This window comes from Bacteroidota bacterium (assembly GCA_018816945.1).
Lineage (GTDB): Bacteria > Bacteroidota > Bacteroidia > Bacteroidales.
This window is the reverse complement of sequence record JAHIVC010000070.1, coordinates 1-57,671: the sequence shown is the minus strand read 5'-3', so window position 1 is coordinate 57,671 and position 57,671 is coordinate 1. Positions and strand designations below refer to the sequence as shown.

Here is a 57,671-nt window from a genome sequence, read left to right as displayed (position 1 = left end):
GTAACCTTTTGGTGACCATCCTACAGGAGGGAATTTCATCCACATACCACCTAAGATTACCATGGCAGCAAAAGCGAATCCGTAAATTGTAAATACGTTGGATAAGCCCATGCTATCCATTAAATGGCCCCACGACCCTGCAAGTTTTATCCACAAAAGGGCACCAAAACCAAAGCCAGCTACTGCTAATCCAGTGATCATCCCTTTTTTATCAGGAAACCATCGCATACCTACTGCAATTGGAACTACATAAGCAATGCCAATCCCTGCACCTCCTAATAGTCCAATAAATATTAGAATTGGCCAAAAGTTTGTTCCTCCAAATAGTCCACCTAAAGCATATCCCAGCCCAAGAAGAGTACCTCCTATAATCGCAAGTTTTTGAGGACCAATACTTGGTAGTTTTTTTCCTGACAAGACCATAAAAATAGCAAAGGAGGCTAATCCGATAGAAAAAATCCATTGGGTGTCTGCTTTCGACCATCCTGCTTCAACAAGTGGTTTTGTAAATTCTGACCAGGCATAAATTGCTCCTAATGCAAGTTGAATGAGCACTGCGCCCAGAATGACGAAATTCCGGTTCATTACTTTTTTTTCCATTTTATTTAGATTTTTTTAGGTTAATAATTTAATAAAAAAGAAGACAGTATACAAGAGTTAGTATTCAGAATACTATTCAGTTTTAATTTTCCTTATTTAGGAATCTAGCATTCGTGCAATTTCATCAATATTAGATAATGAGACATCGGATTTCATGTATTGGAGGTCTTCGGCGAGGATTAAATAATATCGAACCTCTTCCAAGGAAGATTGAGCAATATTGTAAAACCTTGCTTTATCATTTAACCCTTTTCGTTTAAATCCTTCAGCAATATTTGCAGGAATTGAAATTGATGCTCTTCTGATTTGAGAAGTAATTCCAAAGGCTTCTTCTTTTGGGAAGAGTTTTGATGTTTTATAAATATTTAGAACCATTTTATGTGCCTTTTTCCAAACTTCTAAATCCTGAAATGTTTTAGCTGTGTTCATTCTGACTTCTGAGTTCTGTCTTCTTGATAAAAAAACAAGGCACTTCGAAAAGATTCCGAAATGCCTTTGTTTATTTTAAAAGAAATTCATCATCGTTTTACGTCAACTTTTGCACCATTGATGATGTCTTCTACAACACCTGGGTCAAGCAGGGTAGAGGTATCTCCAAGGTTTGAAGCATCTCCTTCTCCAATTTTACGTAAAATCCTGCGCATGATTTTTCCTGACCTGGTTTTTGGTAATCCTGTAACCAATTGAATTACATCAGGTTTTGCTATAGGTCCAATAAATTTGGTAACAGTTGCCCTGATTTCAGCTTCAATAGTTAACAATTCGGCATCTGTTAATTCTTCACAGGTTACATAAGCGTAAATACCTGAACCTTTAATGGCATGTGGATATCCAACAACTGCTGATTCGTTAACCTTTGGATGTTGGTTGATTGCATCTTCAACTTCGGCAGTACCAATTCGGTGTCCGGATACGTTGATAACATCGTCAACACGACCCATAATTCTGTAGTAACCTTCTTCGTCGCGTTTTGCTCCGTCACCTGTGAAATATAAACCTTTATAGGTTGAGAAATAAGTTTGACGGCATCTGTCATGATCGCCATAAGTAGAACGGATCATTCCTGGCCAAGGGAATTTAATACAAAGGTTACCTTCAACACTATTTCCTTTCAGTTCATTTCCTTCCTGGTCAACCAAAATCGGCTGAACTCCCGGTAATGGAAGTGTTGCAAAGGATGGTTTTGTTGGTGTGATTCCTGAAAGCGGAGTAATCATAATTCCTCCGGTTTCGGTTTGCCACCATGTGTCAACAATTGGACATTTTCCACCACCTACAATATCGTGATACCATCGCCAAGCTTCTTCGTTAATTGGTTCTCCAACAGTTCCAAGTGTTTTTAGGGAACTCAGGTCGTGTTTTGTAACCCACTCGTTTCCTTGAGCAACCAAAGATCGGATAGCAGTAGGTGCAGTATAGAATTGTGTTACTTTATATTTTTCAACAACTTCCCAGAAACGTCCTGCATCCGGCCATGTTGGAACACCTTCGAACATGATAGATGTTGCACCTGTCAATAATGGTCCATAAACAATGTAGGAGTGACCGGTTACCCAGCCAATATCGGCAGTACACCACCAAATATCGCCATCGCTATATTGGAATACATTTTTAAAGGTATATTCGGCCCATGCCATATATCCGGCAATGCTATGTTGCACGCCTTTTGGTTTTCCTGTTGATCCGGAAGTATAAAGGATGAAAAGGGTATCTTCAGAATCCATAACTTCGGCTTTGCAATCTATTGAAATACCTGCAATTGCGTCATCCCACCAAATATCACGACCAGCTTTCATGTTAACTTCGTCGCCGGTACGTTTGAAAACGATAACCCTTTCAACAGTTGGACAGTTTTCTAGAGCTTCATCAACGATTGATTTTAAAGGAATGCTTTTTGCGCCACGATATGCACCATCAGAGGTAACAACAATATTAGAGGTACCATCAATAATACGATCAGCTAAAGCGTTTGCAGAAAATCCTGCGAAGACGATGGAATGAATAGCTCCAATTCTTGCACAAGCCAGCATTGCGATGGCAAGTTCAGGAATCATGGGCAAGTACAAAGTGATGCGATCACCTTTTTTGGCACCTTGTGCTTTTAATGCATTAGCAAATTGGCTGACTTTATCAAAAAGTTCTTTGTATGTTAAAACAACTTTATCTTCTTTAGGATCGTTTGGTTCCCAAATAATGGCAGCCTGATCTTTTCTTGTAAATAGATTTCTTTCGAAAATGTTTTCGGTAATATTTAATTTCCCATTAATGAACCATTTAACATTAGGTCCAATAAAATCCCACTCGAGAACCTTGTCCCATTTTTTGTGCCAATAGTAATCTTCTGCAATTTTTGCCCAGAATCCTTCTGGGTCCGCTACACTTTCCTTGTATGCCTGTAAATATTCACTTAAGGATGTAATTTTGTTTGTCATAATGCAAGTTTGTTTAATTAAGTAATGATTATATATGTAATATATTGGGTTTCATTAATATGCAATTGTTAAAATATTAACAATACGTATAAAAAAAATTATCTTTTTTCCTTTCTCTTTTTTTAAAAATCCAAATATAGTATAATTTTTTTTAAATTTTAGCTATATTCACTCTAAATAGAACCCATTGCTAAGCCTATTAATTTCTCCTTTGAGCCAACATATTTCTATAATAGGTAAAAGATAGTAAATCAGAATAATACAAGTGCGTTTTTAGCCCAGCCGAAATTATTTAGAGTCATTATATTTTGTGATACCGTCTGAAATATAACAATACAATGTGCATTTTGTTGTACTAATAATATGTAATTTTGCACCTCTCAATTTGGAATGCAATATTTGAGTGAAAATTGATTTTCTTTACTCATTATAAGTTCGATTGTTAGATGTTAAACAGAATATTTTTTAAACTTTTAAGAATGAAAATTTTAGTATTGAATTGTGGGAGCTCATCTATTAAATATCAATTATTTAATATTGAGAATGAAGAATTGTTGGTAAAAGGGATCATTGAAAAAATTGGATTGGAAAATTCAATTGTAAAATATGAAAAAAGTGATGGTTATAAGATTAAGCTCGAGCTTAACATTCCTAATCACCAAACTGGGATCGAAAAGGTATTAGAACTGTTGACCAGTAAAGAAAATGGAAGTTTAAAGGATATAAATGAAATTACAGCTGTCGGGCATCGTGTTGTTCATGGTGGCGAAAAATTTAATTCAAGCGTTTTAATCACGGATGAGGTAATTCAGAAGATGGAAGAATGTATTGATTTAGCTCCTCTGCATAATCCGCCTAATTTAACCGGTATTTATGCGATGAAGGCTTTACTGCCCTCTGTACCTCAAGTGGGTGTTTTTGATACCGCTTTTCATCAAACAATGCCGGCCAAAGCATATACTTATCCGATTCCTTACGAATTATACACTAAATATGGTATCCGACGTTATGGCTTCCACGGGACAAGTCATCGTTATGTGTCGAAAAGGGCCTGTGAGTTTTTAGGTAGAGATTATGAGAAACAGAAGATTATAACCTGTCATTTGGGGAATGGGGCTTCAATAGCCGCTGTTATGAATGGTAAATCGATCGATACTTCGATGGGTTTAACCCCAATTGAAGGATTAATGATGGGAACCCGTGTTGGTGATCTTGATCTGGGTGCTCTTTTTTACATCATGGATAAAGAAAAATTGGGTATTGCTGAAGCAAGCGATTTGGTAAATAAAAAAAGTGGAGTACTTGGTGTTTCCGGCGTTTCATCAGATATGAGAGAAGTTGAAGAAGCCCATGCCAAAGGAAATAAAAGAGCAGAACTTGCACTTGATATGTATCATTATCGGGTCAAAAAATATATAGGAGCTTATGCTGCTGCAATGGGTGGCGTCGATATCATTGTATTTACAGGAGGTATTGGTGAGAATGGAACCGAAACCAGAGCAGAAATATGTAAAGACTTTGAATTTCTTGGTTTGGAGTTTGACACCGTATTAAATCATGGAAAAAGAGGAGTGGAAATGGAAATTTCTGCGTTAAACTCAAAAGTTAAAGCTTTAGTGATTCCAACGAATGAAGAGTTGGTGATTGCCAGAGATACTTATATTATCGTAGCTGCCAGATTATAAAATGAAATTTTATAAAAAAACAAGGGGCGCAATTTTTTTTTAAATTGCGCCTCTTGTTTTAATCAACGATCTATGCTAATTAACCTCAGTTCGATCTAAGCATTTCTCGTGAAATTGATTCAGATGTCTGAATTGAGCTAAATGAGACGTTAGACTTTAGATTCTACTGTCTACTAACTACTGCCTACTTTCTACTGTTTTGTTTAAAGTCTAACGTCTTATATCTTAATTTATTAAAACGCTTAAGGCAAAGGAAGTCTGTATTATACTGATTTCTTTTATCGAGCTCACGTCAATTACATAGCGTTCATCAACTCTTCTGTAATTTCCATGGTATGGTAAACACTTTTAACATCGTCATCTTCTTCAAAAATGTCAATTACCTTCATGATTTTAAGAGCATCTTCCAATTCTAAGGTAATGGTTTTTTTGGGGATTCTTTGAAGTTCGGCATTTTCTGGTTCAATATTTAAAGCTTCGAGTTTTTTCATCATGGCACCAAAATCTTCCAAAGAAGTAGTGACGGTAAAAAAGTCATCTTCCAATACAATATCTTCTGCTCCTGCATCAATCATCTCCATTTCAAAATCATCCTGGTTCAAATCACCTCTGGGGATCACGAAAATTCCTTTTCTGTCAAAAATAAAACTCAATGATCCATTGGTTCCGAGGTTCCCGCTAAATTTATTGAAGATGGCACGAATATTACTTACGGTACGCTGCTGATTATCGGTGGTACATTCAATGATTACGGCAATACCGTGTGCTAAATATCCTTCAAAGGTCTGATCAAAAAAGTTAGCAGCATTTTTATCCGAACCTTTATTGATAGCCCTTTGCATGGTATCTTTTGGCATGCTTGCTCCTTTGGCATTGGAGATGGCCAGTCTTAATCTTGGATTACCGTCAGGATCTTCACCCCCTTCTTTTACCGCAACCGTAATTTCTTTGATAATTTTCGAAAAAACTTTCGAACGTTTTGCGTCAATAGCACCTTTTTTACGTTTGATTGTTGACCATTTACTATGACCTGACATATTTCAATATTTAGGTTATTTGTAGAATTTAAGTAATCGCGAAATTACGAAAAATCTTTATTTCAAATACCATGATTTTATTCGTGAAACTAAATTTTTATAAGTGTTAGCGAAATAAAAATTCTAAGCTGAACGAATCCCGATAGCGAAGCGTATCGGGATAAATGAGACCAATACTCCGCCACCTGCCGGTCGCAGGCGGGCTTGTGGCGAATAAATTAAATACCAACCCAATTGATACCCCGCAGCTCTGCGGTGGGGAGCTTCATTATTGAATATCGGAAACTGAATGGGTAGAAATAAAAAAGCTTCCCCGTAAAGAGAAGCTTTCCAATGATCATTGTTAAACTTTACCACTTCAGCAGAGAAATACCAATTGAAACCGGGTAAAGTTCAGGACCCTGTCCTTCTTTAAATAAGGTAGTGAGCGAATAAGTTGCATAAAGATTTACCCAACCCCAACCTATAGTAAACATTGCATCAACTTTAAATGGATTTAAATGGAATGCACCAAATTCTTTAATACGTGATCGGTTAGGAGAAGTTCTTTCATCGTAAACCTCGCCACTTACCGGATCAATCAAAGAATACTCTTTGTTTTTTTCTTCAAATTTTATTTTGGTGTGCGATCCTATTCTTAAACCAAAAACCATCCCGGCAGAAATATGAAAACTATTTCTATTGCTATAGCCATTGGTTTGATATTCCAAAATAATTGGGAGATTTAAATAGGTGACGGCTAATTTACTCTTGCTCACATAAACACCTTCATTGTAAAATCCTGCAATTTGCGGTTCTTCAGCAATAAGACTTACATTTTTTTCAAATTGATAACTTCGAATTTCAAATCCTAATCCGGTGGCCATTCCAAGATGATTGTTTCTTGTGAGTGGAACATTTTGTTCAAAAATATTAATGTCGAATCGAATTGATTTTGCAAGATTAAGTTCTAAATAGTCATATTCTGGTGGGAAATTTAAATCATGATCCGGAGTAAGATATCCATTGATTCCCATTAAAAGACCGGCCCAATTACTGTTGAATCGGTCACGGTAAGCTCTGCGATAACGGGCATTTCCATATTCATCTACAATAAACGAATGACGTCCCAACCTCACATAGGTTGAATCGCGAGAGTCGCTAAAACGCATGTCCAGATTACCTAAGTTAATTTTTGTGTTATTACGATTATCAACATCCAGGGAGTATTCTTTATAAACTCGGTCCGTATTTTGGCGGCTTACGTTATTTGGTATATTTTCGTACTCAACTTTACTGCTTGCATTCGAAGTGATGTCGAGCTTATTAGCAGTATTAACGAATGCTTTCGAACTCCCATTCGTTTCGATGCTTGTGTTCTCATTCAGCATTTTACTGGTAATTAAAATTGAGGCACCTTGCAATAAAGCCTCGTGGTTAACAGCTTTCCCATTTAAAATAATTTCGGATGCACCGTGTAATTCAGTAGTTAAGTCTTCAACTTCGATATCCATTGAAATCATTGATGTTCCATAAGTTATCAATACCAATTTATATTGCTCAATGATTCCTTTTGATTTCAGGTTTGCATTGCCGTTTAGTGTAATTTCCTGAATTTTAGGAGTAGTGATATAGGCATTTAATATATTCACTTTTTGTGTCGAATTTGTGCTCAATGTCAATATGCCATTTACGACATTGGCTTGAACTGCATTTTGGAACTCACGGCTTGTTTCAATAACCACTTTTATTTCTTCTCCTTGTTCAAGAAAAACATTAATGTTATTTTCTACCTCAATTTTGTTGAAGGATTCAGTTATTCTGTTTTCTTTCACCGTTTCTACATTTCTTATTTGCTGTGCAGAAGCAGGGGATATCAAACCAGCTATCATTAATATGCTGAAGGTGACTTTTAAAATATTTTGCGTTTTCATCGTATTGTAGATTAATTATCAAACTTTTTCAGTATGACGGAACCATGCCCGGATTTGTTACAGGTAACAAATTAATGATTTTGATTATCGGTAGTTGTAATGTTAGCATTCGCATTTACAAGGATGTATTTGTTTTTTTCACCTTCTTTATTGAGTTTTCGTTCAATATTTACGTTCGATCCGGTCATTTCATTGAAACTCTCGATTCCAATACTGGCAATTGTCCACAAATTTATTTTTGATTTTTTAGTTTCATCTCCAACATCTTCTGATCGCGAATTTTTTCGATGCAGTTTTCCAAAAGTGTTGGCCCATAGTGATTTTTTGACCTTTTTTGCTGAGGATGGGTTGGTTTCGCCAAATGATGCCAATAAGAGTTCTTCTTTAATCATCAATTCTTTTACCAAATAATCATATTCGTATTTAAAGGATAACTTTTCGGCTGGCTTTATGGGATTGCCCAATGAAGCAAAATAAGTTGCTATAGGAATACCCGATACAGGAATTTTTAATAGAATTTCTGTCGGGATTACTTCTTCAAAATGAGTAACAGCTATTTGGTATTCTCTTTTAGTTATTGAAGGATACTGATAATCTTGTTGAATTGATTGAATTCCATTGCTTTTCATTAAGGAAGGAACTTCAGCCCTTTCAAAAGACGGTGTTTTCACTTGAGTAGGCCTTAATATATTGAAAATACCGATCAATAAAATAATACTTGCTGCAATTCCGATGGGTTTATACCACGTTTTTATAGATAAGAATGGATATTTTTTTAAGCCGGACTTATTTGCAAAAACGATCGATTGATCAGGGCTTACACGTGCATAACCATAAATCTTAAACTCCGTTTCAAGTGATGGATTTAGGTGGATGAAAGATGCTACTTCTGCCATTTCAGCTGATGTTAAATCGCCCTCATTGCCTGCAATAAAGTAATCGTCGTAATTTTCAGAATTAATTTGATTTGTTGAATGAATAATTGGTTTCTTCAATGATGCTTTGTCAGCATAATTATACTGATCTCCAACATTAATGTTGATCATCTCAAAGCTTTCAAATTCTTCGTTCAGATCCGGATTTTTAAGTAAAAATTCCTTAAGCTCTTTTAATAATGAAGCATCTAATCGTCCGTCGAAATGGTCGATAAAATATTGTTCGTAATTGTTTCGGTCGATCTTCATCTTAATTCTAAATTACAACATCCAAACTTACCAGGTAATTCTTTAAGAATAAGCGTGCGCGATAAATATATACCTTAACCTGAGCTTCACTTAATTCGGTTATTTCACCTATTTCTTTATAGGAGTAACCTTCATAATCCCTTAAAAGAATAACAGATTTCTGAATTTCAGGAAGCTTTTCCACGGCTTCATTGATGACTTCCTTATGATCAGAAAAAGCATTCATTTCAGAATGATTATTAACAATTGCATCCTCCATTGATACAGTACGTTTATCTTTACGAATTGTATCGATAAAACAATGATAAGCGATGGTAAATAAGTAGGATTTCGCTTTTTCAAATTTTACTTCCGAAACTCTGTCCCATAAGCGTACAAACGATTCCTGCACAATATCCTTTGCTTTATCGCTATCCTTAATATTTTTAAGAATAAAACGATAAACACCATCCGAATGTTTGTCCACACAAGTATTGTACTCAGATACCGTCATCCAATTGGTTTTGTATTTCTCAATGATATGACGAAGATGCTATCCCATTTGTTACAGTCGATAGCAATAATTTGAGTGTGAAGTTAAAAAAAAGTTGTTAATGTGTTTACGTGTTTGGGTGTTTATGTGAAAAATATAAAAATTAAACCTTTGAGCATTTAAACTTCTGAACTTCTGAACATATTAACACCATGAATGTTTCAGTCTAGCTTCAGCACTGCCAGGAACGCTTGCTGTGGGACTTCAACATTTCCAACCTGACGCATCCGTTTTTTTCCTTTTTTCTGTTTTTCTAAAAGTTTACGCTTACGGGTAATATCACCTCCATAACATTTGGCGGTTACATCTTTTCGAACAGCTTTAATGGTTTCACGCGAAATGATTTTTACGCCAATCGCTGCCTGAATGGCAATGTCAAATTGCTGACGTGGAATTAATTCTTTCAGTTTGCTGCACATCCGTTTTCCAAAATCATAAGCATTATCGCGATGAATTAAGGTAGACAAAGCATCAACCGACTCCCCATTTAAAAGGATATCTAGTTTGACCAAATTGGCAGGTTTATAGCTCGATTGGTAATAATCAAAAGAAGCATATCCTTTCGAAATACTTTTTAGTTTGTCGTAAAAATCAAATACGATTTCACCCAATGGCATCTCAAAAGTAACTTCAACACGATCGCTGGTCAAATAAACCTGGTTTTTTAAGGTCCCGCGCTTATCAATACACAGGTTCATTACAGCTCCAACATAGGTAGATTTGGAAATGATCGAAGCCGTTATATAAGGCTCTTCAATATGGTCGATGTATTTTTGATCGGGAAGTCCCGATGGATTGTGAACCTCAATAATCTCTTTTTTATTTGTCACAACTTTATACGAAACGTTAGGAACTGTAGTGATCACATTCATGTCGAATTCACGATCCAGTCTTTCCTGAATAATCTCCATGTGCAATAAACCCAAAAATCCGCACCTGAATCCAAATCCCAGGGCTACTGAAGACTCGGGCTCATAGGTTAGAGAGGCATCGTTCAACTGAAGCTTTTCCATGGCAGCTCTCAATTCCTCATATTCGTCGGCATCAACAGGATAGATGCCTGCGAAAACCATAGGCTTAACGTCTTCAAATCCTTCAATTGCTTTCGCACAAGGGCGTTCTACATGAGTAATTGTATCCCCAACTTTTACTTCTTTGGAAGCTTTTATTCCTGAAATAATATATCCAACATCTCCGGCGTAGAGCACTTTATATGGTTGGCGTTCCATAACCAATGCACCAATTTCATCAGCGTGGTATTCCTTGCCCGTATTAACAAATTTTACGAAATCACCTTTTTTTAAGGTGCCATTCATAATTTTGAAATAAGCAATAATCCCACGGAAGTTATTAAAAACAGAATCGAAGATAAGTGCTTCTAATGGTGCGTCCGGATCTCCTTTTGGAGGAGGCACGTCGGTGATGATTCGTTCTAAAACTTTGTCAATTCCAAAACCTGTTTTACCACTCGCTTCGATAATACTTTCGCGCGAACAGCCAATCAGGTCCACAATTTGATCTTTTACATCTTCAGGCATGGCGTTGTCTAAATCCATTTTATTCAGGACCGGAATGATTTCCAAATCGTGTTCTAAAGCCAAGTATAAATTTGAGATGGTTTGTGCTTGTATTCCTTGTGTTGCATCAACTATAAGCAAAGCTCCTTCACATGCTGCTATTGAGCGTGATACTTCATATGAAAAATCAACGTGTCCGGGAGTGTCGATCAGGTTGAGGTTATAAACTCCATCCTCTGTTTTATAAGCCATTTTTATGGCATGACTTTTAATGGTTATTCCCCTTTCGCGTTCCAGATCCATGTCGTCCAATACCTGAGCTTGTTGGTCACGGTCGGAAATTGTTCCGGTAAATTGAAGTAAGCGATCAGCAATCGTACTTTTGCCATGATCGATATGAGCTATGATACAGAAGTTTCTGGTGTTTTTCATTAAATGCAAAAATAAGACTAAAATTAATATTCTCAATCAGATTTATTGTAACTTTAATCCACATTCTGAAAATAGTTCACCCATCTAAATTATTATCAATTAATGTTTCAGGGTGTTTTTTTTGTTTGGAAGAAACTTAAAAGAGGATTTATATGACTAAAATACGGGTTGGGTTAATGGGATTCGGGGAAATCCCAAGGCATATCTATCGATTATGTCTTAACCGAAATGATATTGAAATTGTCGCGATCGCTGATATTGGTCGTGCCGAAATACTGCATTATTTATTGGTAGCTGAAACCAAAGGCGGGATTGATGTGAAGTTGGATGGAAATTTCCTTGTTTCAAAAAACGGAAGGGCCAGAATTGTAATGGGAGGAGAGCCGGGGGATATTCCATGGGATATTTTTAATGTTGATGTAGTCGTTGACGGGACTGGCAAGTATAAATCACGCGAATTTATGGAAAAGCATCATCAGGCCGGGGCCAAACGTGTAATCTTATCAAATTTGCCAACAAATGAAATTGATCGCGTTGTTGTGATTGGGGTAAATGAAAACACCATTCAAAATACCGATAAATTAATTTCGGCAGGTTCTGCAACCACCAATGCTGCAGCAATTCTTCTTAAAATCTTCAACGATGAATTTGGGGTTGATTATGCCATGCTCACAACAGTTCATTCGTACACTTCTGATCAGCCCTTACGTGATAAAGCAGGTACAGATTTTAGGCGAAGCCGGTCAGCTGCTGAAAATATAATTCCTAATGAAACACCTTCGCCCGAATGGATTCAGAAAATCATGCCCGAATTTAAGGGTAGGATAGAGGGCTCGGCTTTAAATGTGCCTGTACCTAGTGGTTCATTATTAGATTTGACTGCTATTTTTAAATCGAAAGATATCACCATTGAGATGATCAATATTGCTGTTCAAAAATATGCGGATCAACATCCTGAAATTGTGGAGATGATGCATGATCCCATCGTTAGTACCGATGTTATCGGTAATGCACATTCTGTCGTATTTGATCGGGATGCAAGCATTAAATCTTCAGGTAGGATGATAAAAACGCTTACCTGGTATCATGCAGCTAAGGCAATGTCGGCGAGGATTATTGATTTAATCATAGCTTACGATAAATTAAATTCAGAAGGAGGTGCATTATGAGAGTTGCGATAAACGGTTTTGGCAGAATCGGAAGATCTGTTTTCAGGATAATTAATAGTCGTGATGATATTGATGTTGTTGCTATTAATGATTTGTACGATAATGAGGTGCTGGCCTATTTATTGAAATATGATACGGTGATGATGGGTTTCGGACAGGATATCAGGTTAGAAGATGACTATTTGATCACACCGAATGAAAAGGTAAGGATGCTGAGTATTAAAGACCCAAATCAATTACCATGGGCCGAGTTAAAAATAGATGTTGTGATCGAAGCTACCGGAATTTTTAGGACCCGTGAAAAATTGATGCCTCACATAAATGCAGGAGCCAAAAGAGTAATTCTTACAGTGCCTGCCAAAGATGAAATTGATTATACGATTGTAATTGGGGTAAACGATGGAGGGCTAAAACCTGAGCATCGCATCATTTCAAATGCCAGTTGCACAACAAACTGTTTGGCACCAATGGCAAAAGTCATGCACGAAGCATTTGGCATTGTTGAAGGGATCATGACCACAACGCACGCTTATACAAATGATCAACGATTGGCTGATGTTCCTCATGCCGACTGGCGTCGTGGTAGGGCTGCTGCAGAAAATATTATTCCAACTACAACCGGTGCTGCAAAAGCTGTTGGCAAAGTGATTCCTGAACTTAAGGGAAGATTGGATGGGATGGCATGTCGTGTTCCGGTCCCTGATGGTTCTATCGTTGACTTTGTGTTCGAAGTTGAAAGAGATGTAACCGTGGAAGAAGTGAATGCGGCCGTGCTTGCTGCCTCAAAAACAAAAGAGATGAAAAATGTTTTGTTTTATGGTGAAGAAAAATATGTATCATCCGATATTGTTGGTAATTTGTATTCCAGCATTTATGACCCGGAATATACCCGGGTTTTGGGTAAGCGAATCGTCAAGACACTTATGTGGTATGACAATGAGTGGGGTTACTCAAACAGAGTGGTTGATCTCATAGGTTTACTTATGAACTTTAAATAAATATACTAAATATAAATACTTCAATGCATGTTGTCATTTAAATTGAAGTATTGGCCTTACTTGAAATATTTATTGCCGGAATTTATAGGCTGGCAATATTATTCTTTATGATTCATTTCTGAATCATCTCAATTTGTTTATTTTTGTTTTAACATAATTATAAATTTAAGTTTATGTATATACCCGATGAGGAATCGGAAAATAAGGAGATCGTTAGGAGATATAGAAATCTCTTAAGGGTATGGTACACACGTAAAACCCCTGCAGATAAAAAGCTGGTTCGTAAGGCTTTTAACTTGGCAGTCAAGGCACATGTGAATGATCGACGAAAAACCGGAGAACCCTATGTTTACCATCCACTCGATGTGGCACGTATTGCTGCTGAGGAAATTGGTTTAGGCACTACTTCAATTGTTTGTGCACTTATACATGATGTTGTAGAGGATACAAAATATACTTTAAAGGATATTCAAAAACTCTTTGGAAGCAACGTAGCTCATATAGTTGATGGCTTAACGAAAATTGATGAACTTTTTGATGACCAAACCTCATCGATACAAGCTGAAAATTTTAGAAAAATGCTGCTTACATTATCAGAAGATGTAAGGGTTATATTAATTAAGCTTGCCGATCGATTGCACAATATGCGTACCCTTGATGCAATGTCCAAGGAAAAGCAAGTAAAGATTGCTTCAGAAACACATTATATATATGCACCGCTTGCCCACCGATTGGGATTGTACATGATTAAAGGGGAACTTGAAGATCTTGCTTTAAAATACCTTGAACCTAATATTTATAATTCAATTTCACAGAAACTGATTGATAGTAAGTTTGAGCGAAATAAATTTGTCAGAAAATTGGTGGGGCCATTAAAAAAAGCCTTAAATGAACAGGAGATAGAATATCAAATTTTTGCCAGTGAAAAATCAGTTAATTCCATTTGGGAAAAAATGCGCGAAAGAGAAATTCCTTTCGAAGAAGTTCATGATGCGTTTGCTGTTAAAATAATTATAGATTCACCAAAAAAACAAGAAAAAATAGACTGTTGGAAGGTATATTCGATCATAACCGATTATTATCGGCCGAAGATGGATCATCTTCGCGACCGGATTTCGATCCCCAAAGCAAATGGTTATGAAGCATTGCACACAACCATTATGAGCCATACAGGGCGTTGGGTGGAGGTTCAAATTCAAACTACCCGAATGTATGATATCGGGATGAAAGGATACGCCGCTCACCTTAAATACAAATCAACGGAAGCAACAAATAGCGGATTAGAAAATTGGCTGAAAAGAATAAGTGAGCTGCTTCAGAGCAGTGAGGAAAATGCCCTGGATTTTTTAAGTGATTTTAAGATGAATCTTTTTTCCGATGAGGTTTCTGTATTTACCCCCAAAGGGGAATTGAAAAATTTACCTTTTGGATCAACAGTCCTTGATTTTGCATACAGTATTCACTCTCAGGTAGGTAATACAAGTATTGGAGCCAAAGTTAATCGAAAATTGGTGCCATTGAATTATCGGGTTAAAAATGGTGATCAGATTGAGATGATTACCTCAGATAAACAAAAACCAAGAGTTTCATGGTTACGATTGGTAGTTACAGCCCGTGCTAAAGCACGAATTAAGCAAGCGATCAAAGAGGACAGAAAATCATTTAAGGAAAAAGGAACGGAAATTTTAAAAGGTTTTTTTGAACAACTTAATATTGAATTTACACCTAATAATATTGGAATATTGCAGAGCAAAACTTCATATTCAGGGGTCATTGATCTGTACTATTTTGTTGCGAAAGGAAAAATAGAACTTAAAGATGTTAAAAATGCCTTTCATGATAATGAAAAGGGAAATTGGATGAGATACATCAGCATCCCATTCCTTCGTTCAAAAAATGTAGAACCCGAAACTTTGTCTAAAAAAATCAGGGAAAGTATTCGTACTGAGCCTGAAGCCATGATTATTGGGGGTGCGGTCAATGATCTGAATTATACCATACTTCCTTGTTGTAACCCAATTCCCGGAGACGATGTAATTGGATTGATTTCGAAGGATGACATGATTCGGATCCATCGGATAAATTGTCCAACCGCAATTCAGGAAATGTCAAAATTCGGGAACAGAATTGTAAAAGCGAAATGGAATAAGAAAGAATCAATATCATTTTTGGCCGGACTCAAAATAAAAAGCATTGATAGTATAGGGTTGATAAATCATATCACAGGCGTAATTTCAAATGAATACCATTTGAATATTCGTTCATTTACGCTTGAAACATCTGAAGGGATTACAGAAGCTATGATCACGCTCTACGTAAATGACTTAAAAAATCTTCAGGATTTGATTGATGAACTGAAAAAAATCAAGGAAATTAAGATGATTAGCCGGATAAATCGATTTTCTAAAACAAAATAGCATTCCTTAAACATCAGATAATAAGCTGATTGAGAAAAACAATTAATTATTCTTATTTATACCAAATAGATATAAATAAATTTTCCGTATTTTTATGCCTTGATTAAATGTTGCGTTTATGAAAGAAAATGATAAGGATACTTTTGAAACTGTAAAACAGATATTTACCGAATATTTGGAGAAAAGAGGTCATCGAAAAACTCCCGAAAGATATACTATTCTCAAAGAGATTTATGCCACTGATGGACATTTTGATATAGAAACCCTGTATATTCGAATGAAAAATAATAAATATAGGGTTAGCAGAGCCACTTTGTACAATACCATAGAACTGCTTTTGGATTGCAGTCTGGTTACCAAGCATCAATTTGGTAATAATTGTGCACAATTTGAGCGTTCGTTCAAATTCAAGCAACATGATCATTTTATTAGTATTGATACCGGAAAAGTCCTTGAGTTTTGTGATCCCAGATTGCAGGAAATTCAGTTATCCGTTGAAAAATTATTGAATGTTAAAATATCCCATCATTCCCTGACATTTTATGGAACTTGCATTGATGACAAGAAGAATTAATCTTTAGATTGCATTGTCCGGAACGGTTCCATTGTTTATAAAAAGTCATAAAAAATATTTTATAATGGGCTTAATGTTTGTAAAATTGCATACATAAAGTCCTTTGTTTTTAAGCGTGGCTTTTAGTGAAAAGATAGAATGAACTTCTTAAGCTGTTTTACTGGTTAATCTGATTTTCCAGAGGGTCAGGATGATTTTAAAGTTCAAAACAAAAAATAAAAAAATATTTAAATGAAAGTTGATGTATTGCTTGGGCTCCAGTGGGGAGATGAAGGTAAAGGTAAAATTGTTGATGTTTTAACTCCAAAATATGATATCGTTGCCAGATTTCAGGGAGGTCCAAATGCAGGTCACACCATCGAATTTGATGGAAATAAATTTGTTCTTCATACCATTCCTTCCGGAATTTTCAATCAGAAAACCATCAATATAATTGGTAATGGTGTAATTATTGACCCTTGCATCTTTGTAAGAGAGCTTAATAATTTGGCCAAACATCAAATAGAAACAAGGAATCATTTATATATTTCGAAAAAAGCACACTTAATCCTGCCAACCCATCGCCTGCTTGATGCAACCTATGAACAATCAAAAGGTGATTTAAAAATAGGATCAACATTAAAAGGAATTGGACCTACTTATACTGATAAAGTTGCTCGTAATGGACTTCGAATAGGAGATATTATCGCTCATGATTTTAAATCAAAATATCTGAAGTTGAAGAAAAAGCATTTGGAGATTTTGGAGTTCTACAAATTTGACTATTCAAACTATAAGCTGGACGGAATCTTATTTGATGAATACGAAGCACAATGGTTTGCAGCTTTGGATGTTATCAAAGAATTTAAGCTTATCGACAGCGAATATTTTATTAATAATGCCTTAAAAGAAGGTAAATCTGTTTTAGCCGAGGGTGCCCAGGGTTCATTACTCGACATTGATTTTGGGTCCTATCCGTTTGTTACTTCTTCAAATACGATTACTGCAGGAGTTTGTTCCGGATTAGGGATTTCGCCAAAAAGTGTCGGTAAAGTATACGGGATTTTTAAAGCCTACTGTACCCGGGTCGGCAGTGGATCTTTTCCAACCGAATTGGATAATGAGATTGGGCAAAAATTAAGGGAAATTGGAAATGAATACGGTTCAACTACCGGCAGACCAAGACGATGTGGCTGGCTTGATATTCCGGCATTAAAATACGCGATCATGCTTGATGGTGTAGATGAGTTGTTGATGATGAAAGCTGATGTACTTAGCCCATTCGATAAAATAAAAGTATGTACTTCGTATACCATTGAAGGAAAAAACACACAGGAAATCCCTTTCAATACTGAAAACACTGATTTAAAAGCTAATTATGAAGAGGTCGATGGATGGAATGCAGATCTGACAAAATTGTCAAAAATTGAGGATGCTCCAATAAAACTCATCGACTACGTGAAATTCATTGAAAAGCTTGTAGAGGTACCCGTAAGTGTAGTTTCTGTAGGGCCTGATAGAACCCAAACTCTTTTCAGAAAGTAAGATATAGCGCATAAAAACAAATTCCATTAAGATATTAGACGTTAGATGTTAGATGTCAGAAAAAGTCCTCCTTTGACTAGATTCTTATATCTTGAATTTTCCTCATTCCGTGACATTACACTTCGATCGTTTCCAAATAGGACTTCTCAGATATATAAATTTGAGAAGTCAAAAAAAAATTTCGAGAAGTCAAATTTGAACGTTTGAGAAGTCAAATAATTTCTATACACAAGTAACATTTCTATTTTACTCAAAAGGTTTTTCCAATTTACTCAAAAAGTTTTCTCACTTTACTCAAAAGGATTTCTCACTTTACTCAAACAGTTAATCATTTGAACTTCTGAACCTCTGAGCCTTTGAACTCTTCGACATTCGGTTGACATTCAATAGTAATACATTGTAATACATTGCAATACATTGTGAACAAAGTCAGAAGCACACAAACAGTTAATCATTTGAACTTCTGAACCTCTGACCCTCTGAGCCTTTGAACCTCTGAACTCTTCGACATTCAATAGTAATACATTGTGATCAACTTTTCTATTCTCGTTTATAACTTATAACTCATAATTTATAATTATTAAAAAAATCTAACGATTTTTTTAATATATTTATTCCCGAAATTCTTTCCTGCCGGATAATGATTGTTGATCAAAGAATTTGAGCTCCCTCACAAGTATTGAAATTAAATCGATTTTGACGAATCGATAAAATATATAAGTTAACAAAACCTGCACAATACACGCTAATATGGGTGGATATATGCAATAAAGTTGAACATATATACAAGTTGTGCGGCATGCTAAAAGAAAACAATGGAAAAAAACAATAAATTAAAACCAATTAGTATTTGGAAAAGCATAATACTATTTGGGATTCCCGGATTATTAATCTATGTAGGATTAGTATATGGGGCTCCATATTTTCAAAAAATTGGACTTAAAATTGTTTTTCTTTTCCCATTCTTTCTTTGGATCCCAATAATTCCATTACTCCCAATTTCAATTCTATTATTCAAAAAGGAAAAAAAGGATAACCCCAAACTAAAAATATCTGAAAGATTCAGATTGAAAACAATTACCAAAAATGACTGGTTATGGACAATTAGTGGTATCATATTTGTGTTTGTCTTCGAAATTCTAATGGAACCTGTTGCGAAATGGATGGCTTCAAAAGCTTTTTTTTCAGCTCCAGACCATTTTCCGTTACTATTACACCCATTAAAAGAAATTAAATTCCCTTTATCCGAATTTCTGGGAGTAAACTTGCGTGGCAATTGGATATTTTTAATTGCTACAATTATGCTACATTCAACAGCAATGATAGCCGAAGAATTTATGTGGCGTGGATATATTCTTCCAAGACAAGAAGTAAAGTATGGCAATTATGCTTGGTTGGTAAATGGTTTACTTTGGGCATATTTAGTTCATTTAGTTATGCCTTGGAATTTTATAGCTTTTCTACCAAGCATGCTAATTACTCCATTTATTGCTCAGAAAACTAAAAACACATGGGTTGCTTTAATGATACATGGAATACCAAATACAATTCTATGGATTTTAATTTTATCAGGAATAACAGGAGTTGGTTGAAATTTGTTAATATACTGATACAACACCCATATTTTGAGACATTAAGAAAATACTTTACATATAACCTAGAAAAAATATGAATGAAAATAATCGAATAGAAAACAAAGCATCACATACCGCTTTAATGGCTGTTATTCATAGATTTCTTGCAACTTACGATAACAGGATTAAAGATAAAGGACCCGATAATTTAGCATTTGTTTTCTTACCACCCAAAGCAAGGTTTTTTTTAAGGTTTGCATTTTTCAGAACAGTAATCACTAAAAAACTGCAAAAAAAAGTTCCTGGTTCATATGAATATATTACTGCGAGAACTAATTTTTTTGACGAAATATTTATTAGTGCAGCAAAATCAAGTATTGACCAGATAGTCTTTTTGGGGGCTGGATTTGATACAAGAGCAATTAGGTTTCAGCACTTAACTTCTGGCTCGATAATTTTTGAACTTGATACATCAACAACTCAAAATGTAAAAATAAATTATCTAAAAAAAAGTAAAATCCACCTTCCTGAAAATATTGTTTATGTACCCATTAATTTCAACAAAGATAATTTAAAGCAAACACTATTATCACACGGCTATTTGCCCCAAAAAAGGAGTCTGTTTATATGGGAAGGTGTAACCATGTACATTACTAATGAATCAGTAAAAAAAACACTTTCTTTTATCAAAGACAACTCCGGATATAGTAGCATGATTGCTTTTGATTACTTCTATGATTCCGTTATTAAAGGAACTTCTGACTCCTTTGGTGCTAAGGAACTTAGTGAGTCAGCTAGAAAAATAGGTGAAGAATTCAAATTTGGGATTGAAGAAGGGCTGGTTGATGAATTTCTTAAAGAAAATGGTTTCATCCTTATAAATCATTACACACCACAAGAATTTGAAAAGAAATTTTTAAGAAGAGCTGGTAGAAATACTTTAGGCAATATGTATGGTTTTGCGGGACATGTTTATGCCAAATTGAAAGGTTAAATTGTGTGTATCTTAAAAATTAATAATTATATCGTGTTACTAAAGTTATAATTAAGATGAAAATAAAACTTTTTTTTATACTGTTAGGATTATCGTATGGGTTATTTACATACTACTTATTTGGGGGATGGTGGAATTCATCAGTTGGTACGTTATTAATTCTACTCTTTAGCTACTTAATTTGGAATAAAGACTTCCTAAAACAGATTGGTCTAAAATTAGATTTAAAAACAATAGTAAAAGCCCTAATTTTAGCAGGATTGGTTTTAATTTGCTCTTTGCTATTAATGAAATACATCGCCAATAAACATAATATACAAATTTCGTTTTCAAATTGGGGCAATTATTATCACGATATTTTTTATATTATTAATGAAGAGATTGTTATAGGATCTATTTCATTATTCGCCTTGGTTAACAATTATAAGATTAAGCCAATAATAGCTTCAATTGGATTGGCCGTTGTTTTTGCACTAATACATTTTATATTTTACAAGTGGTTTTTTGATGATAAAGGATTAATTGGGATTACTACATTAATTTCACTTTTCCTAATTGGATTTGTTAGAAATAACTTAATTCTTCAAACCAGGCACATTGCATATTCCTGGGCACTTCATTTTGGTTGGATGGCAATTATGTTTGGCAGCATGCATATTGATATGCAAACTAATTTGCGAGTACAAGAACATGAAAGATTTAATTTATATTTGGGTTCGATTGAGATAGTAATAATTTCGATTATTCTTACAGGATTAAGTGTATTATTACAAGCAAAAAGATACTGGTCAAATATGAAAATTTAATTAATGATTAACCGTTTTGGAGTTATACCTAAAAGTTAAAACTAATATTAACATAAAACCGAACTGATATGAATATTAATTACTTACTTTTTTCAGTAGTTTTTATCTTTTTCTCTTTTATTGTATTTAGAGTAAAGATTAAAAGGGATTACAAAAATATCCAAAGATTTTCAATGTTTTCTACTATTCTTGCAATTCTTGTATTTGCTGTACACGCGAATTCAGTTTATTTAATTTTGCCAACTAAATGGCCCTACCTTCCACAGATGCCAGAAAATACAGTTACTGTAAATATATTTAGAGTTATGCTTGGCGTTGGGATAATTATTCTTTTACTTTCATGGCTAAAACTCGGCGCCAAAGTAACCATTGGTATAGATAAAAGCAAACTGCAAACCAAGGGCATGTACAAATATTCCAGAAACCCACAATTGGTTGGCTATGGATTTATTTTGGCTTCTTTTACAATAATATATTTTTCATACACGATGCTTTTTTGGTTTTTAAATTATTTAATAACCGCATATTTTATGGTTAAATCTGAAGAAGAGTTTCTATACCAAAAATATAAAGAAGAATATAAAGATTATTGTAGACAAGTGCCAAGGATTATTAAATTGTAATTTTTTGTTATCATATAAAGTAAAATGCACGACCGCACAACACACAATATAAAACAGTTGGGGTTCAGTGGTTTGCGATGCTTTGGTTCTCGCGCCAGCATTTTCCTCGATGGATACAGACGCGCTTCGAAAACCCAACCGTTTCATATTGCCATCCGTTAGCACCAATTTTAAAAAATGGATAATCTAGACAGATTAAAATCAAGACTTGAATATTTTCTCAACATGACCGAAGTGTTATCAGATGGGACTGTTGTTGAAAGAAGATTTCTCGTTGCATCTGTCAATAATCTAAGAATTGAAATACGACCTAATGAGCATCCACCACCGCACTTTCATGTTAAATCAGATGAAATAAATGCCTCTTTTGGAATAATCGACTGTAAATTTTTGAAAGGTGAAATTAATTCTAAAGACAGAAGGAGAATTGAGCGTTTTCACAAGGAATCAATTGATTTATTAATTGAAACATGGAATAAACTTAGACCAACTAATTGCCCTGTAGGTATAATAAAAATTGACACATAAGAAAATGACAAAGAACCAAAACATACTAATTACCATTATTCTGGTCTTCACAATAAGTTCAGTGGCAATTGGACAATCAGTAGCAACCGATCACTATAAGACTAAAACTTTTGACTGTATAATTTTTCCAGCAACTTCTAATGAATTAATTGGGGGCGAAAGATTCACCCCAACTAGAATAGAAATTCAAAAAGCTGAAAAATTGCTTAATGAAGGTTTGAAAAATATAAATGCTTCTTTATTAAACCAAAATGGCTCAGATCAAAGTCCTATAATTCACGAGAAACTAAAAAAATATAAACGACAATATTTCGGGTATATTGACAAAAACAAAAGCAAACTATTATTTATAAATTGTTTTTGGCCAAATAAAAGACATTTAGATAATTGGGACAAACAGATGATCTTTGTTTTGGATGGAGGTAGTTACTATTGGTCAATAAAGGTCAATCTTGAAACAGAAGAACTATTTGAATTATCAATAAATGGAAACGCATAAAATAAAAAACTGGTGCTAACAACAGTAACCGTTGCACAACCCAATAAATAACTAGCATTATCTGGTTTACTTAAAATATTTGAGTTGAAAAAAGCCCACCTGTGGGCTTTTTCTTTTTGTGTCAAATTTGCAATTGTTAAGTTTTACATCGATCACAAATCAAATCATTAGCAGCATTTTGAAAAAATACCAATTATTGGTATATTTGAGAAAAATATGATAACTATGGGAAAAAACACTTCAATATTATTAGGAAGCCATTTTGAAAAATTCATAAATTCTGTAATTTCAACCGGCAGATACAATTCAGCAAGCGAGGTTATCAGAACTGCTCTACGATTGCTTGAAACAGAAGAACAGAAGACAATAGAATTAAGAAAGGCTCTTGATCTTGGAGAAAACAGCAATCTTATAAATGACTTTAACCCAAATGAATACTTACAAGAACTGCATAAGAAACATTTATGAGAAATCAGAATTATCGCATTAGTGAAAAAGCAGTTGAGGATTTAGGGAATATTTGGATTTATACTTTTGAAAAGTGGTCGCCCGAACAAGCTGACAGGTATTACAATTTAATAATCAATGAAATTGAATTCATTGCAACGAATTTTAATACCGGTAAAGCAATGGATCACATTAGAAAAGGATACAGGGCTTCCATAGTTAAATCTCATTTGATTTTCTATAGAATGGGACAAAATAATATAGTGGAAGTCATTAGAATTCTTCACCAAAAAATGGATGTAGAGAATAAAATTAATGAATAAAGTTGAATCCTTTATTCGTGAAACTCAGATTTCAAAAACAGCTCGTCCCGCAGTTTATGCGGGATAGTGAATTGAAATCTGTACGATGAACGCCTGCCTGCCAAAATGCAGTACAGGCAGGAATCCCGATAGCGCAGCGTATCGGGATAAATGAGTTTAACCTGCTTGCGCAGGTAGGGGTTCGTACTCGGTAGAAACGTGGGCTTTCTTCTCAAGCTTTTCTGTTCTGGGCCAGAAAAGCAGCACGAAAAACCCTGCCATGTTACATAGCCAAACCGATGGGCGTAATGCTAACAACCTAGCTTCACATAGGATTACGTAGAGATAACAAAATAAATTGACTGAATTATGAAATATGTTTGTCCATTAATTACAGTATCTGACATGAAACTGTCTCGTGACTTTTACGAGAATTTATTAGACCAAAAGGTAAAATATGACTTTGGTGAAAGTGTTACTTTTCATGGAGATTTTGCAATTCATTTGCAAGTTCATTATAAAAACCTGATTGATAATAGAGAAATAAAATCTGGTGGAAATAATTTTGAGTTATATTTCGAGTCTGATACGATTGAGTTGATAGTTGAGAAATTAAAGAAAAATAATATTTTATTTGTTCATGAATTGCGAGAGCAACCGTGGCGACAGAAAGTCGTAAGATTCTACGACCCTGATAAAAACATAATAGAAATTGGCGAGACTTTGGAGCATTTGTCTTTTAGACTAAGAAATGAAGATTTATCGTTTGAGCAAATATCTATGATTACAAATATGCCGATTGATTTTGTGATTGATTCGATTGAAAAGCATGAAATGATTAAATAAAGCACATACGACCAACATCATATATAAAATATTGGGGGGTTAAGTGGTTATTCGGATTTTCTGCCACGCATTAAGTTCGGTGTAACTTGATAGGATAGTAGCCCGCAATCGGCAGCTTTTAATAGCAGCTGCACGTTAGCGATTATTTTACAGACCAAAACAGAATTCATAAACCATACTAATAATTAACAAAAATGATATTTAGAACATTCTTAACTATTCTTATTTCATTGAATCTTGGATTAGCCCATGCTCAAATAATTGCAATAAAGGCAGGAAAAATGATCGACCCTTCAACAGGCGCAGTTTCTTATAATCAAATTATACTCGTTGAAAACGGTAAAATTAAAGAGCTGGGTACTAGTATAGAAATACCTAAAGGTGCCGAAATCATTGATCTTTCAAAATCAACTGTAACGCCGGGACTTATCGATTCTCATACACACATTTGTGCAACTACCAGCAAATTTGCCGATAAGCTAGGCATTGATTTTCTTGACATGGTATTGCTCAACCCGGATGGATATAGGGCCATTCAGGGGGCTGTTTATGCAAAAGAGATCCTTGATGTCGGATTTACGACTATTAGGGAAGCAGGGAATTCAGGGAAATATGTAGATGTTGATATAAAACGAGCTATCAATGAGGGATTAATCGGGGGTCCGAACATTTTAACCGCAGGTAGAATCATAGCGCCTTTTGGAGGACAGTTTAGAACCAAAGCCGACAAACAATTCATCGTAAACAACGAGTATTTCTATGCTGATACGCATGATGAGTTAAAAAAGGCAATACGAGAAAATATATTTTATGGAGTGGATGTGATTAAAATTGTGGTCGATTCAAAACAATATAAATATTCAACAGAAGATATAAAGTTCATTGTAAACGAAGCTAAAATGGCAGGGCTTAAAGTGATGGCACATTGTCAAACTATAGATGGACTATATTCAGCAGTATCAGGTGGTGTGGCTTCGGTAGAACATGGCTGGACAATACCCGACAGCTTAATATTCCTAATGAAACAAAAAGAAATTGTTTTGGTAAGCACTGATTTTCCTGCTAAAGTTCTTCAGGCATTTGGTAGTGATGAGGAAAATGCAAAAGCCTTTCATGCCAAGTTAATTAAACGACTTAAAAGAGCCTATGATGGAGGTGTTAAAATAGCCTTCGGTAGTGATATAATGGTTGATATTGATAATGAAACGAGAGGATCTGTGGCATTAAGCTATATTGATAGTTTTGTTGAGGCAGGAATTCCGGCATCGGATATATTAAAGATCATGACCATTAATGCGGCTCAGCTTCTTGGAATTGAAAAAGTAAGAGGTACTTTAGCAAAAGGAATGTATTGTGATTTGATTGCAACGGAAGACAATCCACTTGAAAACATCATGACATTGAAAAAGGTTTTATTTGTTATGAAAAATGGGGTAGTAATTAAAAATAATACAAACAACCGCTAAGCGTTAACGGTTATATTACTGAACTTCGTGGTGATTTGATTGCTTAACTACAAATTTTGAAAAATTAAAAAATGAGGTATTTCCCAATTTTAATAATTGCTGTACTATGTTGTTGTTCAAATTATAATAAAAAAAACAATGAAGTACTAAAAAAGGATCCTATTCAAGTTAAGGATACAATAGAATATGCTCTTATCCAATCTGACAGCATTAAAAAGTACAGTGAAAAGATGAAGAAGTTTTATATTAATATAGAACCTTCAGAAATTGCAGAAAAATGGGTACTTCCTTTTAACCTAAAAAATCGATCAGATTTAAATATGATTCAAATAATAAGTGGATTTGGAACTTATCGTTCTGGTCATGCAAAAGGTCATAAACATTCAGGGATCGATATAATACCTTCAGAAAAACAGGATACTGTATTTGTATATCCGGTTAATAAAGGAGTAGTATGTTTAATTCGCCCGATAGCACCGAATAAGGTTGTAATTATTAGGCATAAACTTGATGATGGTTCTTTTATTTATAGCTCCTACACACATCTTAAAGATATTTATGTTAAAAATGGTGATGAGCTCGATTATAATACAAAAATTGGAGTATTATATACTAAAGCTGAGGCAAAGAGGTATAACGGAGATTATGATCATCTGCATTTTGAAATTAAAAAGAGAATAGATGATTATTGTTGTGCGAGCTGGTTATGTATGAGTCAGGAGGAATTAAGGGAGTACTTTGATAATCCGTTGGATTTTCTCAAAAAGAATTTGAACAAGTAATCTAAAACTAAAAAATAATTATTGTTTGCTAACAAACGTAACCGTTGCACAACCTCATTAAGAACAAGTATTGTCGTTTGGAGATATACATTGAGGAACACATGAAAGAAAAGGAGATAGATGTATTGTAGTTTTCTGATCACCCTGAAATTTCAAAGATGAAACCATTGAATAATAACGGGATGTCACACAAAAAATTTACGAATGGCTAAAGGAGAAAGATAACCCGATACGGAACAGGATTTTGGTTTCTTCAACCCGAAGCCAATATTATTAAAAGAATTAATGAAGCAACGCATTAATAATAAAATATAATATTGAAAACAAATGTATAAAAAGGATGCCGGAGGCATCAAATATTTATAGATGATCAAATGTTCGGGATTAATGCGACCCCGGCAGGGGTCGTATCTTTTCTATTATTAACCCTTTCTATAAACATGCAATCCCTCCGGGATTAAAATCAAACTATCAAACTTAATTTTATGGCTGATACCTATTCTCAAATTTATATCCAAACTGTTTTTGCTGTTCAAAACCGCAACGCTCTCATTCAATCTACCTGGGAAGAAGAACTTTACAAATATATTACCGGCATTGTGCAAAACAAAGGGCAAAAGATGTTGGCTATAAACGGTATATCAACCCATATCCATTTTTTTATCGGCATGAAACCTACCTGTTGTTTGTCCGATTTGGTTCGGGAAATAAAGAAATCGTCAAATGCTTTCATAAAAGAAAAGAAATTCACCCCTTATAAATTTCAATGGCAAGAAGGTTTTGGCGCATTTTCCTATAGCCATTCACAGCTTACGGATGTTATTAAATATATTGATAAGCAAAAAGAACATCACAAAAAAAAGTCTTTTAGGGATGAGTATTTAGATTTTCTAAAAGCTTATGAGATCGATTTTAAAAATGAATATTTATTCGAATGGATTGATGATTGAAAACGGGATTTCACATAAAAAATTTACGATTGGCTAAAGGAGAAAGATAACCCGATACTGAACAGGATTTTGGTTTCTTCAACCCGTAGCCAATATTATCAAAAGAATTAATGAAACTGCGCATTAATAATAAAGTATAATATTGAAAACAAATGTATTAAAAAGGATGCCGGAGGCATCAAATATTTATAGATTTTATAATTTCCTCTTTACTTCTATTTGCTCGTAACCTTCGATAATATCCCCAATTTTAATATCATTGAAATTATCGATGTTCAGTCCGCATTCATATCCCGATTGAACTTCTTTCACATCATCTTTAAATCGTTTCAGTGATCCCAATCCTCCTGTATATACTACTATCCCATCACGAATGACCCGAACCTGAGTGTTTCTGTTTACCTTGCCATCCAGAACCAGACAACCTGCAACTGTACCAACTTTTGTAACCTTGAATACATCGCGTACTTCGATATTGCAAACAATTTTTTCTTCAATATCCGGCGATAGCATCCCTTCGATAGCTGATTTAAGCTCATCGATAGCCTGGTATATGATTGAATAAAGTCTGATGTCAATTTGTTCAGCTTCGGCAAGTTTTCTGGCACTCATTGAAGGTCGAACCTGGAACCCGATAATTACGGCATCGGAGGCCGATGCAAGCAGAACATCTGATTCGGTAATTGCGCCTACCGATTTATGAATGATATTTACCTGAACTTCTTCAGTTCCAAGTTTTATTAATGAGTCGGACAATGCTTCAACAGATCCGTCAACATCACCTTTAACAATAACATTTAATTCCTTGAAATCACCAATGGCAATTCGTCGGCCAATTTCATCGAGTGTGATGTGTTTTTGTGTACGGATGCCCTGTTCTCTCTGTAATTGAGTTCGTTTATTGGCAATGGCTTTAGCTTCTTTTTCATCCCTCATCACATTAAAACCATCTCCGGCTTGAGGTGCCCCACTTAAACCGAGTAAAAGTACAGGTACAGATGGACCGGCTGATTTTACCAATTGGTTTCTTTCATTGTACATCGCTTTAACTTTACCTGATGTTCCTCCGGCTAGAATGTAATCCCCAATTTTTATGGTTCCGTTTTGTATTAATATTTTGGCTACATAACCTCGGCCCTTATCAAGCGATGATTCGATTACGGTTCCAACGGCTCCCTTGTTGGGATTCCCTTTAAGCTCAAGCAATTCGGCTTCCAATAATACTTTTTCAAGTAACTGATCAATATTTATTCCTTGTTTTGCAGATATTTCCTGACACTGATATTTGCCACCCCAATCTTCAACAAGAATGTTCATTTGAGATAACTCTTCTTTAATCTTTTCCGGATTGGCAGTAGGTTTGTCAATCTTATTGATGGCAAAAACAATCGGAACACCGGCAGCAAGGGCATGGTTTATGGCTTCCTTTGTTTGAGGCATTACATTATCATCAGCTGCAATTATTACAATTGCGACATCAGTTACTTTTGCTCCACGGGCACGCATTGCAGTAAACGCTTCATGACCGGGTGTATCCAAAAATGTAATATTTTTCCCATTTTCAAGGGTTACTTCATAAGCACCAATATGTTGGGTGATTCCCCCGGCTTCCCCGGCAATTACGTTGGCTTTTCGGATATAATCAAGTAAAAGTGTTTTTCCATGGTCAACATGGCCCATTACCGTAACGATAGGCGATCTGTCAACCAGGCTGGCAGGATCATCCTCTTCTTCCGAATCATGAATGGCTTCCTGTACGTCAACACTCACAAATTCAACATCATAACCAAATTCTTCAGCTACAAGCGATAATGTTTCAGCATCTAATCTTTGGTTAATTGAAAGAAAAATACCAAGTGACATACAAGTAGAAATGATGTTATTGACAGGAACATTCATCATGGTCCCTAATTCATTTGCTGTTACAAACTCGGTTACCTTGATAATCTTCTTATCATCTTCCTGTTGTTTTAATTGATCCTGAAGGTGTTGGCTAAAGGTATCCCGTTTTTGTCGTCGATGTTTCGAAGCCTTCGATTTACCGGGCGAACTTAAGCGCGCCAAGGTATCTTTTATTTGTTTTTCAATTTCTTCGGGTGTAGGTTCATGTTTGATATTCGGTTTGAACCCTCCACTTTTTTGATTTTTTTGTGATCCGGCATGTCCGGGTTTTTGCCCTGATTGACTAGTTTGCCCCGCTTGACCACCACCGTAAGGTCTTTGTGGACCAGATGTTTTATCATGATCCTTATCTTTATCCGCAGGATTATAAGGAGCTTGTTTTTTTATTCTCTTTCTTTTCTTTTTTGGCTCTATTTTGGCCTGTTTTGATGAAGCAACAGGTTTTTTAACATCAGGTAATATGATTTTATCTAATATTTTCGGACCAACCAATTTTGAGAATTCAGTCGGCAAAAAATTATCAATCGGAGCATCTTTCTCAATAACAGGCTCTTTATGTTTTTCTTCTTTTTTAACAATAGGTTCAATTACGGTCTTCTTATTTTCAAGAGGTTCTTGTACTTTAGGCGCAACTAATTCTTGTTTTTCTTTCTTGTCTTCGTCCCTTTTTACTTTCGACCCAACTTTCGCTTTTTCGCGGGCCAAGGTTTTTTCTTCAGACTCTTTTGCTTTTTCTTCTTTGGTTTTTCTTCTGGGCTTTGTTCTTGAATTTATGGAATCCAAATCAATTCGACCAAGAATTTTCAATTCATTCTCACCGGTTTCATCCTGTTCAATTTCAGGTTCAATTTTTACCTCAACTTTAGCTTCTGTAATTGTTGGTTCTTCTTTTTTTGGTTCTTCTTTTTTTACTTTTTCTTCAGTAATAGGCTCTATAGGTTTAACAAGAGGGATTTCTTTTTCAACAACAGGAGGAGGAGAGACTATTTTTTCTTTTATAGGCTCAACATGAGGTAACATTGTCGTTTTAATAATTATTTTTTCTTCTTCATCCTCTTCATCGACATCTGCAACAACCGGAGCTTTTTTGTTTTCAATCGTAATCGTTTCATGTTGAGTATATTCTAGTCCAATTTTTTTGGATTCTTCCTTTACATGCTTTTCTGATTGGAATTCCTGAACAAGAATAGCATAAGCTTCAGCCGAAATCTTCGTGTTTGGATTGGCATCAACTTCATGGCCCTTTTTAGAAAGAAAATCCACGATGGTAGAAATCCCAACGTTAAATTCTCTTGCTGCTTTACTTAATCTTGTTGTCATTATATTCTCTTCCATACTCCTTACTAATTGGTATTTCTCTGATTTTGAATGTTGAAAAAGTCAATAAATTTAATATTTTTATTCAAATTCAGCTCTTATTATGCGAACCACTTCATTAATGGTTTCGATTTCTAAATCTGTTCTTGTTACCAGATCTTCAACTGAGATGTCCAAAACACTTTTTGCCGTATCACATCCAATGCTTTTTAATTCATCGATAATCCACTGATCGATTTCATCAGAAAATTCTTGAATATCAACATCTTCATTGTCAGTATCAGTGTCGCGATAAACATCAATTTCATAACCGGTGAGTTTACCGGCTAATTTTATATTAAACCCGCCTTTCCCAATGGCTAGAGAAACCTGATCGGGTTTCATGTAGACTTCGGCGCGTTTATTTGCCTCATCAATTTTTATTGAGGTCATTTTGGCAGGACTTAAAGCTCGGGTAATGTATAAACTGGGATTGTTGGTGAAATTGATAACATCGATGTTTTCATTTTTTAGTTCCCTTACAATTCCATGAATACGTGAACCTTTCATTCCTACGCAAGCTCCAACGGGATCTATTCTGTCGTCATAAGATTCAACGGCAATCTTAGCTCTTTCGCCGGGTACACGAACAATTTTTTTGATGGTAATTAATCCGTCAAATACTTCAGGTACTTCAGCTTCAAAAAGTCGCTCCAAAAATATTGGAGAAGTCCGTGATAAAATAATAACCGGACTGTTATTCTTCATTTCAACTCTTGAAACTACCGCACGAATATTGTCGCCCTTACGATAAAAATCGGAAGGAATTTGTTCTGATTTAGGTAAAAGCAATTCAATATATTCATCATCCAGTATCAAGACTTCTTTCTTCCAAACCTGATATACTTCACCGGTAACAATTTCACCAATTTTATCTTTATAAATCCTGTATATATTGTCTTTTTCGTACTCCTGAATTTTTGAGATCAGGTTTTGTCGAATGGTTAGGATTTCTCTTCTTCCAAAGTCCGCAAGTTTCATCTCTTCCGAAACTTCTTCTCCAACTTCAAAATCGGGTTCAATTTTTATAGCGTCGGAGAGTGCAATTTGAGTGTTCTCATCCTCTACGTCATTATCTTCAACAATTTCCCGGTTTCTCCAGATTTCCAAATCTCCTTTATCGATATTTACGATAATATCGAAATTTTCATCACTGCCAAATCGTTTGGCCAGCATATGCCTAAAAATATCCTCAATGATACGCATCATGGTTTCACGATCGATATTCTTAAATTCCTTAAACTCCGAAAAAGTTTCAACTAAATTAATGTGTTCCATTGCTCTAATTTATTGCATTACTTTTTAAATGAAATAATTGCTTTAGTTTCTTTGATGTCACTAAATAAAATCTCAATATTTTGTTCTTTGGTTTTTTTCTTTTTATTTTCAGGGATATACAGTTGAATTCGATCATCAAGTATTCCGGTCAGAATACCTTGATATTTAACCCCTTCCCCTGTTAACACTGATATTTCTTTGTTCGTGTACTTTTTATATTGACGGATCAGCTTAAGCGGTTGATCAAGCCCTGCCGATGATACACTAAGCTCAAAGTCTTCAACTTCACGGTCCAGACTAGATTCGATAAACCTGCTAACTTCAATACAATCATCGATACTAATCGAGGAATCGCCATCCAAAATCACAAAAATTTTATTTCCGGGATTAACAGCAACGTTAACCAGAAATTTATCTGTTCCTTTCAGCTCGCTTTCAGCCAGTTTAATTATTAATTGTTTATCGATCATTTTTGTATAAAAAGAGGGGACATTTGCCCCCTCATTATCAAATCTTGTCTTTAATTCCGGGGCAAAGATACAAAAATATATTATAAATTCAACATTTGCTTTTTTTGAAATTCAATTATTCTAGAATAACAGTCATGATATTTCCGTAAAAATAAAATTCTATGGTTTATGAACGGTTTTTTAGTCGTGTTGACCAACTCACGATCCCCTCCATTTCTGATCTGATCGGAAAACTTCTCACGGTAAACATATAAATCTTTAAAAAACAAGGCCCACAAAATGAATTATGGGCCTTAATTTTGTTGTCCGACCAGGGCTTCCCGACATCGCTTTGCTCTTCGGGATAGACTTCTCGCCCTCAATTTTTTTAAAAAACAAAGCCCACAAAATGAATTATGGGCCTTAATTTTGTTGTCCGACCAGGGCTCGAACCTGGACTCTTCTGAACCAAAATCAGACGTGTTGCCAGTTACACCATCGGACAAACTATATATGTGATTCAATAAGGCTGCAAAATTAGAAAATATTTTATTATTACAAATGTTTTTTTTAAAAATTTGAACCCTACTTTATTTGCTGAGTTTGGTGTGTTTAACGTATGATTATCAACAAAAAAGTTAATTATTGTTAATTAAAGAATTATAGTATGAACCAAAATTCCTACTTTCGCTTAAATAAAAAATCAATCAACCTTTAATATTTGACCGATGATAAGCTACCGTAAAATCAATAACATAACCGGGTGGGCGATATTTGCTATTGCAACACTCGTATATATGTTAACCGTTGAACCAACAGCTAGTTGGTGGGATTGTGGTGAATATATTGCAACTGCGTTTAAATTACAAGTTGGTCACCCTCCTGGAGCTCCCTTATTTCAGTTACTAGGTCGGTTTTTCTCCCTTTTCGCTTTTGGTGATGTAAGCAAGGTTGCATTGATGATCAATATCATGTCGGCGTTGAGCAGCAGTTTCACCATTTTATTCCTGTTTTGGAGCATCTCTATGCTGGCAAAAAAAATTGCCCTGCAGAAAGGTGAAATGACCGAAGGCAAAATGTATATGATATTAGGAAGTGCAGCAGTTGGTGCCTTGGCTTATACTTTTAGTGATTCATTTTGGTTTTCTGCCGTTGAAGGTGAGGTTTATGCCATGTCTTCTTTCTTTACAGCCTTGGTATTCTGGGCCATTTTGAAGTGGGAAGAGGATGGGGCAACTAGGTCAAGTAACCGCTGGTTGATTCTGATTGCTTATCTGATGGGCCTGTCTGTAGGTGTCCATTTACTTAACTTGTTGGCAATTCCTGCCATCGCTTTTGTTTTTTATTATAAGAAATTTGAATCGACACGAAAAGGATTTATTCTTACCGGAATCGCTTCACTGCTCATTTTAGCAACTATTATGTATGTGATTGTTCCCGGGATTGTTAGTTTATCCTCATCTTTCGAATTGTTTTTTGTGAATTCGATTGGATTGCCATTTAATTCGGGGACGATCATTTATTTTGTTGTTGTGATTTCACTTTTAATTTATGGTATAAATTATACCATCCGAAAAAAGAAACATGTACTAAATACGGTGATACTCGGTTTTACCTTCATCTTGATTGGTTATTCTTCATTTTTTATGCTGGTAGTGAGGGCCAATGCGGATACACCCATAAACGAGAATAGCCCTAAAGATGCAATTAGTTTGCTTTCATATTTAAACAGGGAGCAATATGGTGAATGGCCCATCTTTTACGGGGCATACTACAATGCGCCTGTCATTTCCTCTGAGGAGACCGGGAAAGATTATATCAGGGATGATAAGTCCGGTAAGTACATTGTTGCAAAAAATAAATTTAAATTCGTCTATGACCCAAGGTTCACAACTATTTTCCCTCGTATTTGGAGTAACCGTGAACCTGAACATGCTCAAAAATATGAGGAGTACATAAAAGGTGAACCGATCAAAGTCAATGATAAAACGATCATAAAGCCAACTTTTACCGATAATCTGAACTACCTTGTTTCATATCAGATTGGGCATATGTATATCAGATACTTTATGTGGAATTTTGTTGGGCGGCAGAATGATTTGGAAAGTCAGGGCGACTCGCGTATGGGTAATTGGATCAGTGGAATTCCTTTTATTGATTCTTTGAGGATTGGCAGCCAGAAATTGTTGCCTGATGCTTTTAAAAATGACGCAACCAATAAATTTTATTTCCTGCCATTGATTCTTGGTTTCTTTGGGATAATATACCATGTGAAGCGTGATAGTAAGGATGCATGGGTCGTGTTTTTACTGTTTTTAATGACTGGTTTGGCAATTGTTATTTTCCTTAATCAGTACCCTCACCAGCCTCGTGAAAGGGATTACGCCTACGCGGGTTCATTTTATGCATTCGCTATTTGGATTGGTTTGGGGGTGATGGCGATTGTTGAAAAAACTGCTGTTCTCATTAAAAATGCCAAAATGAATTCGCTTATTGTTACGGCTTTATGTTTACTTCTTGTACCTGTAATTATGGCAAGTGAAGGATGGGACGATCATGATCGATCGGGTAAATATGCAGCACACGATTTCGCTTCAAATTATTTGAATCATTGTGATAAAAACGCTGTGCTTTATACCATAGGAGATAATGATACATTCCCTCTCTGGTACGCGCAAGAGGTAGAAGGCGTCAGAACTGATGTGAGGACAGTGAATTATATGCTTTCATCCGGTTATTGGTATGTAGAACAAATGCAACGAAAAATATATGGAGCTGATCCATTGCCTATGTTGCTTACAAAGGATAAGTACCAGAAAGGAACCAATGACTTTGTTCCTTATGTTGATGTGAAACTTGAAGAATATCAGGAGCTGAGTGAAGTAATTAGATTTATTGCAAGTGATAATGAGCGGACAAAAATAATGTATGGAAGAGAGAAGGTTAACTTCTTCCCGACCAAAAAAGTTAAAATAACGGTCGATTCAGCAGCTTGTGTTGATAACGGGATCGTGCCCAGAGAACTTGCTCATTTAATTGTTAAAGAGATTAAATGGGAAATTAATTCGAATACTTTGTATAAAAATGATCTGGCCTTTTTAGATTTTCTGGCAAACAATAATTGGAAACGATCAGTTTATTTTGCAAATCCTATGGTTGTTAAGGATGTTTTTAATGCTACTGATTACATACATCAGGATGGTGTTGTTTATAAATTTATGCCGATAAAAGCCGAAAGGCCAAACCCAAGTTTAGGAGGTATTTTGGTGGACAAAACCTACGATAAACTGATGAATGGTTCAAAGTGGGGTAATTTAAATAAACCGGGTGTAACAGTAGATCGGGAAAGTGCCAGAAATTCTGGGATCGTAACAAACAGTTTTATACGTCTTACAAGAGAACTGGTTATTCAGAACAAAATTGATATGGCTATAAAGCTTATCGATCGATACTATGAACAATTTCCAATGAGTAAATTCCCACAGGATTTTAGTGCTTATTCATTTTTGGATGCCTATTATCTGGGAGGGGAATTTGAGAAAGCTAAATTACTGTCGCAAAATCTCGTGAATCGGCTTGCTCAGGAATTTGATTATTATACTTCTCTGCCAAATGGTGTTGTAATCTACGATGAGGCAATTAAACAATCTTTGGGACTTATAAGGGGATTAAGCCAAATAGCGACCCAATATAAGCAAGCAGATTATGCTAAGGAAATAGAAGCTGTTTTTGAACAGAGAGTAAATCGTCTGTAAAAGAATAGGCCCCTCTAAAAAGGGGCTATTTTTTTGAAACAGTTTTTCTGTTGATAAATGCAATTACAGCAATCCCTAAAAAAACAAATGGGATACTTAAAAGCTGACCCATGTTTAGTGCCATTCCCTCTTCAAACCCGACTTGCGGTATTTTTATGAATTCAATTAAAAAACGTACTCCAAAAACCATGATCAAAAAAAGTCCAAAAAGCTGACCGTTTTCAAATTTACCCAAGCGTTTTTTGTAGTAATTAAATAAGAAGATAAAAATTAATAAATAGGATATTGATTCGTATAATTGTGCTGGATGACGGGGATCCAAGCCCATTTGAGGATCATAATATTTAACGAAGTAAAAGCCCCATGGTAAGTTGGTTATTGTCCCAAATATTTCTGAGTTCATCAGGTTTCCAAAGCGAATAAACGCACCGGCTAGGGCCGTAAAAATTACAACACGGTCGAGATACCACAGAATTGGGATTTTTGTTCTTCGCGCATAAAGATAAAGTCCTATAACAATCGCTATTGCCGCACCATGACTGGCCAAACCACCATCCCGTATTTTTAAAATCAGGATTGGGTTATTAAGATAAATTTCAGGTTCATAAAACAAACAATGTCCTAGTCGTGCACCGATAATGGTAGCAACGATCATCGTTGTTGTAAGCCCGTCCAATATTTTTACGGGTATTTTTTCTTGTTTAAAAAGTTTTATAAGCCAGATATAACTGATTAAAAACGAACCTGAAAATAATGCACCATACCATCTGATCGATAATGGGCCCAAGTTGAATAAAACGGGATCGATATCCCAAGTAATATATTGTAAAACCATGACTGCTTTTATTATTTAACAAATGTAAAAATATTTTAGGTGTTTGATCTTTCGAACACAGAAAAGATTAATTAAATTTTTTAACTTTGATTGTCAATCCGTTTAAATGAATCTGCAATACCAAATAGGCATCAACCTGATTTCCGGAATTAGTGACATCAATGGTAAAAAGCTCATTGCTTATTGCGGTGGGGCCGAAGCCGTTTTTAAAGAAAAGAAATCAAATCTGCTAAAAATACCCGGTTTGGGAGTAGCAACCGCCAACAAAATTCTCAATACCGAAGTATTGAAGCGTGCTGATTTGGAAGTCGAGTTTATTCAAAAGAATAAAATAAAAACCTTTTATTTTTTGGATGATGACTATCCTGAACGATTAAAGCATTGTCTTGATGGTCCAATCATGTTGTATTATAAAGGGAATGCAAATTTAGATGCTAAAAAAATTATTGGAATCGTTGGAACAAGAAAGGCATCGAACTATGGGATCAGTATTTGTAAATCAATTATCGAAGGATTAAAAGATTTGGATATATTGGTGGTAAGTGGATTGGCATATGGTATTGATACCATGTCACATAAGCAATCTTTAGCTCAGGGATTAAAAACCATAGGAGTTTTGGCTCATGGTCTTGATCGGATTTATCCGTCCTCAAACCGTTTACTGGCAAAAAAAATGTTGGATCAAGGGGGTTTGCTTACAGATTTTATCAGTCAAACCAATCCCGATCGTGAAAATTTTCCAAAGAGAAACCGCATCGTTGCAGGATTGTCTGACGCTGTTTTGGTCATCGAATCAGCGAAAAAAGGGGGTGCTTTAATTACGGCCGATATTGCAAACTCATACAACAGGGATGTATTTGCCGTGCCGGGTCGGGTTGATGATATATACTCGGAAGGATGTAATTATTTAATTAAAACCAATCGTGCGGTACTTGTTAATAATGCCGATGACATCAAATATTGCATGGGATGGGACGCGACCCAAAAACCTAAACTTATTCAAAAAAAACTGTTTGTGAATCTCTCCGATACCGATAAAAAGTTGATCCGGATACTTGAAGAAAATCAAAAAATCGGGATAGACCGTATATGCATACTTGCACAAATGCCAAGCAGTAAGGTAGCTTCTGCCTTATTAAATTTAGAATTTGAAGGAATGGTTGAATGCCTCCCGGGAAAAGTCTTTAAATTACTTTAGTGATCAATATAACCAGATTAATTTCAAAATTCTTGTTTTAAGATTAAGGTGCCGACCTGCAAGTTTATCTGATCCTAAAATTGTATCTTAGCTGATGATATGTTCATTTACACTTATTGTTAGTAGCTTTACAACTAAATACGAAATGAGTATTGTACAAATTAAAAATTCAATGATTGGACGGAATAGTAATTAAATCGACCGGAAGCTGGTATACAGTGCGTGATGATCAGGGCCATTATTTTGATTGCAAAATAAAGGGTCATTTCAGGATGATGGACATAAAAACGACCAATCCAATTGCAATAGGCGACCGGGTTAGGTTTCAGCTTCAGGAGAAAGAAAAAGTAGGCGTGATTGACCATATTTATGAACGGACTAACTACATTATTCGGAAAGCAACCAATTTATCGAAATTCTCTCACATCATCGCAGCTAACCTTGATCAGGCAATTATTATTATAACATTAGCAAGCCCCAGAACTTCTACAGGTTTTATTGACAGATTTTTGGTAACCGCTGAAGCATATCACATTCCGGCACAAATTATTTTTAATAAAATAGATTTATATGATGAGGAGTCATGGGTTACTCACAAGCAAATCAAAGATGTTTATGAAAGGCTAGGATATCCTTGTACCGAGATTTCAGTTAAGGAAAGCATTAATATTGATCGGGTTGAAACTTTATTAAAGGGTAAAGTAAGTTTATTCGCGGGACATTCGGGAGTTGGTAAATCTGCATTGATTAATAAGATCGAATCCGGGCTGGATATTAAAACAGGAATTATTTCGGACTACCATCATAAGGGAAAGCATACCACAACTTATGCCGAAATGCATGAATTATCGGCAGGTGGATTTATTGTTGATACACCCGGGATCAAAGAATTTGGATTAATTGATTTTAATAGTGCGGAGGTAGCTGAGCGATTTCCTGAGATGCGAAAATATATGCATAATTGCAAGTTTAATAATTGCACCCATGTGCATGAACCTGGGTGTGCCGTAATCAATGCCTTAAAAAATGGAAATATTAGTATTTCTAGGTACGAAAACTACCTGAATATCATTAACGATGATTATTTTAGCAAAAAGCAATACTAAAGAATAAAAATTATGTTGGCCAAACATCTAATTACAGATTCGGTAATCCCGTTAAAAACATCTGATACTGGTGCCGATGCACTTAGTCGCATGGATGATTACAAATTGTCCCATCTCCCGATTGTGAATAATGAGGAATTTTTAGGATTGATTTCAGATGAGGATATTTATGCGATGAATGATTTTGATGAAGCACTAGGTGCTTATCAACTCTCAATATTAACGGCACATCTAACAGAAAATCAGCATATTTTTGATGTGATTAGGCAATTTGTTGATCTAAAATTAACGCTTGTTCCTGTTCTTGATTCGAAAAATAAATATCTGGGCTGCATAACCATGCGCCAATTAATAGAAAATTTTTCAAAAATTGCAGCATTTGAGAATCCGGGAGGAGTTATTGTTTTAGAGGTCAGTCAAAATGACTACATGTTGAGTGAAATAGCACGGATTGTTGAAGCAAATGATGCGAAGGTACTGAGCCTTTGTATAGTGTCAAGCCCCGACTCGACAAAACTTGAAATTACAATTAAGATTAATAAAATTGAGATCAGCGGGTTATTACAAACTTTTAACCGCTACAATTATATTGTGAAAGCTTCTTTTACCGAAAGCGATGACTTTGATGACCTAAAGGAGCGTTATGATTCCTTCATGAACTATCTAAATATTTAATAAAAATAATTCCCCGAAGCTCTGCTTCGGGGTTTCCAAATTTTCTCCCCTATTTATAGGGGACCTGCCTTGCCGCAGGCAGGGATGCCGAAGGCAGAGGGGTTAATAAAAAAATTCGATTTTCAGCTTGCAGAAATAAAGTTGGCAAAACCTGCCCGCCGCAGGCAAGTAATCCTTGGCTTGCCACTGGGATAATCAACTTTAAGAATTTTTTTATAATTTAACACCATTCAAGCATTGGATTTTTGATTTGGATAAAATTTAGCATTGCATCAGTTTTATTCGTGAAACTCAGATTTCAAAAACGTAGTGAATTGAAATCTGTAAGATGAACTAATCCCGATAGCTCAGCGTATCGGGATAAATGAGATTAATACTCCGATGCTTGCATCGTCAATAAAAAAATTCCAAATTGATACCCCTACAGCTTGCTGCGAGGTAGTTCATTGCTTCTGTATCTCCTATAATTATTAATATTTGTTAAAATTTGAGAAGCTTAAACCATTAATTTCGTATCCTTGTAAATAATTAAATTGACATAGCACGAAATGAAAGTTGCCCTTTTTGGAATGTTGCCCGATCAAGCTTCCATGCCTTATATCCAGCAGTTGATCAGAAAACTGGAAGAGGTTAATTGCGGTATTTTGGTTTATGGGCCATATTTTGAAAAACTGGAATCTAAAATAACTTTCGATGCGCCATATCAGCTATTTAACACGCACAAGGAATTATTGGATAATGTTGATTATTTGCTCTCAATCGGGGGCGACGGAACCTTTTTGGATACTGTAAGATTGATCAGGGATTCAGGGGTACCTGTTCTGGGCATTAATATGGGGCGTCTGGGTTTTTTATCCAGTATTTCGAAGGATGAAATATCTGCCGCGGTAAATGCCTTGGTCAATAAAGATTTCAAACTGGTCCCCCGAATATTGGTAAAACTCATCACAAAAGAAGGATTATTTGGGGATTTGAATTATGGGCTCAATGAAGTTTCCATCAGAAGAAGGGATTCCTCTTCATTAATGGTACTGCACGTATATGTTGATGGTGAAATGCTAAATTCTTATTGGGCTGATGGATTAATTATTGCAACACCTACAGGGTCAACTGCTTATTCGTTGAGTTGCGGGGGTCCAATACTTACACCGGGGTCCAAAAACTTCGTGATTACCCCTATTGCAACACACAATTTAACCGTACGGCCTTTCGTTATACCCGACGACAGCAAAATCAGGATAGAACTTGAAGGGCGTAATGAACAGTTTCTCGTTAGTCTCGATTCCAGAACTGAATCGATTGACAAGCCACTCGTGTTGAATATCGAAAAAGAAACTTTTAACATTAATCTGATCCAAATGTCCAACAAAAACTTTTTCTCCACAATCAGGGATAAGCTAAAATGGGGATTGGATATTAGAAATTAATACAAGTGGATAGCCTGATTTTCAAAAAAAAATGTAATTTTGCAGGCTCAAATTTTATGAAGAAAACAGCGGTTCTAATAACAGTTATTTTGCTTTTTCAAGCGAAAATCTATGCTCAAACGATGGAGGTTGGATTATTTGGTGGTGGATCATACTATCTTGGTGATATAAATCCTGGGATGCATTTTCAGCAAATCAAACCGGCAGGTGGTATTATTGCAAGATATAACCATGACACAAGATGGTCGTTAAGATTGAGTGCTTTAACGGGAAAGGTTGCCGGTTCAGACTTCATAAGTAAAAAAGTTTTAAATAGAAATTTAGTGTTTGAATCACCAATAACTGAAATAGCCACAGTGGTAGAGTTTAATTTTTTTCCGTATGTGAATGGCAGTGCGTATAATTATTTTACGCCCTATATTTTTGGTGGGGCTTCAATGTTTTGGTTTAATCCTCAGGTAGATGGAATAAAGTTAGCCGAACTTGTTGATGAAACTGATCCGTTACGTACCTACTACGGAACCGAAAACTTGAAATATAACCGGCATGGATTAGCAATCCCTTTTGGAATAGGTGTAAAATATAGTGTCAGCCAAAACATTGGTTTAGGTTTTGAATGGGGCATGCGAAAAACTTTTACCGATTATATTGATGATATCAGTACCAACTATTACATAAATACAAGCGATTTTGATCTTAACAATCCAAGCCATCAATATTCGGATCCGAAATTAGTAATTGATCCAACTTTTGAGCGTAATGCAGGTGAACAGCGCGGTAATTCAAAAACCATGGATTGGTTCAATTTTATTGGGATTTCGATTACGGTTGAATTTGATATTTTTAACAAAACTACCTGTGTTGATTTTACGGATGGATACAGAAAATAATATATAAGCATGAATTTAAAGGACCAAATTAACCTTGACAGATTACCCCAGCATATTGCCATCATTATGGATGGGAATGGGCGTTGGGCTAAGCAGCAAGGTAAGCAGCGTACTTTTGGTCATCAAAATGGAGTGAATGCCGTAAGAGAAGCTTCAGAATCGGCAGCTGAACTTGGAGTTCGTTATTTGACTCTATATGCTTTTTCAACCGAAAACTGGAACCGGCCAAAATATGAAATTGATGCGCTAATGCAGCTGTTGGTCGAATCTATCGACAAGGAAACACCTACCCTCAACAAAAACAATATCAGGCTCAATGCCATCGGAGATATTAAGAGCCTGCCCGAAGAGAGTTATAATCAATTGTTGAAAACCATTAAAGAAACTGCCGGCAACGATCGGATGACTTTAACACTGGCCCTGAGTTATAGTTCGAGATGGGAAATTACGGAAACCGTAAAAATAATTTCATCTAAAATAAAAAATAAGGAGTTAAACATTGATGATATTGATCAACAGCTTATCTCCTCTTATTTAAATACATCATCAATGCCTGATCCGGAATTGTTGATCAGGACAAGCGGAGAACTGCGAATAAGTAATTTCCTTTTGTGGCAGATTGCATATTCAGAGTTATATTTTACTCCAAAGTTATGGCCCGACTTTAAAAAAGAGGACTTATATGATGCCATTATAGATTACCAAAATCGAGAACGACGGTTTGGAAAGACAAGTGAACAAATTTTAAAGAATACGGAAGAATGATAAAAAAGGAAGCATTACATAAGCGCCTGTTAAAGTTCGTCATTATTGTAATGATGTTAAGTTTCTCGATCTACTCTAGAGCTCAGGTTTCTAGCGAACTTTCAAACCTAAAGATTGATTATAATAATCCTAAATTTTACAAAATAAGTGAGATGACATTTTCCGGGATTAATTATCTCGAAAGTAATGTTTTGATGATGCTGTCAGGGCTGAATATCGGGGATGAGATTCAAATTCCCGGGGATGATTTAGCAACTGCAATCAAAAAACTCTGGAAACAAGGATTAGCCGAAGATATAAAAGTTAAAATTACCGATTTAAAAGACGGGAATATAAGTTTGAGTTTCGAACTTACTGAAAAACCACGCATAGCTGATTTTAAGTATATCGGAATAAGAAAAGGCGAAACGGATGCAATAAATGAAAAAATAAATATTCAACGTGGGGCCGTTGTAACCGACTATTTGCTTTCAAGAGTAAAAAATACCATTATTAAACATTATATTGAAAAGGGCTTTTTAAATACAAAAGTTGATTTTAAAAAAGTTCAAGATACAAGCCTTCAGAATGCAATCACTCTTCAAATTTTGGTCGATAAGGCCGAAAAAATCAAAATTTATAATATCAACATTATTGGAAACGAAAATTTTTCGGATAAAAAAGCAAAACGCGCTCTAAAGGAGACAAAGGAATTAGGTAATTTCAATCCTTTAGGCAATATCGAAGATTTATTGTTTGACGTAATAACAACCGCAATCCGATTTGACTTTGCCGGTATGATTGATAGTATGAGTGTTTATGCTGATAATAATCTCAGGCTTCATATTTTTAAATCTTCTAAATTTATTAAAGAGAAGTATTCTGACGATAAACTGGCCCTCATAGAAAAATACAATGCACTTGGATATCGTGATGCTAAAATTATAAAAGACTCTATTTATGTTCATGACGATAAGACTATCAATATTGATATCACTGTTGAAGAAGGACGGCAATATTATTTCCGCAATATTACCTGGAGTGGAAATACGATATACCCATCTGAGTTTTTAAGTGCTATTTTAAATATCAGTAAAGGAGATGTTTATAATAAGGAATTACTCGAGAAAAACCTGTCTTATAACCCAAATGGAACTGACGTTAGTGCCTTATTCATGGATAATGGTTATTTGTTTTTTCAGGCTGAGCCTGTTGAAGTTAAGATCGATAATGATTCGATCGATATTGAGATAAGAATAAGAGAAGGTAAACAAGCACGTATAAAAAATGTAACGGTCACGGGTAATACACGAACAAATGATCATGTGGCCATGCGTGAAATCCGAACAAGGCCTGGTCAATTATTCAATAGAGAGTTACTCATCAGGACCCAGCGGGAACTGGCACAATTGCGGTATTTCGATCCGGAAACCTTATCTCCCGATGTACAACCGAATGCAAGTGATAACACAGTCGATATTGATTACCAAGTTGATGAAACTTCCTCCGACCAGTTTGAGTTATCAGGTGGATGGGGTTATGGGCGTATCATTGGAACATTTGGATTGAGTTTTAATAATTTCTCGATCAGAAATGCATTTAAAAAAGGGGCATGGCGACCAGTACCAACAGGTGATGGTCAAAAACTTTCCTTAAAATTTCAAACCTATGGGAAAGGGTATTTCAATTATAGTGCTTCTTTTACCGAGCCTTGGTTTGGTGGTAAAAAGCCTGTTTCATTATCCGTTTCGTATCATCATTCAATGTATTCAAATGGATTGTCAAAAGGGGATGAACTCAGGTCTTCATTTGCAACTGATGGTTTTTCCGTAGGAATGGGCAAGCGATTATCATGGCCCGACGACTCTTTCACACTTATGCAAGCAGTAAGCATGCAGCTGTATAAGCTCGATAACTACGGAAGCATATTTAAATTTGGCACAGGTAATGGAAATTTTCACAATTTTAATTACAGTATAACTTTTGGTAGAAACTCTGTTTACTCACCAATCTATCCACGAGGAGGTTCTGATATTTCTTTAAGCCTCGAACTTACCCCTCCTTATTCTTTGCTGAATAATAAGGATTACGCTGCACTTGATGAAGATCTGAGATTTAAGTGGATTGAATATTATAAGTGGAAGTTTAATTCGAGCTGGTATATCGAAATTTTCGACAAACTTATATTGAGTACAAGAGTTAAATTCGGGTTTCTTGAAACCTATAATAAATCCGAGCTCGAAATATCTCCGTTTGGCCGCTTTTATTTAGGTGGCGACGGGCTGTCAAATCAATATAATTTAGATGGTCGGGAAATTATCGCAATGCGAGGTTATACCAATGAATCTGTTACACCACAATATTACAAAGATAAAAATATAGGAGGTACCATTTATTCGAAATACACTTTAGAGTTGAGGTATCCTTTATCGCTTAATCCAAGTGCTACCATTTATGCATTAGCATTTCTTGAGGCAGGAAATTCGTGGGAAAATTTCAAAAAGTTTGATCCGTTCGATGTTAGGCGCTCGGCAGGTTTTGGAATCAGGTTCTTTATGCCAATGTTTGGTTTGCTAGGTTTGGATTGGGGTTATGGATTTGATAAAATCCCAGGACTTCCTGATGCAAGTGGTTCACAATTCCATTTCTCAATTAATCAATCTATCGATTAGGATTGGCAAGCTTTTTGCTCTGCATTGGCAACTAATCATTAGTTTATTAAACATAAATAATAGGAGAAAAAATATGAAAAAGATAACTTTAACATTAATCATTATTTTGTTGATGGTGATAGGAGCAAATGCTCAAAGATATGCCTATGTCGATTCGGAATACATTCTTTCAAATATTCCTGAATATAAAGATGCTCAAGATTATTTAAACGATTTGTCAGTTACCTGGCAATCGGAAATTGAAGCAAAGTTTGCCGAAATATCACGTTTATATGAGAATTTCCAAAATGAAGCAGTTTTATTGCCACAGGAATTAAGAAAAAAGAGAGAGGCTGAAATTGTTTCAAAAGAACAACAAATCCATGAACTTCAACAAAGGAAATTTGGTTCGGAAGGTGAACTTGACCAAAAGCGAAAAGAACTAATACAGCCAATACAGGAGAAAGTGTATAATGCAATTTCAAAAATTGCGGTAGAGAAAAATTATGGCTTTGTTTTTGACAAGGCCGCAGGACTTTCCATTCTTTATACTGATCCAAGCCTCGACATTAGCGATGATGTTTTAGATGTGGTTGGGACCTTAATACAAACTGTTAGGCGCGAGGATCGTAAAAGATAGCTTTTTGTATATTTTGATGTGAATTTTAAGATTTATTAATAAATTAAATTTACGAATTTTGATTTATTTGTATAAATTTGCGACTTAATCTGGTTATGAACTTTAATCTTAAAAAATGAAAAAAATTGTAGTTGTTATAAGCTTGGTGTTATTAGGAAGTGTTTCTTGTTTGTTTGCACAAACTAATGCAAAATTGGGATACATTAATTCTGCTGAATTAATGCAAGTTATGCCAGGTAAAGATACCGTTGAAGCAAGAATAACAGAATATAGAAGCTCATTAGAGCAAACAATGCAGGTAATGTACCAGGAATATCAGAGTAAAGTACAAGAGTACCAAGGCAACTTGGCTACCATGTCACAAATCATTAAACAAACTAAAGAAAGAGAACTGAATGATTTGCAAAGTAGAATTGAACAATTTCAGCAATCAGCTGACTCTGACCTTCAGGCTAAACAAGCTCAGCTCTTTGCTCCGGTTACCAATCGTGCAAAAGAAGCGATCAATGCAGTAGCCAAAGAAAATGGTTATACTTATATTTTTGATCTTAGCGTTGGTGCAGTAATTTATTTTGAAAAAGGGGAAAACATTTTACCTTTAGTAAAAGCTAAATTAGGCATCAAGTAAGCAATTAAAATCTATTAAAAAGCCGGATCTGCAGGATTCGGCTTTTTTTGTGTGATTACTATCTTAATGGTTAAAAATCTTCTGATAAAAGAATTTGTTCTCTATTTTTTATACCAACTTGCATAAAGTGAATAACTATTTGCAATACGTTCAATTTCACCTTCAACCAAGTTTTTATCAATTTCTTTTATTTTTTTTGCAGGAATGCCACCATAAACGCTTCCTGAGGTAACATGGGTGTTTTTTGATACTACTGCCCCGGCTGCGATTATCGAATTACTTTCAATTACCGCATCATCCATAATAATAGCACCCATCCCAATTAACACATTATCTTTAATTGTACACCCATGAATAATTGCACCATGGGCAATTGAAACATTATTGCCAATATTAACAGGTGATTTCTGATAAGTGCAATGGATGATTGTGCCATCCTGAATGTTAACATTATTCCCAATTCTGATATAATGTACATCGCCCCTTATGATAGCATTAAACCAAATACTGCATTTATTGCCTATAATGACATCCCCAATAATGGTCGAATTTTCGGCAATAAAACAATCAGTGCCGATCTGGGGAAGAAAACCATTAACTTCTTTTATGAGTGCCATTTAAGGGTTAATGTTTTATTTATCTTTTGGATAATCAATTGAATAATGCAGGCCCCTGCTTTCTTTCCGGTTCATTGCCATTTTCGTGATCAGGTAGGCAACATTTATAAGGTTTCTTAATTCACAAATTTGAATGGTAAGTATCGATTTGTCAAATAGATCTTCTGTTTCTTTATAAATAAGTTTGAGACGTGTCAAGGCTCTTTGAAGTCTTAAATTTGAGCGAACAATACCAACATAGTTTGTCATAATCAATTGAAGTTCTCTGTATGTTTGAGTGATCAAAACAAGTTCTTCATTCAGCACAGTACCTGATGAATCCCAATCGGGAACTTCGTTGCAAAAATTAATATTTTTAAAAACCTTTATTGCATCTACACTTGCCCGGTGCGAAAAAACGGCCGCCTCAAGCAGTGAGTTTGAAGCCAGTCGATTGGCCCCGTGTAAACCGGTTGAAGCACATTCGCCCGAAGCATATAAATTTTGGATGGAACTTCTTGAATATTCATCAACTTTAATGCCTCCGCATGAATAATGTGCAGCCGGAACTACGGGAATCATTTCTTTGGTAAGATCAATTCCAATGCTTAAGCACTTAGCATAGATTGTTGGGAACTCGACGATCAGTTTGTTTTTATCTAAATGGGTACAATCCAAATAAACATGATCGTCGCCGCTTTGTTTCAATTCCGAATCGATGGCACGAGCTACAATATCACGAGGGGCCAATGAACCCCTTTCGTCATATTTATTCATGAATTTTTCACCTTTTTGGGTCTTTAGAATTCCTCCAAACCCTCGCATGGCTTCTGTTATCAGAAAAGATGGGGTTTCGCCAGGATTGTAAAGTGAGGTTGGATGAAATTGAATAAATTCCATATTCTCAATAACTCCTTTAGCACGGTAAACCATAGCTACACCATCACCGGTGGCTAATTTGGGATTGGTTGTGGTACTGTAGGAATTTCCCAATCCTCCGGTTGCAAGCAGAGTAATTCTTGAAAGTATTGTATGGATTTTATTCGTTTTGATATTTAAAACATAAGATCCAAAACATTTAACATCTTTCGTCTGTTTATTTACCTCCATTTTTAGGTGATGTTGGGTAATCAAATCCAGACTAAAATGATTTTCAAGCAGTTCGATATTTGGATGGTTTTGAATTTGACTAAGCAGTGCTCGTTGAATTTCCTGTCCGGTGCTGTCCTTATGATGAAGAACGCGATACTCTGAGTGGCCCCCTTCTCTTGCCAAATCGTATTTACCTGAATCTTTCAGGTCGAATTTCGTACCCCATTCTATAAGTTCCTTGACTCGTTCGGTTGATTCTGTAATGGTTAACCTAACAATGTCGGGATTGCTTAGTTCATCACCTGCAACCATGGTATCACGAATATGTTTTTCATAGGTATCGGGCGAATACATTACGGCTGCGATCCCGCCCTGGGCATATCTAGTTGCTGTTTCTTCGGCTTTTTCTTTACTGATAATACAAACGGTACCATACTCAGCTACTTTAAGTGCAAAACTCAAACCGGCAATCCCGGAGCCAATAACCAAAAAATCAAATTTTTTACGCATGACTAATACAATTCAAAATTCAAATTAAACTATATACCTAAAAGGGATTTTATAGGATCTTGTCCACCAAATAACAATTTGGAAGGATCTTCGATTAATTCTTTGATTTTTACCAAAAAACTTACCGAATCTTTTCCGTCAACAATGCGATGATCGTAAGATAAAGCAAGGTACATGATTGGCTGAATTTCAACCTTGCCGTTCACTGCAACAGGGCGATCCACAATATTGTGCATGCCCAAAATTGCACTTTGTGGAGGATTGATAATAGGAGTGGAGAGCATTGACCCGAAAACACCACCATTGGTGATCGTAAAGGTACCTCCTGTCATGTCATCAAGTGTAATTTTATTATCCCTGGCTTTGGTTGCCAGTTCTTTTATTTTAAGTTCAATTTCGGCCAGGCTCATTCCTTCTGCATTGCGCAACACCGGAACCATTAATCCTTTAGGGGCACTAACTGCAATACCGATGTCAGCATATTTGAAATGAACGATCTCTTCACCGTCAATTTGGGCATTAATTTGTGGAAATAAGATTAATGCTTCAGCCACAGCTTTTGTAAAGAATGACATGAACCCAAGTCCGACACCGTGAGTTTCTTTGAAGACATCCTTATATTGTTGCCGAATTTCCATTACCGGACCCATATTCACCTCGTTAAAAGTAGTGAGCATCGCAGTTTCATTCTTTACAGAAACCAATCTTTTTGCAAGCTTTAATCGAAGGGTCGACATTTTTACTTTTTCAACATCTCGGCTTGTTACAGTATTTGCAATGGTTTTATGATCAGTGTTTTTTTCTTTGCTGCTTAAATAAAATTCAACATCCTTTTTGGATAACCTTTGATTCCTGAAAAAATGAATGAGTTGTGCTTCATCAATGTGATGTTCGCTCATTAGTTTTTGAGCCAAAGGTGAAATGTGCGCAAAACCTATCTCGGAGGTTACTTTATTTATTCCTTTCTCCGATTCAATTTTAATTGGTTCTGGTTTTTTCTCCGGAATTATATCATGAACAATTGATTTTGGAAGCTCAGAAGCTGTTTTTCCCGGGGCTTTTGCAGACGTATTGATAGCTGCAATAATGGTTCCAACAGCGATCGTTTCACCTGCTTCCACCATTATCTCGATGGTGCCTGCATCTTCGGCAGCAATGCTTAAGGTTGCTTTATCCGAATCAACTTCGGCAATTTCCTGATTTTTTTGAACAAAATCACCGTTTTCAACCAACCATTTGGCCAATTGAACTTCGGAGATTGATTCACCCGGACTGGGAACTTTTATTTCAATTTTCATGTGTTTATAATTTATTTCTTTCTTGCCACATGGAATGCCCATATAATCATCCTCGGTTTGTATGACACAAGTCTTATGTGCATTTCATATAAATTAGAGCTTTTTTAGGGCTGAAAAAGAACTGCTGTCACTCATTTTAGGATCAATTTTTATCTCTTTCTCAAAGGTACGCCATTTATTCCCAATACAAACCATTTCACATTCTTTCAATAAATTCGGGCAATTACATTCTTCGAACGTTTTATCAATAATTTTTTGTTGCCTGATTGCATGAAATTTAGAAGAACCAGTTGCAGGTGAACCGCTTGCAGGTCGGGCAATGTTCTTTAACGGAACATCATTAAAATTATGATGTAAAAATGTCCATGCTCCCATGTTTACGGGTTCTTCCTGTACCCAAATCCAGTTTTTACTGTTTTTGTATTTCTTAATGATTAATCGGAGTTGCTTAATTGGCAATGGATAAATTTGTTCGAGCCGCACAAGCGCAATAGTCGTATTATTCAGTTTGTGTTTTTCTGCAAGTAAATCGTAATAAATTTTACCACTACAAAATACAACTTTTGTTATCTGATCCGGATCTGCACTATGATCATCTAATACTTCTTTAAATCCGTTTACCGTAAAATCTGCTAAAGGAGAAACGCATTTTGGGTGTCGAAGCAAACTTTTTGGAGTGAAGATGATCAAAGGTTTTCGGAAATCCCTTTTGAATTGGCGACGTAAAACATGAAAAAAATTGGCAGGGGTTGTACAATTTACGATCTGCATATTATTCTCAGCACATAAAATCAGAAATCGTTCCAATCGTGCACTGGAATGTTCGGGACCCTGTCCTTCATAACCATGTGGAAGTAACAAAACCAAATCATTCATTACGTTCCATTTGTCTTCGGCACTACTTAAAAACTGATCGATAATAATTTGGGCACCATTGTTGAAATCACCAAATTGAGCTTCCCAAATTGTAAGACTATGAGGTGAGGTTAGTGAATAACCATATTCAAATCCCAGTACTCCATATTCTGATAAGGGAGAATTGAAAATTTCAATCGAAGCTTTTTTATTTTTGATATGGTTTAAAGGGAGGTATTCTTCTTCCGAATCTTCTAATCGTAAAACCGCATGCCGATGACTAAATGTGCCACGAGCCACATCCTGCCCGCTCAAGCGGATAGGGATTCCTTCCATCAATAAACTGCCGTAAGCAAGTAATTCGCCCATGGCCCAATCAAGGGCCTGACCATCTTCAATCATATTAAGCCTATCCTGCTGTAATTTAACTGTTTTTCGGAAGAGATTTATATGATCGGGGATGGATGAAATTTGAGTACCAATCTCAATCAATAACTCTTTTGAAACACTCGAATCCGGTGATAAGTAAAAATCACCAACCTTGGCTTTTCGGATATTCTTCCAGGTTTCTTCTAAAAAGAAAGTTATATGTGATTTTTTAATTTTTTTAGAATCTTCAAAACTTTGTTCGAGCGATCCTGAAATTCGGGATTCTATTTTTTCGCATTCCTGTTCAGTGATGTCTCCTTTTTCAAGAAGTTTTTTCTTGTAAATCTCGTGTGGATTAGGATGCTTTTCAATTATCTTGTAGAGTAAGGGTTGTGTAAAACGTGGTTCGTCGCCTTCATTATGTCCATATTTACGATAACAAAGCAGGTCAATAAACACATCTTTACCAAATTTTGTACGGAATTCAATGGCCAATTCAACCGCGTAAACGACTGCCTCAACATCATCACCATTCACGTGAAAAACAGGTGATTGTATTGTTTTGGCTATATCCGTGCAATAGGTACTCGTACGTGCATCGAGATAATTGGTGGTAAAACCAATTTGGTTATTAATAACCAGGTGTATGGTTCCTCCGGTTTTATAACCTGATAAACCTGCCATCTGAATAACTTCGTAAACTATTCCTTGTCCGGCAATGGATGCATCACCATGGATCAGGATTGGGGTTATTTTATTTGTGTCACCGTTATAATCATGATCAATCTTGGCCCTGACGATCCCTTCAACCACCGGATTAACGGCTTCAAGGTGAGATGGGTTTGGCGAAAGTGTCAGTTGAATATCCTTTCCTCCGGCAGTTTTTTGTTTAGAAGTGTATCCAAGATGATATTTTACATCGCCAAGCAAAGTTTCATCATCGTATTCTTTTCCCTCAAATTCACTAAAAATCTCCCTGATAGGTTTCTTTAAAATATTTGCCAGAATATTAAGCCTGCCCCGATGTGCCAATCCTATTACAAATTCTTCATTTCCTGCCTCAGCTCCCTTTTCAATAATTGCATCCATTGCAGGGATGAGTGATTCTGCACCTTCTAACGAAAATCTTTTTTGTCCGGGAAATCTTTTATGAATAAATTTTTCAAAATTTACCGCTTGGGCCAACTTTTCCAGAAGATGTGACTTTTGTTTTAGTTCAAGCGTTTGTGAATTTTTGGTTGATTCCATTTTATCACGAAGCCATTGAAGTATTCCAATGTTTCGGATATACGTGTATTCAGCTCCGATTGATTGACAATAGGTCGCGTTAAGATGATCAATGATTTGTTGAAGTGTAGCTCTTCCTATTCCAATTTCATTTCCTGCCTGAAAATTTCTTTCCAGATCAGATTTTGTCAGATCGAAATTTTCAATATCAAGCGTTGGGCTATATTTTCGGCGTGCCCGAACAGGGTTAGTTTTAGTAAATAAGTGTCCTCGTTGGCGATAGGCATTTATTAAATTGATAACTTTAAATTCATCGGGATAAACCCTGATATTGTTTTCTGTTTGGGCGTAGTTGGTTCTTGAAAATTCATATCCTTCAAAAAACATCCTCCAACTTTCATCAACCGAACCAGGATTTTCTTTAAAATTCTGGTAAAGATTTTCAATTACATCCGGGTCAATATTGTTTAAATAAGAAAACTTATCCATCCTTATTAAGCTAATTTAATTGCAAAAGTAATAATAATTAATCAGCTTGTTTACTTAGACTTACAGTTAATAGTTTCACAAATGTTCAAAAAAAAAGTCCATCCTATGGATGAACTTTTGTGCAATTCTTCGTAATAGCTTTTATTTTATTCAGGTGAAATTGCTTCAACTGGGCAAACGTCTGCGCATGAACCACAGTCTGTACATACGTCCGGGTCAATTACATAGATGTCACCTTCAGAAATTGCATCAACAGGACATTCGTCAATACAAGTACCACAAGCGGTACAATCGTCACTTATTTTATAAGCCATGATCTTTTATTTTATGTTAATAATAGAAAAATATTTTATGCAAATATAATGAGTTTCTGCCAATCAAAGAGTGCATAATTAATTTATATGCATTCTAAATAACAGAAATTTAAGGAGTTAAGCCATCGGTTCTTATTGATAATTAAATACTTCGGTAGCATTTATGTCTAATTTATTATTTATACAAAATTGCGATGGGTTGAATTGTTTATATTTTAACAAATGTAAGTAATACAAGATCAGGTAGTAAGATGGTAGTTTATTTATTGTGAAAAAAATAACAGTCTATTGAAAAAATTCAGCTTTACTTTGATGCAACAGAAATAAATGCTTTAACTTTGCCGTGTTTTTTAAACATCAAATGATGGATAATACGAAAAAGAATCCGATTGTTGAATTAGACAATGTAGTATTAAGATTCGCTGGTGACTCTGGCGATGGGATGCAATTGACGGGAGCTTTGTTTTCAGATTCCGCCGCATTTGCAGGTAACGATTTCGCTACCTTTCCCGACTATCCGGCCGAAATTAGGGCACCTCAAGGAACTGTTGCCGGGGTATCAGGATTTCAAATTCATTTTGGGCATACCAATATACATACTTCAGGCGATTTAGCCGATGTATTGGTAGCCATGAACCCTGCTTCTTTGAAAGCTACTTTGAAGTGGACCAAACCAAGTGCTACAATTATTGTTGATTCTGATACCTTTATTGATAAAGGGTTCGAGAAAGCCGGTTATTTAAGAAATCCGCTTGAAGACAATTCATTGGATGGCTTTAATGTAATTAAGGCTCCAATTTCAATGTTGACCAAAAAAGCGGTTGAGGAACTGGATCTTGATAACAAGGTGGCTCTTAAGAGTAAAAATATGTTCGCGTTGGGAATCGTTCTTTATCTTTTTAATAGGGAGCTTGAAAAAACCAATGAATTTTTTGAACGAAAGTTTAAGAAAAACCCAATTATCGTTGAGGCTAATAAAAGAGTACTTCGGGCTGGTTTTAATTTTGCCGAGAATATTGAAGCAATTAGCCAAACTTATAATGTACAACCCGCTGTTCTTGAAAAGGGAACTTACAGAAATATTACCGGAAACGTTGCTACAGCTTGGGGCTTTTTAGCAGCTGCTGAAAAATCAGGATTACAACTTTTTCTGGGTTCTTATCCTATTACTCCTGCAACTGAAATCCTGCAAGAACTCACCAAACATAAACAATTAGGGGCCAAAGCTTTTCAAGCTGAGGACGAAATTGCAGGTATTTGTTCTTCTATCGGGGCCAGTTATACAGGTTCGCTTGCACTTACAACCACTTCAGGTCCGGGACTTTCATTAAAAAGTGAGGCCATCGGCCTAGCAGTAATGACCGAACTGCCGATTGTTATTGTTGATGTACAAAGAGGCGGACCATCTACAGGTCTGCCGACTAAATCTGAACAATCCGATTTGTATCAGGCTTTGTTTGGACGAAATGGGGAAGCACCGGTAATTGTTATTGCCGCGATTACTTCTGAAGATTGTTTTTATTCAGCTTTTGAAGCTTCTAAATTAGCTGTTGAGCACATGACTCCGGTAATCCTGCTTACGGATGGTGCTTTGGCTAACGGATCAGAAGTATTTCGTATTCCTAAAATGGCACAGATGCCTAAGATAACTCCTCCTCTTGCAAAAGCAAATGATCCTGTATATAAACCTTATTTAAGAAATACAGACAAGCTAAGTCGCCAATGGGCCGTACCCGGAACCGAGGGTTTACGTCACAGAATTGGTGGTCTGGAAAAAGAAAATGGCTCAGGCAACGTATCTCACGATCCGATGAATCACCAAATCATGACCCAGATCAGGGATGAAAAAGTACAACGGGTTGCTAATTTTATTCCTGAGCAGAAAATTATTGGTGCTGAGGAAGGCGATGTTTTAGTTGTCAGCTGGGGCGGAACATATGGAGTGATGCTCACAGCAGTTGAGAAAATGCTGGCAGATGGACATACAATCAGTATGGCACATTTCAAGTATATCCATCCTTTGCCTAAGAATACCGAAGATATACTAAAAAGATTCAAAAAGATTCTGGTTTGCGAATTGAACAATGGTCAATTTGTAAATTATTTAAGAATGAAATTCCCGGCATACAATTACCAGCAGTATAATAAAATTCAGGGATTGCCTTTTATGGTTTCCGAATTAGAAGAAAAATTTATCTCCATCTTAAATGATCAAAAATCATGACGGCAGATCAACATATAGACATTCAAAACATTCCTCAATTAACAAGAGAGGATTTTGTTAGTGATCAAATGGTTAAGTGGTGCCCTGGTTGTGGCGATCATGCCATTTTGAAATCAATGGAAAAAGTATTCCCCCAAATGGGAGTTCGAAAAGAAGATTTTGTGGTTGTTTCAGGAATTGGTTGTTCCTCTCGTTTTCCATATTACATGAATACTTATGGTATTCATGGTATTCATGGACGGGCTGCTGCCATTGCTTCTGGAGTTAAAATCGCCAATCCGAACCTATCGGTTTGGATGATCACCGGTGATGGTGATAGCATGGCGATTGGAGGAAATCACTTTATTCATGTGGTTCGACGAAATATAGATATAAACATTCTTTTGTTTAACAATAAAATTTATGGCCTTACCAAAGGTCAGTATTCACCAACAACTCCTAAAGGTAGTATCACTAAAACTTCACCTCAGGGATCATTTGAAGAACCATTTAATCCTGGCGAATTGATCATTGGTGCTCAAGGTAAGTTTTTTGCCCGTGTAGTTGATACCAATCCAAAGATGATGACCGATATTTTGGTTGAATCAGCCAAACATAAAGGAACTTCGGTTGTTGAAATCCTGCAAAATTGTGTTATTTTCAATAATAAAGTCCATAATTTGATTACTGCAAAGGAGACAAAAGACGATAATCAGTTAATTTTGGAAGCAGGAAAACCAATGATTTATGGTGCTGATCGAAATAAAGGAATTGTATTGAAAGGAACCCGACTTGAAACGGTTGTGATCGGAGAAAATGGAATTACTGAATTAGATTTGTTGGTCCATGATCCATACAACCCCGATCCGGGAATCCATGTCATGCTTTCAAAGATGCAAGTCCCTGAATTCCCTGTTGCATTAGGCATTATTAGAGCAGTAGAAACTGATACTTACGAGGATTTGATGACTAAATCAATCAGTTATGCAAAGCAAAATTCGCACATCAAATGTGTTGATGACCTATTGAAGAGTGGAAGTACCTGGGAAATTTAAACGTTCTTTTTCAAAATATTTAAAGCCCTTTTCCATCGGATGAGGGCTTTTTTATTTAAAAGTAAGCAAGCACATACAATCCATTTTTATAAAATAATCAGATAATAATCACCCTTTTTGAATACTTGCTTGTCTTATATATAGAATTTGATTTTAAAACATAGACGAGTACAGCTTAATCGCATTTCCGTTAGTTTCATAGATTAAAATAAGGTTAGTAATTAAAAGCCACCACATGCAAATGCGATGGCTTTTTTTTAATGACTTATTTAGGGTATGAAAAATTGTTTAGAAATCA

At 35.7% G+C, this 57,671-nt stretch carries 48 protein-coding genes and 1 tRNA gene (1 of these 49 running past the window's edge); 30 read left to right on the top strand and 19 right to left on the bottom strand.

Going from position 1 to position 57,671, the window contains the following annotated elements:
* The 3 genes from KKG99_10930 to acs form a co-directional block, all read right to left on the bottom strand.
* Positions 1-600, bottom strand: the beginning of a protein-coding gene (locus KKG99_10930) for an OFA family MFS transporter (protein ID MBU1013510.1). It extends 648 nt beyond the left edge of the window; the window shows 600 of its 1,248 coding nt (coding positions 1-600); the start codon lies at positions 598-600; its stop codon lies beyond the left edge, outside the window.
* A 96-nt stretch (positions 601-696) separates the two neighbouring features.
* Positions 697-1,029: a four helix bundle protein gene (locus KKG99_10925; GenBank protein ID MBU1013509.1), complete on the bottom strand. Its 333-nt coding sequence runs from the start codon at positions 1,027-1,029 to the stop codon at positions 697-699.
* Between the two features lie 89 nt (positions 1,030-1,118).
* A complete protein-coding gene (gene acs, locus KKG99_10920) occupies positions 1,119-3,032 on the bottom strand; it encodes an acetate--CoA ligase (protein MBU1013508.1) in 1,914 nt (637 codons plus the stop codon).
* A gap of 479 nt (positions 3,033-3,511) precedes the next feature.
* Here acs and KKG99_10915 point away from each other — a divergent pair, with 479 nt between their 5' ends.
* Complete coding sequence (locus tag KKG99_10915) at positions 3,512-4,717, top strand: acetate kinase (GenBank protein MBU1013507.1); 1,206 nt, start codon at positions 3,512-3,514, stop codon at positions 4,715-4,717.
* A gap of 296 nt (positions 4,718-5,013) precedes the next feature.
* Here KKG99_10915 and KKG99_10910 read toward each other — a convergent pair whose 3' ends face one another.
* The 6 genes from KKG99_10910 to lepA all read right to left on the bottom strand — a co-directional run bounded on the left by KKG99_10910 (position 5,014) and on the right by lepA (position 11,332).
* On the bottom strand, positions 5,014-5,754 hold the full coding sequence (locus KKG99_10910) for a YebC/PmpR family DNA-binding transcriptional regulator (protein MBU1013506.1): 741 nt from the start codon (positions 5,752-5,754) through the stop codon (positions 5,014-5,016).
* A 123-nt stretch (positions 5,755-5,877) separates the two neighbouring features.
* Positions 5,878-6,111: a hypothetical protein gene (locus tag KKG99_10905; GenBank protein ID MBU1013505.1), complete on the bottom strand. Its 234-nt coding sequence runs from the start codon at positions 6,109-6,111 to the stop codon at positions 5,878-5,880.
* Entirely contained in the window at positions 6,105-7,667 is a 1,563-nt protein-coding gene (locus KKG99_10900; protein MBU1013504.1) for a DUF2807 domain-containing protein, read from the bottom strand. The genes KKG99_10905 and KKG99_10900 overlap by 7 nt, the downstream gene beginning before the upstream one ends.
* A 71-nt stretch (positions 7,668-7,738) precedes the next feature.
* A complete protein-coding gene (locus KKG99_10895; GenBank protein MBU1013503.1) occupies positions 7,739-8,851 on the bottom strand; it encodes a hypothetical protein in 1,113 nt (370 codons plus the stop codon).
* A 7-nt stretch (positions 8,852-8,858) separates the two neighbouring features.
* Entirely contained in the window at positions 8,859-9,344 is a 486-nt protein-coding gene (locus KKG99_10890) for an RNA polymerase sigma factor (protein MBU1013502.1), read from the bottom strand.
* Positions 9,345-9,544: 200 nt separating this feature from the next.
* Positions 9,545-11,332: a translation elongation factor 4 gene (gene lepA, locus KKG99_10885; GenBank protein MBU1013501.1), complete on the bottom strand. Its 1,788-nt coding sequence runs from the start codon at positions 11,330-11,332 to the stop codon at positions 9,545-9,547.
* A 152-nt stretch (positions 11,333-11,484) separates the two neighbouring features.
* On the opposite strand from lepA, the gene KKG99_10880 reads away from it, so the two are divergent.
* The 17 genes from KKG99_10880 (at position 11,485) to tnpA (ending at position 27,831) form a co-directional block, all read left to right on the top strand.
* Entirely contained in the window at positions 11,485-12,501 is a 1,017-nt protein-coding gene (locus tag KKG99_10880) for a glyceraldehyde-3-phosphate dehydrogenase (protein MBU1013500.1), read from the top strand.
* Positions 12,498-13,499, top strand: a complete 1,002-nt coding sequence (gene gap, locus KKG99_10875; GenBank protein MBU1013499.1) for a type I glyceraldehyde-3-phosphate dehydrogenase — start codon at positions 12,498-12,500, stop codon at positions 13,497-13,499. Before KKG99_10880 ends, gap begins: the two co-directional genes overlap by 4 nt.
* Before the next feature lie 173 nt (positions 13,500-13,672).
* Entirely contained in the window at positions 13,673-15,916 is a 2,244-nt protein-coding gene (locus tag KKG99_10870; protein MBU1013498.1) for a RelA/SpoT family protein, read from the top strand.
* 118 nt (positions 15,917-16,034) lie between these two features.
* Positions 16,035-16,490, top strand: coding sequence for a transcriptional repressor (locus KKG99_10865; protein MBU1013497.1), 456 nt, complete (start codon positions 16,035-16,037; stop codon positions 16,488-16,490).
* A 231-nt stretch (positions 16,491-16,721) separates the two neighbouring features.
* Positions 16,722-18,014: an adenylosuccinate synthase gene (locus KKG99_10860; protein ID MBU1013496.1), complete on the top strand. Its 1,293-nt coding sequence runs from the start codon at positions 16,722-16,724 to the stop codon at positions 18,012-18,014.
* An 815-nt stretch (positions 18,015-18,829) separates the two neighbouring features.
* On the top strand, positions 18,830-19,606 hold the full coding sequence (locus KKG99_10855) for a CPBP family intramembrane metalloprotease (protein ID MBU1013495.1): 777 nt from the start codon (positions 18,830-18,832) through the stop codon (positions 19,604-19,606).
* Between the two features lie 76 nt (positions 19,607-19,682).
* Positions 19,683-20,582: an SAM-dependent methyltransferase gene (locus KKG99_10850; protein MBU1013494.1), complete on the top strand. Its 900-nt coding sequence runs from the start codon at positions 19,683-19,685 to the stop codon at positions 20,580-20,582.
* A 56-nt stretch (positions 20,583-20,638) separates the two neighbouring features.
* Positions 20,639-21,388, top strand: coding sequence for a hypothetical protein (locus KKG99_10845; protein MBU1013493.1), 750 nt, complete (start codon positions 20,639-20,641; stop codon positions 21,386-21,388).
* A gap of 68 nt (positions 21,389-21,456) precedes the next feature.
* Positions 21,457-22,011: an isoprenylcysteine carboxylmethyltransferase family protein gene (locus KKG99_10840; GenBank protein ID MBU1013492.1), complete on the top strand. Its 555-nt coding sequence runs from the start codon at positions 21,457-21,459 to the stop codon at positions 22,009-22,011.
* Between the two features lie 177 nt (positions 22,012-22,188).
* Positions 22,189-22,539 carry a DUF4160 domain-containing protein gene (locus tag KKG99_10835; protein ID MBU1013491.1) on the top strand — a complete coding sequence of 117 codons (351 nt, stop codon included), beginning with the start codon at positions 22,189-22,191 and terminating at the stop codon, positions 22,537-22,539.
* 61 nt (positions 22,540-22,600) lie between these two features.
* A complete protein-coding gene (locus KKG99_10830; GenBank protein MBU1013490.1) occupies positions 22,601-23,038 on the top strand; it encodes a hypothetical protein in 438 nt (145 codons plus the stop codon).
* Between the two features lie 225 nt (positions 23,039-23,263).
* Positions 23,264-23,506 carry a type II toxin-antitoxin system ParD family antitoxin gene (locus KKG99_10825; GenBank protein ID MBU1013489.1) on the top strand — a complete coding sequence of 81 codons (243 nt, stop codon included), beginning with the start codon at positions 23,264-23,266 and terminating at the stop codon, positions 23,504-23,506.
* Entirely contained in the window at positions 23,503-23,808 is a 306-nt protein-coding gene (locus tag KKG99_10820) for a type II toxin-antitoxin system RelE/ParE family toxin (protein MBU1013488.1), read from the top strand. The genes KKG99_10825 and KKG99_10820 overlap by 4 nt, the downstream gene beginning before the upstream one ends.
* Positions 23,809-24,156: 348 nt before the next feature.
* On the top strand, positions 24,157-24,633 hold the full coding sequence (locus KKG99_10815; GenBank protein MBU1013487.1) for a VOC family protein: 477 nt from the start codon (positions 24,157-24,159) through the stop codon (positions 24,631-24,633).
* A gap of 194 nt (positions 24,634-24,827) precedes the next feature.
* Entirely contained in the window at positions 24,828-26,099 is a 1,272-nt protein-coding gene (locus KKG99_10810; GenBank protein MBU1013486.1) for an amidohydrolase family protein, read from the top strand.
* A gap of 230 nt (positions 26,100-26,329) precedes the next feature.
* Positions 26,330-26,881: a M23 family metallopeptidase gene (locus KKG99_10805; protein MBU1013485.1), complete on the top strand. Its 552-nt coding sequence runs from the start codon at positions 26,330-26,332 to the stop codon at positions 26,879-26,881.
* A 485-nt stretch (positions 26,882-27,366) separates the two neighbouring features.
* Positions 27,367-27,831, top strand: a complete 465-nt coding sequence (tnpA, locus tag KKG99_10800; protein MBU1013484.1) for an IS200/IS605 family transposase — start codon at positions 27,367-27,369, stop codon at positions 27,829-27,831.
* Between the two features lie 195 nt (positions 27,832-28,026).
* Here tnpA and infB read toward each other — a convergent pair whose 3' ends face one another.
* From infB to KKG99_10780, 4 genes are all read right to left on the bottom strand, one after another.
* Positions 28,027-31,068: a translation initiation factor IF-2 gene (gene infB, locus KKG99_10795; GenBank protein MBU1013483.1), complete on the bottom strand. Its 3,042-nt coding sequence runs from the start codon at positions 31,066-31,068 to the stop codon at positions 28,027-28,029.
* Positions 31,069-31,131: 63 nt separating this feature from the next.
* On the bottom strand, positions 31,132-32,367 hold the full coding sequence (gene nusA, locus KKG99_10790) for a transcription termination factor NusA (GenBank protein MBU1013482.1): 1,236 nt from the start codon (positions 32,365-32,367) through the stop codon (positions 31,132-31,134).
* Between the two features lie 17 nt (positions 32,368-32,384).
* The gene (rimP, locus tag KKG99_10785; protein MBU1013481.1) at positions 32,385-32,837 is read right to left on the bottom strand and encodes a ribosome assembly cofactor RimP; all 453 of its coding nucleotides are present in this window, start codon (positions 32,835-32,837) and stop codon (positions 32,385-32,387) included.
* 411 nt (positions 32,838-33,248) lie between these two features.
* A tRNA-Gln gene (locus KKG99_10780) sits at positions 33,249-33,321 on the bottom strand.
* Positions 33,322-33,544: 223 nt separating this feature from the next.
* On the opposite strand from KKG99_10780, the gene KKG99_10775 reads away from it, so the two are divergent.
* The gene (locus KKG99_10775; protein MBU1013480.1) at positions 33,545-36,571 is read left to right on the top strand and encodes a DUF2723 domain-containing protein; all 3,027 of its coding nucleotides are present in this window, start codon (positions 33,545-33,547) and stop codon (positions 36,569-36,571) included.
* A gap of 25 nt (positions 36,572-36,596) precedes the next feature.
* Here the strand turns inward: KKG99_10775 and lgt are convergent, their stop codons facing one another.
* Entirely contained in the window at positions 36,597-37,406 is an 810-nt protein-coding gene (gene lgt / locus KKG99_10770; GenBank protein ID MBU1013479.1) for a prolipoprotein diacylglyceryl transferase, read from the bottom strand.
* A 106-nt stretch (positions 37,407-37,512) separates the two neighbouring features.
* Here lgt and dprA point away from each other — a divergent pair, with 106 nt between their 5' ends.
* From dprA to KKG99_10725, 9 genes are all read left to right on the top strand, one after another.
* Positions 37,513-38,604 (top strand): DNA-processing protein DprA, encoded by a 1,092-nt coding sequence (gene dprA / locus KKG99_10765; protein ID MBU1013478.1) that lies wholly within the window; start codon positions 37,513-37,515, stop codon positions 38,602-38,604.
* Positions 38,605-38,780: 176 nt separating this feature from the next.
* Positions 38,781-39,710, top strand: coding sequence for a ribosome small subunit-dependent GTPase A (gene rsgA / locus KKG99_10760; protein ID MBU1013477.1), 930 nt, complete (start codon positions 38,781-38,783; stop codon positions 39,708-39,710).
* 12 nt (positions 39,711-39,722) lie between these two features.
* Positions 39,723-40,385: a CBS domain-containing protein gene (locus KKG99_10755; protein MBU1013476.1), complete on the top strand. Its 663-nt coding sequence runs from the start codon at positions 39,723-39,725 to the stop codon at positions 40,383-40,385.
* 548 nt (positions 40,386-40,933) lie between these two features.
* Positions 40,934-41,812, top strand: a complete 879-nt coding sequence (locus tag KKG99_10750; GenBank protein ID MBU1013475.1) for an NAD kinase — start codon at positions 40,934-40,936, stop codon at positions 41,810-41,812.
* Between the two features lie 56 nt (positions 41,813-41,868).
* Positions 41,869-42,702 carry a hypothetical protein gene (locus tag KKG99_10745; protein MBU1013474.1) on the top strand — a complete coding sequence of 278 codons (834 nt, stop codon included), beginning with the start codon at positions 41,869-41,871 and terminating at the stop codon, positions 42,700-42,702.
* A gap of 9 nt (positions 42,703-42,711) precedes the next feature.
* Complete coding sequence (locus KKG99_10740; GenBank protein ID MBU1013473.1) at positions 42,712-43,467, top strand: isoprenyl transferase; 756 nt, start codon at positions 42,712-42,714, stop codon at positions 43,465-43,467.
* Complete coding sequence (locus KKG99_10735; GenBank protein MBU1013472.1) at positions 43,464-46,118, top strand: BamA/TamA family outer membrane protein; 2,655 nt, start codon at positions 43,464-43,466, stop codon at positions 46,116-46,118. Before KKG99_10740 ends, KKG99_10735 begins: the two co-directional genes overlap by 4 nt.
* 73 nt (positions 46,119-46,191) lie before the next feature.
* Positions 46,192-46,737: an OmpH family outer membrane protein gene (locus tag KKG99_10730; GenBank protein ID MBU1013471.1), complete on the top strand. Its 546-nt coding sequence runs from the start codon at positions 46,192-46,194 to the stop codon at positions 46,735-46,737.
* Between the two features lie 115 nt (positions 46,738-46,852).
* The gene (locus tag KKG99_10725) at positions 46,853-47,365 is read left to right on the top strand and encodes an OmpH family outer membrane protein (GenBank protein MBU1013470.1); all 513 of its coding nucleotides are present in this window, start codon (positions 46,853-46,855) and stop codon (positions 47,363-47,365) included.
* Between the two features lie 101 nt (positions 47,366-47,466).
* Here the strand turns inward: KKG99_10725 and KKG99_10720 are convergent, their stop codons facing one another.
* The 5 genes from KKG99_10720 to KKG99_10700 form a co-directional block, all read right to left on the bottom strand.
* On the bottom strand, positions 47,467-47,982 hold the full coding sequence (locus tag KKG99_10720; GenBank protein ID MBU1013469.1) for a gamma carbonic anhydrase family protein: 516 nt from the start codon (positions 47,980-47,982) through the stop codon (positions 47,467-47,469).
* A 15-nt stretch (positions 47,983-47,997) separates the two neighbouring features.
* On the bottom strand, positions 47,998-49,563 hold the full coding sequence (gene nadB, locus KKG99_10715) for an L-aspartate oxidase (protein ID MBU1013468.1): 1,566 nt from the start codon (positions 49,561-49,563) through the stop codon (positions 47,998-48,000).
* 29 nt (positions 49,564-49,592) lie between these two features.
* The gene (gene odhB, locus KKG99_10710) at positions 49,593-50,861 is read right to left on the bottom strand and encodes a 2-oxoglutarate dehydrogenase complex dihydrolipoyllysine-residue succinyltransferase (GenBank protein ID MBU1013467.1); all 1,269 of its coding nucleotides are present in this window, start codon (positions 50,859-50,861) and stop codon (positions 49,593-49,595) included.
* A 93-nt stretch (positions 50,862-50,954) separates the two neighbouring features.
* Complete coding sequence (locus KKG99_10705) at positions 50,955-53,801, bottom strand: 2-oxoglutarate dehydrogenase E1 component (GenBank protein MBU1013466.1); 2,847 nt, start codon at positions 53,799-53,801, stop codon at positions 50,955-50,957.
* A 146-nt stretch (positions 53,802-53,947) separates the two neighbouring features.
* Positions 53,948-54,115: a 4Fe-4S binding protein gene (locus KKG99_10700; GenBank protein MBU1013465.1), complete on the bottom strand. Its 168-nt coding sequence runs from the start codon at positions 54,113-54,115 to the stop codon at positions 53,948-53,950.
* Between the two features lie 364 nt (positions 54,116-54,479).
* On the opposite strand from KKG99_10700, the gene KKG99_10695 reads away from it, so the two are divergent.
* The gene (locus KKG99_10695; GenBank protein ID MBU1013464.1) at positions 54,480-56,339 is read left to right on the top strand and encodes a 2-oxoacid:acceptor oxidoreductase subunit alpha; all 1,860 of its coding nucleotides are present in this window, start codon (positions 54,480-54,482) and stop codon (positions 56,337-56,339) included.
* Positions 56,336-57,373 carry a 2-oxoacid:ferredoxin oxidoreductase subunit beta gene (locus KKG99_10690; GenBank protein ID MBU1013463.1) on the top strand — a complete coding sequence of 346 codons (1,038 nt, stop codon included), beginning with the start codon at positions 56,336-56,338 and terminating at the stop codon, positions 57,371-57,373. The genes KKG99_10695 and KKG99_10690 overlap by 4 nt, the downstream gene beginning before the upstream one ends.
* The last annotated feature ends 298 nt before the right edge of the window (positions 57,374-57,671 follow it).

What these genes read in the sequence shown, in the direction of transcription:
- KKG99_10925 (MBU1013509.1), bottom strand. Translation starts at nt 1,029, where the DNA reads ATGAACACAGCTAAAACATTTCAGGATTTAGAAGTTTGGAAAAAGGCA.
- acs (MBU1013508.1), bottom strand. Translation starts at nt 3,032, where the DNA reads ATGACAAACAAAATTACATCCTTAAGTGAATATTTACAGGCATACAAG.
- KKG99_10915 (MBU1013507.1), top strand. Translation starts at nt 3,512, where the DNA reads ATGAAAATTTTAGTATTGAATTGTGGGAGCTCATCTATTAAATATCAA.
- KKG99_10910 (MBU1013506.1), bottom strand. Translation starts at nt 5,754, where the DNA reads ATGTCAGGTCATAGTAAATGGTCAACAATCAAACGTAAAAAAGGTGCT.
- KKG99_10900 (MBU1013504.1), bottom strand. Translation starts at nt 7,667, where the DNA reads ATGAAAACGCAAAATATTTTAAAAGTCACCTTCAGCATATTAATGATA.
- KKG99_10895 (MBU1013503.1), bottom strand. Translation starts at nt 8,851, where the DNA reads ATGAAGATCGACCGAAACAATTACGAACAATATTTTATCGACCATTTC.
- KKG99_10890 (MBU1013502.1), bottom strand. Translation starts at nt 9,344, where the DNA reads ATGACGGTATCTGAGTACAATACTTGTGTGGACAAACATTCGGATGGT.
- lepA (MBU1013501.1), bottom strand. Translation starts at nt 11,332, where the DNA reads ATGAAAAACACCAGAAACTTCTGTATCATAGCTCATATCGATCATGGC.
- KKG99_10880 (MBU1013500.1), top strand. Translation starts at nt 11,485, where the DNA reads ATGACTAAAATACGGGTTGGGTTAATGGGATTCGGGGAAATCCCAAGG.
- gap (MBU1013499.1), top strand. Translation starts at nt 12,498, where the DNA reads ATGAGAGTTGCGATAAACGGTTTTGGCAGAATCGGAAGATCTGTTTTC.
- KKG99_10870 (MBU1013498.1), top strand. Translation starts at nt 13,673, where the DNA reads ATGTATATACCCGATGAGGAATCGGAAAATAAGGAGATCGTTAGGAGA.
- KKG99_10865 (MBU1013497.1), top strand. Translation starts at nt 16,035, where the DNA reads ATGAAAGAAAATGATAAGGATACTTTTGAAACTGTAAAACAGATATTT.
- KKG99_10860 (MBU1013496.1), top strand. Translation starts at nt 16,722, where the DNA reads ATGAAAGTTGATGTATTGCTTGGGCTCCAGTGGGGAGATGAAGGTAAA.
- KKG99_10855 (MBU1013495.1), top strand. Translation starts at nt 18,830, where the DNA reads ATGGAAAAAAACAATAAATTAAAACCAATTAGTATTTGGAAAAGCATA.
- KKG99_10850 (MBU1013494.1), top strand. Translation starts at nt 19,683, where the DNA reads ATGAATGAAAATAATCGAATAGAAAACAAAGCATCACATACCGCTTTA.
- KKG99_10845 (MBU1013493.1), top strand. Translation starts at nt 20,639, where the DNA reads ATGAAAATAAAACTTTTTTTTATACTGTTAGGATTATCGTATGGGTTA.
- KKG99_10840 (MBU1013492.1), top strand. Translation starts at nt 21,457, where the DNA reads ATGAATATTAATTACTTACTTTTTTCAGTAGTTTTTATCTTTTTCTCT.
- KKG99_10835 (MBU1013491.1), top strand. Translation starts at nt 22,189, where the DNA reads ATGGATAATCTAGACAGATTAAAATCAAGACTTGAATATTTTCTCAAC.
- KKG99_10825 (MBU1013489.1), top strand. Translation starts at nt 23,264, where the DNA reads ATGGGAAAAAACACTTCAATATTATTAGGAAGCCATTTTGAAAAATTC.
- KKG99_10820 (MBU1013488.1), top strand. Translation starts at nt 23,503, where the DNA reads ATGAGAAATCAGAATTATCGCATTAGTGAAAAAGCAGTTGAGGATTTA.
- KKG99_10815 (MBU1013487.1), top strand. Translation starts at nt 24,157, where the DNA reads ATGAAATATGTTTGTCCATTAATTACAGTATCTGACATGAAACTGTCT.
- KKG99_10810 (MBU1013486.1), top strand. Translation starts at nt 24,828, where the DNA reads ATGATATTTAGAACATTCTTAACTATTCTTATTTCATTGAATCTTGGA.
- KKG99_10805 (MBU1013485.1), top strand. Translation starts at nt 26,330, where the DNA reads ATGAAGAAGTTTTATATTAATATAGAACCTTCAGAAATTGCAGAAAAA.
- tnpA (MBU1013484.1), top strand. Translation starts at nt 27,367, where the DNA reads ATGGCTGATACCTATTCTCAAATTTATATCCAAACTGTTTTTGCTGTT.
- infB (MBU1013483.1), bottom strand. Translation starts at nt 31,068, where the DNA reads ATGGAAGAGAATATAATGACAACAAGATTAAGTAAAGCAGCAAGAGAA.
- nusA (MBU1013482.1), bottom strand. Translation starts at nt 32,367, where the DNA reads ATGGAACACATTAATTTAGTTGAAACTTTTTCGGAGTTTAAGGAATTT.
- rimP (MBU1013481.1), bottom strand. Translation starts at nt 32,837, where the DNA reads ATGATCGATAAACAATTAATAATTAAACTGGCTGAAAGCGAGCTGAAA.
- KKG99_10775 (MBU1013480.1), top strand. Translation starts at nt 33,545, where the DNA reads ATGATAAGCTACCGTAAAATCAATAACATAACCGGGTGGGCGATATTT.
- lgt (MBU1013479.1), bottom strand. Translation starts at nt 37,406, where the DNA reads ATGGTTTTACAATATATTACTTGGGATATCGATCCCGTTTTATTCAAC.
- dprA (MBU1013478.1), top strand. Translation starts at nt 37,513, where the DNA reads ATGAATCTGCAATACCAAATAGGCATCAACCTGATTTCCGGAATTAGT.
- KKG99_10755 (MBU1013476.1), top strand. Translation starts at nt 39,723, where the DNA reads ATGTTGGCCAAACATCTAATTACAGATTCGGTAATCCCGTTAAAAACA.
- KKG99_10750 (MBU1013475.1), top strand. Translation starts at nt 40,934, where the DNA reads ATGAAAGTTGCCCTTTTTGGAATGTTGCCCGATCAAGCTTCCATGCCT.
- KKG99_10745 (MBU1013474.1), top strand. Translation starts at nt 41,869, where the DNA reads ATGAAGAAAACAGCGGTTCTAATAACAGTTATTTTGCTTTTTCAAGCG.
- KKG99_10740 (MBU1013473.1), top strand. Translation starts at nt 42,712, where the DNA reads ATGAATTTAAAGGACCAAATTAACCTTGACAGATTACCCCAGCATATT.
- KKG99_10735 (MBU1013472.1), top strand. Translation starts at nt 43,464, where the DNA reads ATGATAAAAAAGGAAGCATTACATAAGCGCCTGTTAAAGTTCGTCATT.
- KKG99_10730 (MBU1013471.1), top strand. Translation starts at nt 46,192, where the DNA reads ATGAAAAAGATAACTTTAACATTAATCATTATTTTGTTGATGGTGATA.
- KKG99_10725 (MBU1013470.1), top strand. Translation starts at nt 46,853, where the DNA reads ATGAAAAAAATTGTAGTTGTTATAAGCTTGGTGTTATTAGGAAGTGTT.
- KKG99_10720 (MBU1013469.1), bottom strand. Translation starts at nt 47,982, where the DNA reads ATGGCACTCATAAAAGAAGTTAATGGTTTTCTTCCCCAGATCGGCACT.
- nadB (MBU1013468.1), bottom strand. Translation starts at nt 49,563, where the DNA reads ATGCGTAAAAAATTTGATTTTTTGGTTATTGGCTCCGGGATTGCCGGT.
- odhB (MBU1013467.1), bottom strand. Translation starts at nt 50,861, where the DNA reads ATGAAAATTGAAATAAAAGTTCCCAGTCCGGGTGAATCAATCTCCGAA.
- KKG99_10705 (MBU1013466.1), bottom strand. Translation starts at nt 53,801, where the DNA reads ATGGATAAGTTTTCTTATTTAAACAATATTGACCCGGATGTAATTGAA.
- KKG99_10700 (MBU1013465.1), bottom strand. Translation starts at nt 54,115, where the DNA reads ATGGCTTATAAAATAAGTGACGATTGTACCGCTTGTGGTACTTGTATT.
- KKG99_10695 (MBU1013464.1), top strand. Translation starts at nt 54,480, where the DNA reads ATGGATAATACGAAAAAGAATCCGATTGTTGAATTAGACAATGTAGTA.
- KKG99_10690 (MBU1013463.1), top strand. Translation starts at nt 56,336, where the DNA reads ATGACGGCAGATCAACATATAGACATTCAAAACATTCCTCAATTAACA.